54 protein-coding genes (1 of these 54 only partly in view) are annotated in these 57,189 nt (G+C 57.6%); 23 read left to right on the top strand and 31 right to left on the bottom strand.

Translation table 11 applies throughout. From position 1 onward, the window contains the following. The 7 genes from ABIQ96_RS15515 to ABIQ96_RS15485 form a co-directional block, all read right to left on the bottom strand. On the bottom strand, positions 1-286 hold the 5' end (the start) of the coding sequence (locus ABIQ96_RS15515) for an efflux transporter outer membrane subunit (protein ID WP_348215525.1). It extends 1,094 nt beyond the left edge of the window; only the first 286 of its 1,380 coding nucleotides appear in the window; the start codon lies at positions 284-286; the stop codon falls past the left edge of the window. Between the two features lie 53 nt (positions 287-339). Continuing rightward, positions 340-1,125, bottom strand: coding sequence for an SDR family oxidoreductase (locus tag ABIQ96_RS15510; protein WP_348215524.1), 786 nt, complete (start codon positions 1,123-1,125; stop codon positions 340-342). Between the two features lie 73 nt (positions 1,126-1,198). Next, positions 1,199-1,639 carry a MarR family winged helix-turn-helix transcriptional regulator gene (locus ABIQ96_RS15505; RefSeq protein WP_348215523.1) on the bottom strand — a complete coding sequence of 147 codons (441 nt, stop codon included), beginning with the start codon at positions 1,637-1,639 and terminating at the stop codon, positions 1,199-1,201. Between the two features lie 185 nt (positions 1,640-1,824). Beyond that, a complete protein-coding gene (locus tag ABIQ96_RS15500) occupies positions 1,825-2,589 on the bottom strand; it encodes a glucose 1-dehydrogenase (RefSeq protein WP_348215522.1) in 765 nt (254 codons plus the stop codon). A 22-nt stretch (positions 2,590-2,611) separates the two neighbouring features. Then, positions 2,612-3,373: an SDR family oxidoreductase gene (locus tag ABIQ96_RS15495; RefSeq protein ID WP_348215521.1), complete on the bottom strand. Its 762-nt coding sequence runs from the start codon at positions 3,371-3,373 to the stop codon at positions 2,612-2,614. A gap of 29 nt (positions 3,374-3,402) precedes the next feature. Further along, positions 3,403-4,050 carry an NAD(P)H-dependent oxidoreductase gene (locus tag ABIQ96_RS15490; RefSeq protein WP_348215520.1) on the bottom strand — a complete coding sequence of 216 codons (648 nt, stop codon included), beginning with the start codon at positions 4,048-4,050 and terminating at the stop codon, positions 3,403-3,405. Positions 4,051-4,106: 56 nt separating this feature from the next. Then, positions 4,107-4,637 carry an Rrf2 family transcriptional regulator gene (locus ABIQ96_RS15485; protein ID WP_348215519.1) on the bottom strand — a complete coding sequence of 177 codons (531 nt, stop codon included), beginning with the start codon at positions 4,635-4,637 and terminating at the stop codon, positions 4,107-4,109. Between ABIQ96_RS15485 and ABIQ96_RS15480 the strand changes: the two genes are divergently transcribed. Both ABIQ96_RS15480 and ABIQ96_RS15475 read left to right on the top strand, forming a co-directional pair. Then, positions 4,636-5,913, top strand: coding sequence for a putative sensor domain DACNV-containing protein (locus ABIQ96_RS15480; RefSeq protein WP_348215518.1), 1,278 nt, complete (start codon positions 4,636-4,638; stop codon positions 5,911-5,913). The two genes, ABIQ96_RS15485 and ABIQ96_RS15480, sit on opposite strands and share 2 nt — an antisense overlap. An 87-nt stretch (positions 5,914-6,000) precedes the next feature. Further along, a complete protein-coding gene (locus tag ABIQ96_RS15475; protein ID WP_348215517.1) occupies positions 6,001-7,323 on the top strand; it encodes a leucine-rich repeat-containing protein kinase family protein in 1,323 nt (440 codons plus the stop codon). Here ABIQ96_RS15475 and fabV read toward each other — a convergent pair. Beyond that, a complete protein-coding gene (gene fabV / locus ABIQ96_RS15470; protein WP_348215516.1) occupies positions 7,312-8,505 on the bottom strand; it encodes an enoyl-ACP reductase FabV in 1,194 nt (397 codons plus the stop codon). The genes ABIQ96_RS15475 and fabV overlap by 12 nt on opposite strands. A 143-nt stretch (positions 8,506-8,648) precedes the next feature. Here fabV and ABIQ96_RS15465 point away from each other — a divergent pair, with 143 nt between their 5' ends. The 6 genes from ABIQ96_RS15465 to ABIQ96_RS15440 all read left to right on the top strand — a co-directional run bounded on the left by ABIQ96_RS15465 (position 8,649) and on the right by ABIQ96_RS15440 (position 14,541). Next, positions 8,649-9,392 (top strand): pyridoxine 5'-phosphate synthase, encoded by a 744-nt coding sequence (locus tag ABIQ96_RS15465; RefSeq protein ID WP_348215515.1) that lies wholly within the window; start codon positions 8,649-8,651, stop codon positions 9,390-9,392. A 2-nt stretch (positions 9,393-9,394) separates the two neighbouring features. Next, positions 9,395-9,796: a holo-ACP synthase gene (acpS, locus tag ABIQ96_RS15460; RefSeq protein WP_348215514.1), complete on the top strand. Its 402-nt coding sequence runs from the start codon at positions 9,395-9,397 to the stop codon at positions 9,794-9,796. A gap of 123 nt (positions 9,797-9,919) precedes the next feature. Then, positions 9,920-10,894, top strand: coding sequence for a porphobilinogen synthase (gene hemB / locus ABIQ96_RS15455; RefSeq protein WP_348215513.1), 975 nt, complete (start codon positions 9,920-9,922; stop codon positions 10,892-10,894). A gap of 235 nt (positions 10,895-11,129) precedes the next feature. After that, positions 11,130-11,903 carry an HAD-IIA family hydrolase gene (locus ABIQ96_RS15450; RefSeq protein WP_348215528.1) on the top strand — a complete coding sequence of 258 codons (774 nt, stop codon included), beginning with the start codon at positions 11,130-11,132 and terminating at the stop codon, positions 11,901-11,903. A 213-nt stretch (positions 11,904-12,116) separates the two neighbouring features. Next, the gene (locus ABIQ96_RS15445; protein ID WP_348215512.1) at positions 12,117-13,433 is read left to right on the top strand and encodes an AI-2E family transporter; all 1,317 of its coding nucleotides are present in this window, start codon (positions 12,117-12,119) and stop codon (positions 13,431-13,433) included. Next, entirely contained in the window at positions 13,405-14,541 is a 1,137-nt protein-coding gene (locus ABIQ96_RS15440; protein WP_348215511.1) for a serine hydrolase domain-containing protein, read from the top strand. The genes ABIQ96_RS15445 and ABIQ96_RS15440 overlap by 29 nt, the downstream gene beginning before the upstream one ends. A gap of 10 nt (positions 14,542-14,551) precedes the next feature. Here the strand turns inward: ABIQ96_RS15440 and ABIQ96_RS15435 are convergent, their stop codons facing one another. Continuing rightward, positions 14,552-16,093 carry a hypothetical protein gene (locus ABIQ96_RS15435; protein ID WP_348215510.1) on the bottom strand — a complete coding sequence of 514 codons (1,542 nt, stop codon included), beginning with the start codon at positions 16,091-16,093 and terminating at the stop codon, positions 14,552-14,554. A gap of 200 nt (positions 16,094-16,293) precedes the next feature. Between ABIQ96_RS15435 and trpS the strand changes: the two genes are divergently transcribed. The 4 genes from trpS to truA all read left to right on the top strand — a co-directional run bounded on the left by trpS (position 16,294) and on the right by truA (position 19,941). Next, positions 16,294-17,259, top strand: coding sequence for a tryptophan--tRNA ligase (gene trpS, locus ABIQ96_RS15430; protein ID WP_348215509.1), 966 nt, complete (start codon positions 16,294-16,296; stop codon positions 17,257-17,259). A gap of 65 nt (positions 17,260-17,324) precedes the next feature. Continuing rightward, positions 17,325-18,212 carry a hypothetical protein gene (locus ABIQ96_RS15425; protein ID WP_348215508.1) on the top strand — a complete coding sequence of 296 codons (888 nt, stop codon included), beginning with the start codon at positions 17,325-17,327 and terminating at the stop codon, positions 18,210-18,212. Between the two features lie 30 nt (positions 18,213-18,242). Then, positions 18,243-19,166: a methionyl-tRNA formyltransferase gene (gene fmt, locus ABIQ96_RS15420; protein WP_348215507.1), complete on the top strand. Its 924-nt coding sequence runs from the start codon at positions 18,243-18,245 to the stop codon at positions 19,164-19,166. A 16-nt stretch (positions 19,167-19,182) separates the two neighbouring features. After that, a complete protein-coding gene (gene truA, locus ABIQ96_RS15415; protein WP_348215506.1) occupies positions 19,183-19,941 on the top strand; it encodes a tRNA pseudouridine(38-40) synthase TruA in 759 nt (252 codons plus the stop codon). 725 nt (positions 19,942-20,666) lie between these two features. On the opposite strand, the gene ABIQ96_RS15410 is transcribed toward truA, so the two are convergent. The 3 genes from ABIQ96_RS15410 to ABIQ96_RS15400 form a co-directional block, all read right to left on the bottom strand. Continuing rightward, positions 20,667-20,837: a hypothetical protein gene (locus ABIQ96_RS15410; protein WP_348215505.1), complete on the bottom strand. Its 171-nt coding sequence runs from the start codon at positions 20,835-20,837 to the stop codon at positions 20,667-20,669. A 209-nt stretch (positions 20,838-21,046) separates the two neighbouring features. Next, complete coding sequence (locus ABIQ96_RS15405; protein ID WP_348215504.1) at positions 21,047-25,312, bottom strand: PVC-type heme-binding CxxCH protein; 4,266 nt, start codon at positions 25,310-25,312, stop codon at positions 21,047-21,049. Between the two features lie 89 nt (positions 25,313-25,401). After that, the gene (locus tag ABIQ96_RS15400; protein WP_348215503.1) at positions 25,402-26,247 is read right to left on the bottom strand and encodes a helix-turn-helix transcriptional regulator; all 846 of its coding nucleotides are present in this window, start codon (positions 26,245-26,247) and stop codon (positions 25,402-25,404) included. Between the two features lie 128 nt (positions 26,248-26,375). On the opposite strand from ABIQ96_RS15400, the gene ABIQ96_RS15395 reads away from it, so the two are divergent. Together ABIQ96_RS15395 and ABIQ96_RS15390 are read left to right on the top strand one after the other, a co-directional pair. Next, positions 26,376-26,792, top strand: a complete 417-nt coding sequence (locus tag ABIQ96_RS15395; protein WP_348215502.1) for a cupin domain-containing protein — start codon at positions 26,376-26,378, stop codon at positions 26,790-26,792. Positions 26,793-27,038: 246 nt separating this feature from the next. Further along, on the top strand, positions 27,039-27,338 hold the full coding sequence (locus ABIQ96_RS15390; protein WP_348215501.1) for a hypothetical protein: 300 nt from the start codon (positions 27,039-27,041) through the stop codon (positions 27,336-27,338). Positions 27,339-27,341: 3 nt separating this feature from the next. Here the strand turns inward: ABIQ96_RS15390 and ABIQ96_RS15385 are convergent, their stop codons facing one another. The 3 genes from ABIQ96_RS15385 to ABIQ96_RS15375 all read right to left on the bottom strand — a co-directional run bounded on the left by ABIQ96_RS15385 (position 27,342) and on the right by ABIQ96_RS15375 (position 29,703). Beyond that, entirely contained in the window at positions 27,342-28,214 is an 873-nt protein-coding gene (locus ABIQ96_RS15385; RefSeq protein ID WP_348215500.1) for a DMT family transporter, read from the bottom strand. 341 nt (positions 28,215-28,555) lie between these two features. Beyond that, on the bottom strand, positions 28,556-29,179 hold the full coding sequence (locus tag ABIQ96_RS15380; protein ID WP_348215499.1) for a superoxide dismutase family protein: 624 nt from the start codon (positions 29,177-29,179) through the stop codon (positions 28,556-28,558). Between the two features lie 98 nt (positions 29,180-29,277). Then, entirely contained in the window at positions 29,278-29,703 is a 426-nt protein-coding gene (locus ABIQ96_RS15375) for a transcriptional repressor (protein ID WP_348215498.1), read from the bottom strand. A gap of 352 nt (positions 29,704-30,055) precedes the next feature. On the opposite strand from ABIQ96_RS15375, the gene ABIQ96_RS15370 reads away from it, so the two are divergent. From ABIQ96_RS15370 to ABIQ96_RS15340, 7 genes are all read left to right on the top strand, one after another. Then, a complete protein-coding gene (locus tag ABIQ96_RS15370; protein WP_348215497.1) occupies positions 30,056-30,316 on the top strand; it encodes a plasmid stabilization protein in 261 nt (86 codons plus the stop codon). After that, a complete protein-coding gene (locus ABIQ96_RS15365; protein ID WP_348215496.1) occupies positions 30,309-30,716 on the top strand; it encodes a PIN domain-containing protein in 408 nt (135 codons plus the stop codon). Before ABIQ96_RS15370 ends, ABIQ96_RS15365 begins: the two co-directional genes overlap by 8 nt. Positions 30,717-31,032: 316 nt before the next feature. Then, the gene (locus tag ABIQ96_RS15360; RefSeq protein WP_348215495.1) at positions 31,033-31,326 is read left to right on the top strand and encodes a hypothetical protein; all 294 of its coding nucleotides are present in this window, start codon (positions 31,033-31,035) and stop codon (positions 31,324-31,326) included. Between the two features lie 5 nt (positions 31,327-31,331). Then, positions 31,332-31,703, top strand: coding sequence for a type II toxin-antitoxin system VapC family toxin (locus ABIQ96_RS15355; protein ID WP_348215494.1), 372 nt, complete (start codon positions 31,332-31,334; stop codon positions 31,701-31,703). A gap of 54 nt (positions 31,704-31,757) precedes the next feature. After that, positions 31,758-33,623 (top strand): hypothetical protein, encoded by a 1,866-nt coding sequence (locus ABIQ96_RS15350; RefSeq protein WP_348215493.1) that lies wholly within the window; start codon positions 31,758-31,760, stop codon positions 33,621-33,623. 19 nt (positions 33,624-33,642) lie between these two features. Then, a complete protein-coding gene (locus ABIQ96_RS15345) occupies positions 33,643-34,200 on the top strand; it encodes an SEC-C metal-binding domain-containing protein (protein WP_348215492.1) in 558 nt (185 codons plus the stop codon). 622 nt (positions 34,201-34,822) lie between these two features. Then, entirely contained in the window at positions 34,823-35,548 is a 726-nt protein-coding gene (locus ABIQ96_RS15340; RefSeq protein WP_348215491.1) for an SRPBCC domain-containing protein, read from the top strand. 174 nt (positions 35,549-35,722) lie between these two features. Here ABIQ96_RS15340 and ABIQ96_RS15335 read toward each other — a convergent pair whose 3' ends face one another. The 5 genes from ABIQ96_RS15335 to ruvB all read right to left on the bottom strand — a co-directional run bounded on the left by ABIQ96_RS15335 (position 35,723) and on the right by ruvB (position 40,079). Beyond that, on the bottom strand, positions 35,723-36,637 hold the full coding sequence (locus ABIQ96_RS15335) for a ThuA domain-containing protein (RefSeq protein WP_348215490.1): 915 nt from the start codon (positions 36,635-36,637) through the stop codon (positions 35,723-35,725). Between the two features lie 146 nt (positions 36,638-36,783). Next, the gene (locus ABIQ96_RS15330) at positions 36,784-37,347 is read right to left on the bottom strand and encodes a hypothetical protein (protein WP_348215489.1); all 564 of its coding nucleotides are present in this window, start codon (positions 37,345-37,347) and stop codon (positions 36,784-36,786) included. Next, the gene (locus ABIQ96_RS15325; protein ID WP_348215488.1) at positions 37,344-37,520 is read right to left on the bottom strand and encodes a hypothetical protein; all 177 of its coding nucleotides are present in this window, start codon (positions 37,518-37,520) and stop codon (positions 37,344-37,346) included. The genes ABIQ96_RS15330 and ABIQ96_RS15325 overlap by 4 nt, the downstream gene beginning before the upstream one ends. Before the next feature lie 202 nt (positions 37,521-37,722). Further along, a complete protein-coding gene (locus tag ABIQ96_RS15320) occupies positions 37,723-38,691 on the bottom strand; it encodes a hypothetical protein (protein WP_348215487.1) in 969 nt (322 codons plus the stop codon). A gap of 356 nt (positions 38,692-39,047) precedes the next feature. Beyond that, a complete protein-coding gene (ruvB, locus tag ABIQ96_RS15315) occupies positions 39,048-40,079 on the bottom strand; it encodes a Holliday junction branch migration DNA helicase RuvB (RefSeq protein ID WP_348215486.1) in 1,032 nt (343 codons plus the stop codon). Positions 40,080-40,242: 163 nt separating this feature from the next. Here ruvB and ABIQ96_RS15310 point away from each other — a divergent pair, with 163 nt between their 5' ends. Continuing rightward, entirely contained in the window at positions 40,243-40,701 is a 459-nt protein-coding gene (locus ABIQ96_RS15310) for a hypothetical protein (protein WP_348215485.1), read from the top strand. A 236-nt stretch (positions 40,702-40,937) separates the two neighbouring features. Next, complete coding sequence (gene rpsA / locus ABIQ96_RS15305) at positions 40,938-42,647, top strand: 30S ribosomal protein S1 (protein ID WP_348215484.1); 1,710 nt, start codon at positions 40,938-40,940, stop codon at positions 42,645-42,647. Positions 42,648-43,038: 391 nt separating this feature from the next. Here rpsA and ABIQ96_RS15300 read toward each other — a convergent pair whose 3' ends face one another. The 11 genes from ABIQ96_RS15300 to ABIQ96_RS15250 form a co-directional block, all read right to left on the bottom strand. Further along, positions 43,039-46,206: a hypothetical protein gene (locus ABIQ96_RS15300; protein ID WP_348215483.1), complete on the bottom strand. Its 3,168-nt coding sequence runs from the start codon at positions 46,204-46,206 to the stop codon at positions 43,039-43,041. 256 nt (positions 46,207-46,462) lie between these two features. Then, entirely contained in the window at positions 46,463-47,050 is a 588-nt protein-coding gene (gene raiA, locus ABIQ96_RS15295; protein WP_348215482.1) for a ribosome-associated translation inhibitor RaiA, read from the bottom strand. A 178-nt stretch (positions 47,051-47,228) separates the two neighbouring features. Next, on the bottom strand, positions 47,229-48,770 hold the full coding sequence (locus tag ABIQ96_RS15290; protein ID WP_348215481.1) for a hypothetical protein: 1,542 nt from the start codon (positions 48,768-48,770) through the stop codon (positions 47,229-47,231). A 33-nt stretch (positions 48,771-48,803) separates the two neighbouring features. After that, positions 48,804-51,245 carry an Amuc_1098 family type IV pilus outer membrane protein gene (locus ABIQ96_RS15285; protein WP_348215480.1) on the bottom strand — a complete coding sequence of 814 codons (2,442 nt, stop codon included), beginning with the start codon at positions 51,243-51,245 and terminating at the stop codon, positions 48,804-48,806. A 259-nt stretch (positions 51,246-51,504) separates the two neighbouring features. Beyond that, a complete protein-coding gene (locus tag ABIQ96_RS15280) occupies positions 51,505-52,428 on the bottom strand; it encodes a bifunctional riboflavin kinase/FAD synthetase (RefSeq protein ID WP_348215479.1) in 924 nt (307 codons plus the stop codon). A gap of 162 nt (positions 52,429-52,590) precedes the next feature. Further along, a complete protein-coding gene (locus ABIQ96_RS15275; protein ID WP_348215478.1) occupies positions 52,591-52,851 on the bottom strand; it encodes a VOC family protein in 261 nt (86 codons plus the stop codon). Next, on the bottom strand, positions 52,848-52,982 hold the full coding sequence (locus tag ABIQ96_RS15270) for a hypothetical protein (RefSeq protein WP_348215477.1): 135 nt from the start codon (positions 52,980-52,982) through the stop codon (positions 52,848-52,850). The genes ABIQ96_RS15275 and ABIQ96_RS15270 overlap by 4 nt, the downstream gene beginning before the upstream one ends. 4 nt (positions 52,983-52,986) lie before the next feature. Further along, positions 52,987-54,879, bottom strand: a complete 1,893-nt coding sequence (feoB, locus tag ABIQ96_RS15265) for a ferrous iron transport protein B (protein WP_348215476.1) — start codon at positions 54,877-54,879, stop codon at positions 52,987-52,989. Between the two features lie 19 nt (positions 54,880-54,898). After that, on the bottom strand, positions 54,899-55,153 hold the full coding sequence (locus tag ABIQ96_RS15260; protein ID WP_348215475.1) for a FeoA family protein: 255 nt from the start codon (positions 55,151-55,153) through the stop codon (positions 54,899-54,901). Between the two features lie 66 nt (positions 55,154-55,219). Further along, positions 55,220-56,110 carry a metallophosphoesterase gene (locus ABIQ96_RS15255; protein ID WP_348215474.1) on the bottom strand — a complete coding sequence of 297 codons (891 nt, stop codon included), beginning with the start codon at positions 56,108-56,110 and terminating at the stop codon, positions 55,220-55,222. 56 nt (positions 56,111-56,166) lie between these two features. Next, positions 56,167-56,889: a metallophosphoesterase family protein gene (locus ABIQ96_RS15250; RefSeq protein ID WP_348215473.1), complete on the bottom strand. Its 723-nt coding sequence runs from the start codon at positions 56,887-56,889 to the stop codon at positions 56,167-56,169. Positions 56,890-57,189: the final 300 nt, after the last annotated feature.

Raw genomic sequence — 57,189 nt, 5'->3', positions numbered from 1 at the left:
CATCGAGGGTGGGAAGGAGTTCGCTGCGGGCGGTTCTTGCGGTGGCTCGGGCCTGGTCAACGCGGGCGATGGCTGCTTTGGCTTCCTGGTTCGCTCCCGCCGCACGACTTTGAAGACCGTTCAAGGCATCATCGCCGAAAATTTTCCACCAATTCCCTTTGGCTTGATGGTCGAGCGGCCGGCCTTCCTTCCAAGTGCCATGGGATCCGGATTTGTAGTTTTCCGGGACGTCGGTGTTCGGCTGCTTGTAGTCCGGACCTACCATACAGCCCGTTGAGATCAGCATGATAATAGAGGATGCCCCCAATAGGTTAGCTTTCATAAATTTTGTTCTTTGAATCAAGCGTTGAGGACCCGTGCTAGAACGGACTGATGCAGCCACCGCGGCGTTGCCCAGAAGAAGGCCGCCATGAATTTGTTAGGAATGCCCGGGACGACACTCATTTTTCCTGAATTGAGGGCGTGGATCCCTGTTCGGACCACGGGTTCGGGTTTCATCATCAGGAATTTCAGCTCAGCAGTGATTTTCATTTGAGCGGTCTTCGCGAATCCGGTGTCTGACAGACCCGGGCAAAGAGTGCTGACTGTGATGCCATCGCGTTTGAGTTCGCGGTGAAGAGCCTCGCCGAGGCGTAAAACATAAGCTTTGGCTGCTGCGTAAACGGCGAAATGCTCCACGCCCTGATAGGCTAGCAAACTCGCAACCAGCAGAATCTTCCCGCTCTTCCGTGTCCGCATGTCTTGAGCGAAAACGTGGGTCACTGCCGTCAGGCTCGCGATGTCCAGTTGCACCATCGCCATCGCGTCGTCCAACGGGCTATCCAGAAACGGGCCTTGCAGACCGTGACCGGCATTGTTGATCAGAATGTCGATCTCAATGCCCCGTTCGCGGAGCCGCTGATGCAGTTGGCTGATTGCGGCGACTTCCGATAGATCCACCTGTTCCACGACGACCTCGACGCGGAATTGCAGGCGGAGTGCTTCGGCGAGTTTTTCAAGCCGGTCCAACCGTCGCGCCACCAGAACCAGCGGATGGCCTTTTGCGGCATATTGTCGGGCGAACTCCTCGCCGAAGCCACTCGATGCGCCTGTGATCAGAACCCATGATTTGTTTGAGGTATTCATTTCGTTATTTGGTGATTGAAAGTGTATATGCACACCTAATTTTTCAGTTTTCCGATTTGTTGTTGGGGGTCTTTTACTTGTTCAGGGCAATGGCCACGGTTTCGAGGTCGGAGAGGACGGCGGACCAACGCTGTGCACCTAGAGTTTCGACTGCGATGTTTTGAGCAGACCTCCAGGCTGGCATGAATTCTTGGACCTTATTCCGGCCTTTGGCGGTGATGGACAGTTCCACCCGGCCGCCACGCCCGCCACCTTCGGCATGTGCCAGTTCATCCCGCTGCAACGGACGGAGATTTCTCAGAAGGGTGGTGCGGTCCATCCCCAGCCAATCACTCAATTCCGCCATGCTCCATTTCTCCTGGGCATTCAATGCCAGTAGAATCGACCCTTGGGTTGGGCGGAGTGCGTGGCGTCGCGCCTCTGCGTCGTAGAATTGGGTCACGATACGGCTCACCCTCCTCAAGTTGAAGCAGACACAGTTTTCAATCGCGGACATATCCAGCTCGTCAGACATGGTGTGTATATGCACTTATAAGGCTTGGCCGTCAATAATTTTTTCAGGTTCACGCGTCAGAGGAATCGTGGTCGGCGGGTTGGCCTTCCAAAGTTGGGGGGCGAGCGAGCAAAAGCCGGAGCGCGGAATCCGCCGCCCGAAATTGGATCGGACGACTGAACCCCGCGCTCCGGAGTTCATTGCGCTCAATGAACGCCGCCGCTGATGTAGAACATCTCGCCGGTGACCCATGATGAGTCGGAGGAGGCGAGGAACACCGCGGCGGTGGCGATGTCCTGCGGCTGGCCGATGCGGCCTAACGGAGCGGTCGCTTCGTAGAATTTCTTGAACTCGGCGTCCTCGCCGGCGATGCCTGCGGATTGCGTTCCCTCGGTATCGACCACGCCCGGGTTGATCGCGTTCACACGGATCTTGCGGCCGCCGAGTTCCTTGGCCAGCGCGCGGGTGATGGTATCGACCGCGCCCTTGGTGGCGCTGTAAACCGATGAAGCCGGCGGCGCGTAGGTGCTGACGATGGAGCTGATGTTGATGACACTCCCGCCATCCGTGCCGAAGTGGTTGAGCGCTTCCTTGGTGGAAAGGAGCAGACCAAGCACATTCAGATCGAACTGTTTGTGATAGTGTTCGGCGGTGACTTGCTCGAGCGGCAGCATTTCATAAATCCCGGCGTTGTTGACCAGGATGTCGAGCTTGCCAAACGCGGCCTTGGCCTCCGCGAAGAGCCCTGGGATTTCGTCAGGTTTCGATAGATTGGCGCCGACGGCGATTGCCTTGCCACCGGCGGCGGTGATTTCGGCGACGACCTTGTCTGCGCCTTCCTTGCTGGAGGAATAGTTGACGACGACGGATGCTCCTTCCGCGGCGAGGTGTTTGGCGATGGAGGCGCCGATGCCTTTGGAGGCTCCGGTGACGATGGCGGTTTTACCTGCTAGTTTGTTTGATGTGTTCATTGGATTGTGGGGTAGGGGAGAGTTAGATTTGGGCGGATCCGCCATCGACGAAGAGTTCGATGCCGGTGACGAAGCTGCTGTCGTCGGAGGCGAGGAATGAAACGACCTTGGCGATTTCGTCCGGAGTGCCGGAGCGTCCGAGTGGAGCGCCGGCGGCGGCTTGCGCCTCGAATTCAACGATCTGTTCGTCGGTCAAGCCAAGTTCGTTTTTGTAAGCGGGGGTGACGACGGTTCCGGGACTGACGACGTTCACGCGGATATTGCGGCCCTTCAGATCCACCGACCACGTGCGGGCGAACGAACGGATCGCGGCCTTGGTGGCGGCATAAACACTGAACGCGGGGAAGCCTTTGATGGAAACAATGGAGCCGTTCATGATGATCGAGCCGCCGGCGGGAATCAGTTCCAGAGCCTTCTGCACCGTGAAGAGCGTGCCCTTGACGTTGATGCCGAAGTATTTGTCGAAGTGTTCCTCGGTGATCTGGCCGAGTGGGGCGAACGCGCCGCTGCCGGCGTTGGCGAAGAGGATGTCGATGCGGCCGGCTTGTTCGCGAATGAGGGAGAAGAGCTGGTCGAGATCGGTGAGGCTGGCAATATCACTGCGGATCGCGGTGATGTTTCCGCCGATTTCGGCGACGGCCGCATCGAGTTCCGGTTGGCGGCGGCCGGTGATGAAGACGCGCGCGCCTTCCGCGACGAACCGCTTGGCGGTCGCGAGTCCGATGCCGGACGATCCGCCGGTGATGAGGGCTATTTTGCCCGCGAGTTTGTTCGATGTGCTCATGATGTTAGTTTGTTTGGTCGGAGAATGATTCAGAGATGGCGGACGATTTCCTTGCGCCCAAAGCGGACTTTCGGCGCGGTGGCGTATTTGTCCTCAGCAGACCGGTAGCCCAGAGTGACAACTGCGGCGGAGGCGAGACCTTGTTCCGTTAGGCCGAGGATTTTGTCATATTCCTCGCGGGAAAAACCTTCCATCGGGCAGGCGTCGATGCCGAGCAAGGCGGCGCTGGTAAGAAGATTTCCGAGGGCGATGTAGGTTTGGTTGAAGGCCCAATCGCGGCGTTCGGTTTCGCTTCTGCCGGTGACGATGCCCATGGCCATTCCCTTGAGTCCGGTGAGATCCTCGACGGAGACACCGCGGACTTTGGCCACGTTCGCGACATGTGCGTCCACGTCGGCTTCTGATAGGTCGAACTTGGTAGTGAAGACGACAAGGTGTGATGCATCGACGATCTGCGACTGGCCGTAGGAAGCAGGCTGCAGTCTGGCGCGCAGTTCCGGGTCGTCGATGACGAGGAAGCTCCAGGGTTGCAGGCCGACACTCGACGGGCTGAGGACGAGGGCTTCTTCAAGCGTGTTCCAGTCTTCGGTGCTGATTTTGCGGGTGGGATCGAATTGCTTGGTGGCGTAGCGCCAGTTGAGCTGATCGAGGAGTTGCTTCCGTGTGATGGTATTCATGGGATGGGCTGTTGTTATGAATGTGACTATTTAAGTAACAATAAAGGTCAAAAAACTCAGTGCTTTTTGATGTCGGCAAGGAGGTGGGCGAGGGTGATTTTCGCAAGGCTGTCTTCCATGCCTTTCTGGGTCTTGTTCAGCGCGTTTTCCAAGGCGGACTTGATGTTGCAGCTCACCGCGCAGGGGCCTTGGACTTCGTAGTGGTGGATGGAAAACGCTTTTGGCGCTTCGATGGCGAGGTAGATGTCGAGCAGGGAAATTTCCGCCGGCTTTTTCGCGAGACGGGTGAATCCATTTTTTCCTTTCGAGGTTGCGATCAGTCCGGCCTTCGACAATTTCGCCAAAGTCCGGCGGATGAAGCTCGGGCTGGTGTTCACGCTGGCGGCGAGCTGGGTGGAGGTCCGGTCGGTTTCGGTGCAATAGCCGAGACCGGCCATGAGATGCACTGCGATCGAGAACTGGTTGTTGGCGGCCACTGATGAGACTTTTAAAGTAACAATTCGGATGCGCAAGGAAAATTTTCCGGGGGTGCTTGCGGGATCTTTCCAGCCGCGATAGGGATTGGGATCATCCGATGATTTCCTCATGAGCGCCGCCAACAACACCAACGGATTCACTTTGCAGGATCTGGTTTCCCAACTCCATGGTTTGTTAGATATCCGTCCTGATGGTCCGACGCAGGAGCAGATCAGGGAAGCCTGCGACGTGCTTTACGCATGCAGTTTGCTCAAGGAAGAAGGCCGGCCGGTGAGGGCGCGGGTGATCATCGCGCCGCCGGATGCGTTCGCCGCGACGGAGGGGCCGCCGGATGGAACGCATGCGGTGCGGTTCACAACACCGCACAATCTCACGTCTAACGAGATCAAGCGGTTGAGTCCGGCGGCGAGTTTTTTTCACTCGGTGGTGGCGATCTGGCCGGACCGTGACCGTGGTTTTCGGATTTGGGGAATCCTCAACACGGGACCACGCTGGCTGAATCTGGTGGCAGGCGGACGCAAGCCTTTGGGAAATGAAATCCCGCATCCGATCATCCATGTGCGTGATCCGGGCTGGCTGCTTTTTTACAACGGCTACAACCTGTTAGCCGAGTGGCGGGGCAGGGAATTCCACGGGCCGCGGATGGATGTGTTTCAATCGCGTCTGCTGAACGAGCGTTTCGCCGCTCATCGCTTGCGGCTGGTGGAGGATCTGATGGAAGGCTGTCTGCCGACAACCTTGGCCACCGAGGCTTATGCGGATCTGGCGCATTTGATTTCGCTGCAGTTCGTCAAACGCGTCATCAATCTGGTCCGCACCAGCGGCCATGGGGGAAGCATGGTGATCCTGCCGGACAACCCGGAAGGACTGGAGGCGGCGACGCAATGGATCGACTGCAAATACTCGGCAACTCCCGATGTGGCGGGGCTGCGTTTCCGGAGCCTTTTGCAATCAATTATCCGGCGGGTCGGGATGTTGTGTCCCGAGGATTCGACGGTGGAGGACGCATGGCACGTTTTTCGCAATAACAGCGATCCGGAATTGGACAGGCTGGAAGAAGCGTTTTTCGAACTGGCGCGTTTGTTCTCCGATCTGATGCAGGTGGATGGCGCGCTGGTGCTGGACAAGAAGCTGGGATTGATCGGCTTCGGCGGGGAAATCCGGGTGGATCGCAACGTTTTACAGGTGGGACACGCTCATGATCTCGAAGGCACGAATATCACACCGTGGAACGTGCAGAGTGACGGCACGCGGCATCGTTCGGTCTATCGATTATGCTCGGTGGAGCCGGAAGTGATCGGGTTCGTCATCTCGCAGGACAGCCACGTGCGGATGATTGCGAACGTTGATGACTCGGTGATCTTCTGGCCGCACACGATGATCTGAACACAGCGCGGAAAACCAATGTATTCAGTGGCTGCCGGAACGTGTGAAAACTTGCGGCATGTCCGCCGTTGTTGATAGCGTCGTCGCGTGAGCAAGCCGCCTGACAATACTCTTTCCCTGTTGCGGGCTGGCAAACTGGCTGGAAGCGTGCGGCTCGATCTATGCTGTGGTCTTGCTGAATTTCCTCGTGAGATCTTTGAATTGTCCGATTCGCTGGAAATCCTGAATCTATCAGGGAATCAATTGTCCGAGCTGCCGGCGGACTTGTCCCGATTGCGCAAACTGAGGATTTTATTTTGCTCGGACAATCAATTCCGCCACCTGCCCGCCGTGCTGGGCGAGTGCGCCAGCCTGACGATGGTCGGATTCAAGGCGAACCGGATCGAGACGGTGGATGACGGCGCGTTTCCTGAATCCCTCCAGTGGTTGATCCTCACGGACAACCGCATCCAAAAGTTGCCGGGGACGATCGGAGGATGTGCGGGTCTGCAAAAGCTGATGCTGGCGGGAAATATGTTAGAAGACCTGCCGGATGAGATGGCGGCGTGTTGGAATCTGGAATTGGTCCGGCTGGCAGCGAACCGCTTTCATGCGTTTCCAAGTTGGTTGTTCGAACTTCCGCGGCTTTCCTGGCTGGGGCTGGGTGGGAATCCTTGGTCCGATCGCGCGACAGTGGACATGCCCTCGATGGAGGAAATCGATTGGGCTGATCTGACGTTTGGTGATCAACTCGGTGAGGGAGCGTCCGGCACCATCCATCATGCGCACTGGCGGACGGAATTGGAAAGCCGGAGTGTCGCGGTGAAGATCTTCAAGGGGGAAATGACCAGCGATGGCCTCCCTCATACGGAGATGACGGCATGTCTCGCGGCGGAACGGCACGAACATCTGATAGAGGTGCTGGGAAAAATTTCCAATCACCCGGATGAAAGATGCGCGCTGGTGATGTCGCTGATTGATCCTGGGTTCTCAGCCCTCGCTGGACCACCGGATTTCGAGTCCTGCACGCGGGATGTCTATTCCGAAGATCGCAGTTTCACTCCGGCGGCGGTAATGCGGATGGCTTTGGGGCTTTCTTCGGTGGGACGCCATCTGCATGAGCGGAGAATCCTGCACGGGGATTTCTATGCGCATAACATTTTGTGGAGCGGGGCGGGGGATTTCCTGCTCGGGGATTTCGGCGCGGCGTGTGTTTATCCGGGCGATGATAGGCTGGAGCGCATCGAGGTCCGGGCTTTCGGAATCTTGTTAGGAGAACTTCTGGAACGCTGCGCGGCCGGCAAGGATGATGCGGACGTGATGGACCGTTTGCAGAACCTGCAAAGGCGCTGCGTGACGGAAGTTGCTGCCGAGCGGCCGCAGTTCGCCCGGATCGTGGATGAACTCCACGGCGCCTTATCAGCTCTTTAGCGAGGGAACCGCGACGTTCGGATCCGTGTCCGCTGCGTAATCGACACCGCTGAGTCCGAAGCCGAAGAGGCGGAGGAAACTGGATTGATAGCCTTCGAAATCGCCGAACTCCGGGAGATTTTCCGTGTTCACTTCGTCCCAACGTTTGCCGACGAGGGATTGGACTTTTTCCTCCATTTCCCAGTCGTCCACGCGGATGCGTCCGGCTTCATCGGGTTGGGGATTTCCGTTATAAAGGCGATCGCGAAGAAGGCGATCCATTTGCTCGATGGTGTCCTCGTGAGTGCCATCGGCCTTCATCACTTTATAAAGAAGCGAGATGTAAAGCGGGACGACCGGGATGGCGGAGCTGGCTTGGGTGACAAGCGCCTTGTTGACGGAAACCCACGCCTTGCCGCCTAACGGAGCGAGCTTGGCGTCGAGCGCGCGTTGGGCGCGTTCGAGGTCTTCCTTGGCCTTGCCGATGGTGCCGTTTTTATAAATCGGCCAGGTGACAGATGGCCCGATGTAGGAATAGGCGACGGTTTTGACGCCATCGGCGAGGACTCCGGCTTCGAGTAGCGCGTCGGTCCACAGCTCCCAATCCTGACCACCCATGACGGCGATGGTTTGCTGGATGTCATCGCCCTCGGCGGGTTCGATGGTGACTTCGTTGACGACGCCGCTGGTCGTGTTGAGATTCTTGTTAGTGTAGCTTTCGCCGACCGGCTTGAGCACCGATTTGTAAACTTCGCCGGTTTTCGGATCCGTGCGGCGGGGCGAGGCGAGGCTGTAAACAACGAGATCGACCTTGCCGAGGTCAGCCTTGATCGCGGCGATGACCTGCTTTTTAATGTCATCGGAAAACGCGTCGCCATTGAACGAGCGGGCGTAGAGACCGGCGGCGGCGGCTTCCTTTTCGAAGGCGGCCGAGTTGTACCAACCGGCGGTGCCGCACTTTTCCGCTTCGGCGGGTTTTTCGAAAAATACGCCGATGGTCGCAGCATTGGAACCAAACGCCGCAGCGATCCGCGAGGACAGTCCGTAGCCTGTGGACGATCCGATCACGAGCACCTTCTTCGGGCCGTTTTCGATCAGGCCGCGGCTTTTCACGACGGCAATCTGCTCGGCGACGTGCTTGGCGCAGCCTTCCGGGTGCGCGGTGGTGCAGATGAATCCACGGATCTTCGGTGCAATGATCATAGGGCGCGAGGCTAACTCCGGCGGGCGGGGAGGCAACTGTTTTTGCGAATAGGCGCGGACGGTCGGACCCGCGCGGGACCCCCGCGTTTCTGGCGGTTCCAAGAGAGTCTTGCCGCCGGGGTTTCGCGACGCTATTTCCAGCCATGCCCTTGCTTCTCGGAGTCAACATCGACCACATCGCCACCCTGCGTCAGGCGCGCTACGCGAAAACGCCGGACTCGCCCAACGCCGAACCTTGCCCAGTAATCGCCGGCCAAGACGCCCTCGCCGGCGGTGCGGATTCGCTGACCATTCACGTCCGCGCCGACCGCCGCCACATGCAGGATGCCGACGCTTTCCGCATCCGCTCGGAAATCAAAGTGCCGCTCAATCTGGAAATGGGCGTCACCGAGGAAATGGTCGGAATCGCACTCAAACTCAAACCTGAGTTCGTCTGCCTGGTCCCGGAAAACCGCATGGAAATCACCACCGAAGGCGGTCTCAACGTGCTCGCGAGCTTTGACAAAACCCGCATGGTCATCGCCCGCCTGCAGGACGCCGGCATCCGCATCAGCGTTTTCATCGATCCGGATTTGAAACAAGTCGAAGCCGCCGGAGAAGCCTGCGCCGACATGATCGAACTCCACACCGGTGCCTTCGCCAATGCCACCGGCGACAACGTTCAAGTCGAGCTCGACCGTCTCATCGCCGCCGCCAAAGAAGGCCATCTCAGCCTCCAGGTGAATGCCGGCCACGGCATCAACTACATCAACATCGCGCAAATTCTAACGATCCCGCATCTCGCCGAGCTCAACATCGGGCACAGCATCATCGCCCGTTCCACCCGTGTCGGTCTCACTGCCGCGGTGAGGGAAATGAAGGATCTGATGGCCAACTATCCCGGCTGATCATGCGCATCTTCGGCATCGGCATCGACGTGGTGGAAGTGGAGCGCATCGCGTCCGCCATCGAGCGTCATGGCGAGCCGTTTCTAACAAAATTATTCACTGCCAGCGAACGGAGCTACTGCGAGGCGCAGAACAAGCCGGCCCTTCACTACGCCGCCCGCTTCGCCGCCAAGGAAGCCGTTTCTAAAGCCCTCGGCACCGGCATCGGCGGCCAGGCCGGTTGGCTCGACCTCGAAATCACCCGCGATCCGGCCGGTGCCCCGAAACTCCTGCTTCAGGGAGCCGCCGCCGATTTTGCCGAACAAAACGGCATCACCGAGATCCAGATCAGCCTCACCCACGCCCGCGAATACGCCGCGGCGAATGCGATTGCCATCGCCGGGAAGTTGATGGTTGAAAGTTGATGGTTGATAGGAAGAAAAAGAAGCTCCAAAGCGGACCGCAGGATTCATCCTGGGCTTTCATTCATCCTCTTACCTTCAATGTTCAATGTTGAGTGTTCGATGTTCGATGTTCATTCTTTCTCCATGAACCGCCCCCGCCGCAACCGCCGCACGCCTGCCATCCGCTCGATGGTTCGTGAAACCACGCTTTCTCCCGCGGATTTCATCCTGCCTGTTTTCTTTCATGAAGATGCGGAGGATACACCCATCGCCTCCATGCCGGGTGTCACGCGCTGGTCGCTGGTGAGTCTTGTTAGGGAGGCGGGCGAAGCCCACGCGCTTGGCATTCCGGCCATCGTGCTTTTCCCGAAAATCGGGGAAGCGTTAAAAACCCCGTTCGCCGAGGAATGCCACAACGATGCCGGCCTCGTCCCCCGCGCCATCCGCGTCCTCAAGGCCGCGCATCCCACGCTTTGCGTCATCACCGATGTCGCGCTCGATCCCTACAACTCGGACGGTCACGACGGCATCGTCCAGCGCGACGGGCGAGGAGAGTTGGATGTCCTCAACGACGAAACCGTCGCCGTCCTGTGCGAACAGGCGCTTTGCCACGCCCGCGCCGGTGCCGACATCGTCTCGCCGTCGGACATGATGGATGGCCGTGTTGCCGCCATCCGCGAGGCACTGGACGATGCTGGTTTCACCAAGGTTTCCATCCTCAGTTACACCGCGAAATACGCCTCCGCATTTTACGGTCCATTCCGCGGCGCTCTCGATTCCGCGCCCAAGGACGGCGACAAGAAAACCTATCAGATGGATCCCGCCAACTCGCGCGAAGCCATCCGGGAGACCCTGCTCGACGAGGCCGAAGGAGCCGACATGCTGATGGTGAAACCCGCCGGTCTCTACCTCGACATCATCGCGAAAGTCCGCGAGACCACCACGCTGCCCGTCGCCGCCTATCAGGTGAGCGGCGAATATCTCATGCTGAAGAGCGCCGCCGCCGGTGGCTGGCTCGATGAAAAGGCCATCGTCCTCGAATCCCTCACCGCCATCAAACGTGCTGGTGCCGACATGATCCTCACCTACTTCGCGAAGCAAGCGTGCCGATGGCTGTGACGATTGTCGGTGTTTGTTAGGTTTTGGTCGATGATTTCCGGCCGCTGGCACGGATCCTTCGGGAAGTTTCAGCATATGGCCCTATTTGGGGATGACCATCTTCATAACCTCTTCCATTTCCGCCATCATCCGCGCCAGTCGTGGGGATCGTGTCAGCGCCTGACCCGCGCAGATATCGATCTGGCACGCTAAACGCTTGGATCCGGATGTGAAAAATATTGGATTCCTACTCGACATGGATGGCGTGATCTATCGCGGCAACCAGCTCATTCCCGGTGCCGATCGATTTGTCGCACGGTTGCGCCGTGAGGGCATTCCCTTCCGATTTCTGACTAACAACTCACAGCGAACCCGCCGCGACGTTGCGTTGAAACTTCGTCGTTTGGGGGTGCCGGCCGAGGAGGACGATGTCTTCACCTGCGCCATGGCCACCGCGCGTTTCCTCGCCCATCAGAAACCGGGAGGCACCGCATTCGTCATCGGCGAGAACGGTCTTTCCGCCGCGTTGCATCACAACGGATACACCATTGTCGATGACGATGCGGACTATGTCGTTGTCGGAGAAGGCCGCACGCTCACGTTTGAAATGATCGAACGCGGTGTCCGCCTGGTGGAAAAAGGCGCGCGGCTGATAGCCACGAATCCGGACGCCACCTGTCCGACCGATGCGGGCATCCGTCCCGGCTGCGGCGCGATCGTGGCGATGATCGAGCGCGCGACCGGTCGCGAGGCATTCTCGGTGGGCAAGCCCAGCGGGGTGATGATGCGCATGGCCCAGAATGAACTTGGGGTGCGCTCTCACGAAACCGTGATGGTGGGGGACACCTTGTCCACCGACATTCTTGGCGGCGTGGGCATGGGCTATCAGACGGTGCTGGTGCTCAGCGGTCACACCCGCGTCGAGGATCTCCACCACTATGCCTATCGACCCGACTGGATCATCGAATCGGTCGATCACATGCCCGAGCAGTTGTTTCATGCGGGTGAGGAACTCCTCGCCATGGCGTGAGTGGGGAATTCCGAACCAAGGAGGTCGGACGCCCTCGTCCGACTCTTCAGGCTGTCCCGCTTCTTCTGAGATGAGCCGGTGTTGCGGTCACAAAGTTTGGACGAGGGCGTCCAAACTCCTCAGCCCTGCGACGGCTCCGCCATTTCCACCTGAAAAAACATCGCGAAAGTGGCTGGCGATTGGCGGAAAAGCTGATTAGCGTCAGCGCAGTCAATGGAGTCGAAGGAAACGCACAAAACCTTTAAGATCGAGCCTTTGCTGGGCGGAGTGGCCTTGCTGCTGCTTTTGATCGGGTGTTTTTTCGTTCTCAAGCCGTTCATGACCGCCCTGATGTGGGCGATCATCCTGGCGTATTCGCTGCATCCGCTGCAGCGCAGTTTCACCCGCTGGTTCCGCGGATCAAGGACGCTGGCGGCCTGTTTTGTCACGCTCACGCTGACCGTCATCCTCGCCGGGCCAATCGTCTTGATCGGTTTCAGCATCGCCCAAGACGGCAAGGATCTGGCGGACGCCACCAAGAAATGGCTGATGGCGGCACCCGAAAAAGCGCCGAAGTGGGTGGCGGAAGCGCCGATCGTCGGCGACCAACTCGCCAGCTATTGGTCGAGTTTCGCGGAAGATCGGAACCGCTGGATGGATCAGCTTGAAAAGGAAGTGAAGACCACGCCGCCGCGGCCGAAGATCGTCATCGAGAGTGACGACGGATTGATCGTGAAGGACGCACCGCCTCCGCCGGCGGATGCGGCGACTGAGAAAAGTGGGGAAGAGAAGAAAGCGGCATCGGCTCACGTGGTGGTGGTGTTAGGGCAGTTTCTGGTCTGGGCGCGAACGTGGTTGATCGCCGTGGGACTCGCGGTTTGGGCGGGCGTGACGCAGGTGGTTCTGAGTGCGTTCCTGGCATTTTTCCTGTTGCGAGATGCGCCGGTTCTATCAGAGCGGCTGGCCGTCGCTGTTGAACGTCTGGCGGGAGAACGCGGACAGCATTTGATCAAAGTCGCCGGCGGCACGGTGCGTGGTGTGATTTACGGCATCCTCGGAACGGCCATCGCGCAAGCGCTGGTGGCGGGGCTCGGCTTCTGGATCGCCGGGTTGCCGGGCGCGGTATTGCTGTCGGTGCTGACGTTCTTTTTCGCGGTGATTCCTTTCGGCCCGCCGTTGATTTGGATACCCGCGTCGCTCTGGTTGTTTGCCCAGGATAAGCCCGGCATGGGGATTTTCATGGTCCTCTGGGGTCTCTTGGGTATCAGCAGCGTTGATAATTTCCTGCGACCTTACCTGATCAGCCAAGGCAGCAAGATGCCGTTTGTTTTAATTTTCTGCGGTGTCATCGGCGGGGCTCTGGCCTTCGGGTTGGTGGGCGTTTTCATGGGGCCGACGATGCTCGCGGTGGCGTTCCGCCTGGTCGAGGAATGGTCGGCTCACCGGGCGCGGGAGGAGAGCGGATTGATTTTGGAAACCAGTTCGGGATTGCGCGGCGGGATCGCATCAGACACACAACCGCATGGCGGCAAGTCCATCGGTGTTAGGTAAGGTTCTCGAAGTCTTCGAGCGGAATTTCCGCGATCGGGGCGAGCTCGGCGCGTCCGTCAGCATCTGGTGGAATGGCAGCGAGTTGATTTCCGAAGGCCATGGATGGTGCGAAAGGGAGAAATCCCGCGAGTGGACCTCCGCGACCCTGGTGCCGGTTTATTCCGCGACCAAGGTCCCGTCGGCCGCGACCTTGCTGGTGGCTCTCGAAACCCACGGTCTATCAGCCGCGACGCCGGTTCGCGAGGTCTGGCCTGCGTTTCCAGTGGGGGATGCCAATTTTTCCCATTTGCTATCGCATCAATGCGGGCTCGCCGGACTGGATGAAAAACCGTCCATCTTTGACCATGCCGCAGTGGTGGCCGCCATCGAATCCCAAGTGCCCGCGTGGGCGTTGGGAGAGGGGCACGGCTATCATCCCCGCACCTTCGGGGCTTTGGTCGATGAACCGATCCGTCGTCTAACTGGTAAGCGTCTTGGAGAATGCTGGCGGGAAATGATCGCCGATCCGCTGGGTCTGGACTTCTGGATCGGCCTGCCGGAAAGCGAATGGCCGCGGGTTGCGCGGCTCTATCCGGGAAAAGTCGGCAAGCCCGAGCAGGAGGATTTTTTCTATCAGCAGATGGCAACGGAAGGGACGTTCACGCGCAAGGCGTTTTCATCGCCCTCCGGATTGCGCTCCATCCAGGAAATGAATGACCCGGTAGCCTGGTCCGCCGGGCTCCCCGCGCTCGGCGGGGTGGGGACTGCCTCGGCGCTGGCGAAATTCTATCAGGCGGTGATCGGCTCCATCGCGAGCCCCCTCTCCGCCACCGTGCGACATGCGCTGGCCACTCCCGTTTCGGCGGCGGATGACCGCGTGTTGCTCCGTCCCACCGTCTTCACCTGCGGTGCGCAGCTTGATCCGCTTGATGCGTCGGGGAAAAAAATCCGCAGCATCTTCGGTCCGTCCCTATCCGCGTTTGGCCATCCGGGGGCCGGCGGCAGCCACGCTTTCGGCGATCCTCTAACCGGTATCTCGTTCGCCTACGTTATGAACCAGATGAACCTCGGCGTGATGCCCGGCGTGAAGTGTTTGGAAATGGTTGATGCGTTGTTTTCCGAGATGTGACGACGGCGGATTACCCGCCCTTTTTGAGTTTCTCCGCCTCGAATGCCTTGCGGACCTCGATGGCGATGGCCTCGCCCCGGTTCAGGCCGATGGTCCATGCTTCTTCGTGGGCTCGATCAAACGAAGGATTATTGAACCACGCGGGATTGTTGAGAGGCTTTTCAGGGATGGCCGTCCCATTGCAAAAAATCGCGAGACCTTCGTAATACCCCGCCTTGCCGATTTCCCGCTTCAGCCCGGAATCCGCCAACGTATCCGCAGTCATGATTTTCTCCGCGAGGAGGGAGCCATCTCGGATGCCATCTTTGATGCGGGTCTCGACGGCTCCGGCGATTTCCCGTTCGACATCGGTGAACGGTTTTTCCTCCACCGGATTCGGGGTGATCCAGGCAGGACGTTCCAGATGGACCAGTGGCACTGACCCTTTCGTCAACTTGTGGGTCGCGGCATCCCAAACGAACTCGCATTTCAGTTCGATGATGTGTGATGAGCCGTTGTCTTGCCGGGTTTCCTGCCAACCCTCCGCGCTACGGAAGGCGGAATATTTGGCAAGGCCGGATTCCTCGACGTGGAAAGAAACGGTTAGCGGCTTTGCTTCGACCGGCTGTGCGGAAATCACGAGGCCGAGGATGCCGGCCGCGAGCGTGGCTGGTTTCACGCGAGGGTAGCTGAGCGATACCGTGTCGGACTTGTCACCGCAGCTTGCCGTGAAACGATTCGCACCACCTTCGGCGAGAAACGAATTGGCATCCGTGATCCCTACCCCGTGGAAACTTGAATAAAGCATGGGGGCCGGGTAATTGAATGCCTCCAGAACCATATCCCCGTTTCCCCAAACGGGAAACAAGCTCCATCCGGTATCTCCGTCACCGCCGCCTTCGTCCACAATGATCAACCCGTAGGCGGGTGGAGCGACGGCAGCTTTCTTCGTAACGTCAGCGAATACCACCCAGTGGGTCCCCTTGGCATCCGTTTCGATCACCGTCCCCGGCACTTTAGCAGGTGGGACTTCCTTCTCATCCTTGCCTGGGTCTGTGACGTATTTTCCGGAGTATTTCGCCTCCAGCGGTTTGTCATCCGGTCCTTCCGCGACCACCCGCACATCGAGCGGTCTTTCCGGCGTGCCATAGGTGCTGTGGAGCAGACACCAGAGTGTGGCTGCCAACACCTGTTCCTTCGTGTAAGGACTGTATCCGGGCGGCTTCCATGGCTTCACCCGCAGGGTCACGGGAAAAGCCATGATCTGAGTCGGGTCCTGCGCTTCCACCGAAATGCCGAAGACGCTTGCGAGATTCTGGTCGAGTTCCGAACCTTCCTCCCAGCGCATCGCGCCGTCAGGACAGGGGCGGGCTTCGTCGATCTTTCCGTGAATGCCATAGTCGTAATTGCTGATCACGCCCACGCGTCCGAGTGGGATTCGCTGTGGATCGGATTTCGCCCCGAGATTTACGGGTTGTTCCACGGTGGATATTCCGACCGAAGTGGCGAAACAGGAGGCTGGAACCATCCAACCCAGCAGTGTGACGACCGAAACAAAGGGTAGAATTTTCATGGCTGTTATAGCTTCCGCTACGCTGCTAGAGAAAGTTCCTTTCCGCAATCGTCAAAAGGGGACTGAAATCCGCTCCGCCTCCCGGACGGCTCCCGCAAGGAGGGCGAACGGGTGGTTTTCCAAACGGCGAAATAAGTCATATCCGTCCCATAATTCCTATTTCTTGACCGATTCCCCGCGCGGAATCCACACTCCGCGCCATGCGCATCCTCACCGGTCTCCAGCCCAGCGGAAAACTTCACGTCGGAAATTTCTTCGGCGCGATGGAGCCTGCCGTCCGTCTTCAGGAGGAAGGCGAGGCGTTCTATTTCATCGCCGACTATCACGCGATGACCTCGTCGCAGGATCCCGCCGCGCTGCGCGAAAATGTTCGCGAGCTCGCCGTCGATTTCCTCGCCTGCGGACTCGATCCCAAGCGCGCCGTTTTCTTCCGCCAGAGCGCCGTGCCCGAGGTCAATGAACTCGCGTGGATCCTCTCGACCGTTTGTCCGATGGGTCTGTTGGAAAAATGTCACTCCTACAAGGACAAGATCGCCAACGGCATTTCCCCGAACCACGCGCTCTTCGCCTATCCGGCGCTGATGGCGGCGGACATTCTGCTGTACGACTCCAACAAAGTCCCCGTCGGCAAGGATCAGAAGCAGCATGTCGAGGTCACACGCGACCTTGCCGTGAAGCTCAACGAAGCCTACGGCGAAGGCACCGTCATCCTGCCCGAGCCGATCATCCGGGAGGACACTGCCATCGTCATCGGCCTCGACGGTCGGAAAATGAGCAAGAGCTATCACAACACCCTGCCCATCTTCGGCGAGGAAAAGCCGCTCAAGAAACTCGTCATGAAAATCACCACCGACTCGACCCCGGTGGAAGACCCGAAGCCCACGGAAGGCTCGACGATTCTCGCCCTTTACAAACTTTTCGCCAGCCCCGCCGACCACGCCACCCTCGTTGCCGATCACGAAAAAGGCGGCATCGGCTACGGCGATTTCAAGAAGCGCCTTGCCGAGGCCTATTGGGATTATTTCGCCGCAATGCGTGCCCGCCGTGCGGAAATTCTCGCAGATCCCGGCTACGTCGATCAGGTCCTCGCCGCCGGTGCGCTGCGGGCCCGCGAGGAGGCTGGAAAGGTGCTGTCTCGTGTTCGCAAGGCTGTTGGATTGGCTTGAAACCTTGGGTTTCAAATCAATGCACGCTTGCCTTCACCGCACCCGTCGCGGATGTTCCGCCCGTCGTGCCTTCCGACCCCCGTAAGCCGTTATGGCTCATTCCCAACTTGCTGAGCCTGGATGCTCCGCTCGTGGCCGTCGCTTGGCTGTATATGTTCGCGAAAACCTGGCGGGTGGACTACCTGCCGTGGGCGGCTTATTTTTCGCTCGGACTTGTCGTCTGGGTCATCTACGTCGCCGACCGCCTGCTGGACGCTTCCATGGACTCCGGTTCACCGGGGAAATTGGAAGCCCGCCACCAGTTCCACCTCAAGCACCGGCGCATCTTCAAACGTCTCGTCATTGTCGCCGGCATTGTCGCCGTGATCCTCGTCGTCACCCGCCTGCCGTTCGCCATTTACGGCATCACGTTCGGCCCGAATGGATACATCGGCTATGCCATCATCGGCGGGCTCATGGTTGCCGCGTTTTTCGCCTTGTCGCTGTTTTCCGATCAAGGGCCCGATGAGATTCCCCATGCCAAAAACATCATTGCCGGCGCTGCCTTCGCCTACGGCACCGCGATGATCGCCTACGCCTTCACCAGCTTCGACTTCTGGGAGTTCATCAAATCCCGCCAGCTCATCTGCTTCGGCGTCCTCTGCGTTCTCAACATTTCGGCGATCGACTTTTGGGAACACGCCAACCGTTCCGCCGATCCGGAAATCAAAGCCACCGACGAATTGGCGCTCACCCTGCCGCTCATCTTGTTAGGTGCCGCCGCGTTGATCTTCGCCGCGCAGGATCACGAATTCACCACCCGGCCCTTTTTCTATTCCATTCTCACCGGAGCCGCGTTGCTGTACATTCTTAACCGTATCCGCGCCCGCTTCCAAATGGACGCCTTGCGAGTCCTCGCCGATGTCGCGCTGCTATTGCCTTTCGTCGTTTTTCTCGCATTGGCGCAATCCTGAAGCATCGACGCTTCTTCCCTTTCATTTCCCATGCGAATCATCTTCATCGCCACCGGCGACATCGCGCTGCCTTCCTTCCGTCACCTGTTGGCAAACGGCCCGTGTCCGCTCGCCCTTGTCACCCAGCCGGACAAGCCGACCGGCCGCCACCAGACGCTCACGCCGCCCGCCATCAAGGTCGAGGCCCTCGCCGCAGGCATCCCCGTCTATCAGCCCGAGAAAATCGGCGACATCACTGACGACCTCGCCGCGCTTGATCCCGAGATTCTCGTCGTCATGGCCTACGGCCAAATCCTGCGGCAGAACATCCTCACCCTGGCCAGCCGCGCCATCATCAATCTCCATGCCTCACTCCTGCCGAAATACCGCGGCGCCGCCTGCATCCAGGCCGCTATCGACGCCGGCGACGCGGAAACCGGCATCACCGCCATGCACGTCGTCCGCGCGCTCGATGCCGGCGACATGATCGTTTCCCATTCCATCCCCATCGCCCCGGACGAAACCGGCGGCTCCCTCCACGACCGCCTCGCCGATCTATCACCCGCTGTCCTCGCCGAAGCATTGGAAAAACTAACCGACGGCACCGCCTGCCGCGTTCCACAGGACGAAGCGGCCTCCACTTACATTTCAAAACTCGAACGCGAACATGGCAAACTCGACTGGACCCAGGACGCCATCGCCCTCGAGCGCCGCATCCGCGCCTACGATCCGTGGCCCGGCACCTACACCGTCGCCATCGAAGGCGGAAAGGAAAAGCGCTTGAAAATCTTCCCGCCTGCGACGGTCACGGATGAAGCTCTAACACCCGGCGAAATCGCGACTCACGACGGAGCGCTTACCATCGGCTGTGGCAGCGGCTCGCTCCGCCTGACGACCGTCCAGCCCGATGGCGGACGCCGCATGTCCGCCTCCGACTACCTCCGGGGTCGCAAGCCCACCGCCTTCGAACTTTAAATTTTCTTCATTCGCCATGCGTCTCAAACTCACCATCGCCTATGACGGCCGTCCTTATAACGGTTGGCAGTCCCAAGCCTGTGGAAACACCGTGCAAGACATCGTCCAGGCCGCGATGGCGGAGGTGGCGAAGCAGCCGGTGCGGCTCCATGGCTCGGGGCGGACGGATACCGGCGTCCATGCGCTGGGGCAGATCGCGCATTTCGACGCGCCGCCGGAAATTTCGATGAACCCGTTCAACTGGGTGCCGGCGCTCAATTGCAAGCTGCCCGCGACGATCCGGATCATGGCCTGCGAGGAGGTGGCGGCGGATTTCCACAGCCGCTTTTCCGCCATCGGGAAAATCTATCACTTCGATCTCTGCACCGATCCCGTGCTGCCGCCGCTCAAGGCCGGGCTGGCCTGGCATGTCCCGCGCCTGCTCGATGCGGACGTGCTGTGGGACGCGCTCGCGCTCTTCATCGGCCGCCACGATTTCCACGCCTTCGCCGCCTACCGCGGGAACGAACTTCCGGACATGGATTGGTTCCGGACGATCGAATCGGTGGAACTGACGACCCTGCAGGATGGCTATCAGATCACCTACACCGGCGATGGCTTCCTCTACAAAATGGTCCGCCTGCTCACCGGCGGAGCTGTCCATGCCGCGCAGGGCAGGATCCGTTTGGATGATTTCTCCGCACTGTTGGATCAGCCTCCCGGACTCCCGTTGGGGAAATCCCCGCTCTGCGCGCCGTCAGACGGACTGTTTCTTGAGAAGGTGATCTATTCCTGAGAGGCCGTCTGGATTTCCGGAGAGTTCAGCCTGTAGAATCAAACGATGAAAGATCGTTCGGTTCCCCTCGCCTTTAGGCCAGCCGACGACTCTGGGTCAACATCCTTGAAATGAATCGGATCTTACATTGCCTCTACTAAGCCAAATCGGTATAGGTTTCGTTCTGCAGTAGTATATTATTTGTCTATAAATGAAAAATTCGCATCGATGCATTTTATCAGCAGTCAGTCTGGTGCTTTTTTCTGCAGGCTATTTGTGGACATCGACAGTGGAAGTTCAGCTCAATGTCAATTCAGGAGAATTAAGAAAGCGTTATACGGCATTTGGAGTTCAAACTCACGTATCCGATTCTACAGCGAACGGATTGTCACGAGCTGCGAAGAGCGATGGATCCGGAGGCGAATGGCTTACCGTGTCAGAGAGATCGTATTATGGTCAGTCCTGCAGGGAGGACTACCGTAATCTGATTTCTTGTGTGTCGGCACTCCACGAAGCGTCGGCGGATAAAGGTGAGTCCGAAAAATTTGCCAGATGCGTGATTCAGGAATTGAATATCAGTCGTTCTCTCAGCGGGACCACACGCCATGTGGAAAGAGCATCTGAAGTGTTTACCGCAAGTAATTCACAGCACTCTATTCTCGAATGTTGGCAGTCCACTACACAAGATCCGTTGAAATGAGCGGAAGATGCCACTGCGTGACCTTTCACATTTGGGCTGAAATGTTTCAAGGAGCGAACTCGGAGTCACCGAAGCCCCGAGCCTCTGATTTGGTTTGCGCGCCGCTGGCGACTTGCTGGTGGCTTTCCTCGCCGTCGGCGGATTGTCCGGTGACGCCCATGGGGCCGTAGCCGGGGGCACAATGTGCAGGCCGCGTTCGCGGACGGGCATGGTTCATGGAATATGCTAGATCGTTTGCCAGGATAGATTGCCGAATCCTGTTCCCGGTGAGGAGCTTCGCTCCGCTGTCCGGAGTTAAATCTTCAGATTGCTTCTTCAAGAGCACGGTAAAACCGTGAACTCCGGATTGCTCTCCGATGGAATTTACCAAAGATGGTTTTTGGAATGACTTTTGGCAGAGGGTCCCAGCGGATGTTAGGAATGCGCTCAGCGGGAGAGAGCGGGACCACCTTCAGCCGGTGGCGTATGCATCGATCCGTCCTTGGCAGAGGATTCGAGGGTGATGGCGGCGACCATGGGGGCGGGTGACGTGTCCGCGCTGGAGAGGACAAGTTTTGCAATGGTGGCTCCCGGTTTCTTGAGATCGCGCCAGAGGTAGCGGATCTGGCCGTGGCTGGTGAGGTCGGTGCGCGCCGAGCCGGGGACGTCGATGGGACCGGCGTGGTCGGCGATGTCGATGCCGTTGGAGAAAACGAGATCCTCCGACGTGCTATCGGTGTAGGAAACGGTGATGGTGAGAAGGGGTTTCCGCTCCTGCACGGCGGGGAATCCCCAGCCGGCCACCGCTCCTAGCAGATGCAGCCGACCGGCCGCGAGGTTCACCGGGATCTCGACCTGCCGGGGCATCGTCTGGCTAACGGCGTTTTGATTCATGCCGCCTTTGAGGACGATGACGTTCTTTCCTCCGCTGGCTGTGGCGGGGTCCTGGAGTTGGAAGGGAATCCCGCGCTCTTCGACGAGGCCGTAGTTTTTCAATCCCACGCGATCGGTGGAGATGTTGTTTGCCTGATAGACGCCCTTGCTGCCGTCCGCAGTAGCCGCTTTGCCGAATGATACGGTGTGGAAACGTTGCTCGCCGGACCGCAGGTAGGCTAGCAAATCGCGGAGCCCCTCGCCGCCGAGTCCTTCAAAGCCTTCCGGCATGAGCGACCTTCCGGTGTCCGTTTTGCTAACAATCGAGTCGCGGGGGATTTCAACCTCACCACCAGCGTTCTTGATGAAAAGGCTGCCCGCCGTTTCGCGACTGAGGAAGCCGCTCTGGATCTGTCCGTTCCTGGTGGCGACATTCCAGACGTGGTAACTGGGCTCCACCTCGCGGTTGGGATCGACGATGTGAGTGAGCAATGTTTCCGCACCGTGCACGCCCATTCCTTCGAGCACAGGGCCGATAAGTGCTCCCTCGCCACGGAACGTGTGGCACACCGCGCATGCGGCGAAGAGTTGTTTGCCCGCCGCGACATCACCGGGAGCCATGACCTGCGGGAGGAGGCGGGCGATCACTGCGTCCTTCGCTTCCACCGCGCCGCGAAAGCGTTCGATGGTGGGAGCCGCGTGTTTTCTAACTTGTTCGTCCGGATGATCCGCAAGCCGTGCCAACACCTGAGGGCCTGCGACCGCGAACGGCACGCGGTTGCTTTCCAACGCGTCCGTCAGAGCCATGGCGGAATCGGCGCGCCCTAGCAATGATTCCAGGACGCGGGCCTTCGACGTGGCAAAAACGGAGGGCAGCAGCGAAATTTTCAGACTCGTCACGCCGGTGGAAGTATTGGCCAAGACAGCATCGAGCACGGGGGCAGCCGACTCGTCGGACAGGCCGATCTTTTTCTCCAGGAGGCCCGAAAGTTGATCCGGGAAAACCGGCAAGGTTGCGAGCGCCGCGAAGACATCGGCCTCTTGCGGAGACGATGCGATGATTTTACCGATCAAGGCGGGAAGACGTTTGGCTGCATCCTGCTCGCGCCAATTTCTAGCAGCGAGTGGCAGAGCTGCAGCGGCGAGCCGGGGATTGTCGCTGGCTGCGAGGTCCTCCAAGGCGGCGGTGAGTTCAGTGCCGCGTGGCAGGTCGCGTTTGCGGAGTGATGCCAGCGAGGCCAGTGAAATTTCGAGGCCGTCCGAACTGCGGAGTGCGTGCAACATCGATGCCAGTTTCATTTCGTCCTTCGAATGGGCGTCGAAGAGAAGCGCGGCAAGAGATGCCTGTTTGGCGGGTTCGGGAGCGGTTAGTGCGGCGGCGAGGACTTCGGTAGGATTGTTCCGCGCGAGCCGGGCGATGGCTGCGCGGGTCCATTTGTCTTCGGACTTTGCCTGGAGTTTCACAAGCAAACCGGGAGGCAAAACGGCGTCCGCTTGCGGAGCGATCAGGAGTTGGAGGATGACGCGAAGATCTTGCTCGTTATCAAGGCGCTTGCCGATGGCTGCGATCAATCCGGGATTGGCGAGTTCGGGATGGGCCGCGATAACTCTTGCTGTGGCGACGCGGACGGAAGCATCAGGATGATCTAGAGCTGCTAGCAGTTCGGCGGGTGTCAACATTTGCGCTGCCGCGCGGATCCAAAGCGCGTGGATTTTCGCTAGGCCGGAAGCATTCTCAATCATCCGTGCTGCGGCCGTCACGTCGCCTTCCTCGATCAGTCGCTGGGCGCGGAAACGCACCTCGCGGTTTGGATGGCTCAGCGCGGCAACGCGTCCTGATAGGGTCAGCAGATCCACTGGGGGAAGCGTCTTTGCTTCCTTGTGGCGATAGCGGATGATCCGTCCGAAAAAGTGATCTCTATCAGGACGGGAAGCCTGGTTGTTCCAAAGGTGGATCGGACCACGCGGATCATTGTGGAGGACCGCCTGGTTGTAGAAATCGATCACGTAGAGCTGGCCGTCGGGACCGACGCGGGTGTCGATGGGACGACTCCAGAAATCTCTCGTCGCCGAGAATTCCTCGTCGCGGGTTTTCTCCGCCGTGTAAGTCACACCGGATGGCGCCAGTTTCTCGTGATGGATGATGTGAACCGTCGGCTCCGCGGTGAAATAGCCGTTAGTCCATTCCTTCGGCCATGAACCGCCCTCGTAGATCGCACAACCGCAGGCGGCGGTGAACGAGCCGATGACATCGTTCGGTTGGTTCTCGACGATTTCCTCCCACGACATGAGCGGCTTCACCGGCCTGAGATGCACCATCACTTGCCACGAGGGTTCGGAGCCCATTCTGCCTTCCGCCATGATGCGGTCGGAGGCGGGCACGTGCATCACGAGGTCTCCTGAAGTCGGCTGGGTGAAGAAGAGTTCTCCATCCGCAGTGATGTCCACACCCCAACAGTTGCCGCTCTTGGCGCTGACCATTTCGATCACGCTGCCGTCGGGCTTGAAGCGGACGATGCCGGAGCCGATGGCTCCGAAATCCCGCTTGCCGTCGCCCGAAGTGACCTTGGGCGATGACGAATAACCGTGGGTGGCGTAGATCCAGCCGTCGAGCCCCCAGCGGAGATTGTTCAACACGGAATGACGGTCAAACGTGCCAAGGCCGGTGTAGAGGACTTCGCGTCTATCTGATTTTCCGTCGCCGTCGGTATCGCGAAGGAAAAGGATTTCCGGAGGCTGGGCGACGATGACACCATCGCGATGAAAGCAAAAGCTTGTGGCGAGATCGAGGTCGTCGGCAAAGACGTGTTTCTTATCCATCACGCCGTCGCCGTCGGTATCTTCAATCCAGGAAACTCGGTCGCCTGCGGGACGGTTGGCCGCAGCGGGTTTGGGAAGCAGCGTGTCACGTTGCCAGAGAGAATACATCGATTCCGGGCCGCCGCCTTGTTTGCCTTCGGGATACTCGATGCTTTCGATGACCCACAGGCGTCCATGGTCATCCCAGTCGAGATTCAGCGGTTTCGAGATCAACGGCTCGGCCGCGACGAGTTCCGGAGTGAAATCTGGATGGGTCACCAGTGCAGCAAGCTCTTCTTTTGGCGCGAGCGGACCACCGGGCGGATAGATCAATTTTGCGACGTCTTCCGGATTGGAAAATCTATCAGCCCCGGCATCCCGTCCGGCCCAGGCGAGGGCGCGGGAAAACATCGTCCGCATGGCGGGATGACCTGACGTGGCGGCATCCATGCCGGGCACGATGCAGACGACCCGGCCTTTGCCGATTTCCATCGTCCAGACGACTGGCGACACTCCGTAAACGTAGGGCTGCGGGACGGTGCCTTTGAGATGTTTTTGATTCGGCGACCAGGTTGTTGCTAGAATCTGACTTTCCTTGCGAGGCTCGATCCCGTGGATCATTTCGGTCTCGATGTCGAAATTCGAAATTCCATGGCTGATCGATTGTTCGCGTCCGGGAGGCGTGAAGAAAAGCGGCAGCGTGCCCGACCATTTTTTCGCCTCACCTTTCACCAGACCGGAAGCGAGGATCGCGTCGTGAACCAACACGACACCTCCGCCCGCGTTCACATACGCTTCCACGCAGGCCTTTTCCGATTCGCTCCAAGGTTCACCCTTGGAGAGCAAAACGGCAGGGCTGGGTTGGAGATTGGTTTCTGTTGGAAAGCCGGCATCCGATTTCAGAGCAGGCACCATTTCCATGGAGGAATACACGCGGGAAGCGTTCGGCGCGGCAGTTGCGGTGAAGGAAATACCGAGTGCCAAGCAGACCGGTGCGAGCCATTTGCGGAATGGCGAAACAAAGGTGGGTTTGCGAAACATTGACCACCGTTTACCACACTTTGCCCGGTTGCCCAGCACCAGAGTATTGTCGATAACCGGATGTGCATCCGGCCTTGCTTGCGGAAATGCTATTTCCTGATTTCCGAAGGCCGCCAGCCGGTCCACTGCTTGAAGGTGTTTGAAAACGTGTGCGGATTTGTGTAGCCGACCTGGCGGGTGATCGTTTCGACCTTGTCATCGGTGGTGGAAAGCAGGTGTCGGGCTTGCTGCATGCGGAGGAAAGTCACGTGTTGCATGGGCGTCCTGCCGAGTTCGCGGCGGCAGAGTTTCCGCAAGTGTTCTTTTGAGAGAAACGCGCGATCGGCCAGTTCGTCCAAAGTCCATGGATGGCCCAGGGATTTGTGAACTTCATTCCAGAGCTTCCATAGCCGGGTGTCGGCTTGGTGCGGCTGGGCAAAACGCATTACATAGGAATGGATCAGCTCGGTCCAAAGGTGCATGACGGCAGGAGATGAGGAGCCCGAGCACTCGGCGTGGAGGCCTTGGATGGCGTGGTGCAACGGCCGGGGATCGTAATTTCCCAGCACCGGCGATCCGGGTGAAACGATTGGCAAAACTTCGCGGGACTCGAGATAGCGCACGCCGCACATGAGCCATGGAACCGAGCCAATTGCTTTCATGCCGTTCGTGACGAAGGGCGGGAGAAGGCAGGCCTGGCCGGCTTTCACTTTTTTCCATCCGCCGTCCGCCAGCACCATCCCGCTGCCGCCGAAGCAGGCTAACATGAAGGTGCCGGATTGGTCCTGGCGGGTCATTCCGAACGATGTCGAGGCCTCGATGATTTCCACATGGGCGATGTGGTGTTGGGATAGCAACTGGCATACCGGTTGATCGCGTAGCCAGTCCCGGTTGTCGTGGGAATCGCTCCGCACGACGTGGGAACGGGTGACGTCGGACTCGCGAGCATCGATCATGAAAAAACCCTCGCACGCTGATTGAAGGCCGACAAGGATGCGAAATGTGGATTTTCGATATGCTCAAATGGGGCATGTGTTCTTGTGGAGAGCGGATAAACCTGTGAGATTGCAGTGGATAAAGCCCTATGAAAAAGCCCTTCATCCTGAACGCGGATGTCATCGACGAATCGAACGCATGGACACGCAACGAGTTTCTGTGCCGTCCGGACATGACCGGTGCCGAAAAACTCCTGATGGTGCGGGCGACGATGCCACCGAGGGGCGGCCATCCATTTCATATCCATCCGCACCGCGAGGAAATCATTCATGTGGTGGAAGGCCGGGCGGAGCAGTGGGTCGGCAATGAGTATCGGATTTTGGGCCCTGGGGAAATCGCTTTCATTCCCGCAGGCATCGCTCATGCGACCTACAATCCATTCGACGAGACGCTGGTGTTTCATGCGATCCTTTCCCCGGCGAAACTGGACGCTACGGAGGAACTGGACGAGGACCCGCTGGATATCTCGCACGAGGAGCCGTGGAAATCCATTCGCGGTGCCTAGCAGATTGCGGGATCGGCCGGCCATTGGGAGGGGGATTGCATTTATTTTCAAAAAACGACACGTCGTGCTGGCTTCTAGCAGTCGAGTCGTACATTTTGAGCCGTCTTTTTCCCCCATGCTTGAGATTTCATGAACCGACTTCCATCCCTTAGCCGACTTCCCTCCCTGATCTGGCGTTTGACCTTTGTGTCCGTGGCATTGATTGCGATCGTGCTGGGTGCGCGTTTGCATTCGATTACCCGAACCATGAATCAAACGTTCCGTTATGACTGCACGATCAAGGCGGTCGATAGCGAGACCTACAAGCCGCTGAAAATCGCTGCAGCCAATGGTCCGGCGATCAACACGGAGGACCTGTTCAACCAGAGTTACTCCACCACGTTTACTCCCGAAGGAGCATTGAGGATTTCCGGAATCGCCTACGAGCCGCGCATGGTGGGGATTGCGGTGGATGGTTACCGCGCCGTGGCGATCAAGATCACTTCGGAGACCCAGGCCCAGCAGGATTTGCCGATGACGCGGGTTTCCGAAAACGAGACGAAGTGACTTTCAGCGTGAGACGACGACGCGCCAGGTGGCGAGCAAGGTGAGCAGGGCTCCGGCGATTTCCACCGGGTGGAACGATTCGCCGAAGAACGCGTAACCGCCCACAGCGGTGGTCAGTGGCAGGAGCATCTGTAGCGAGGAGCCGCGTGAAACGGACATGAACTGATAGGCCCGCGTCATCACCAGTTGGGCGAAGGTCACGATGACCGCTCCCGCCGCGAGACCGCACCAAGCGGAGACCGGAAGTCCGGGAAGTTTCATCGCGGAAGGCGCGGCGATGACGAGGCTGTAAAATGCCTGCGAAGCGTAGATCGTCGCGGGATGTTCCTCGTGGCGCAGGCGGCGGATGATCACGACGACGCAACCGGCACCGACAGCACCGGCGAGGGCTAGCAAATCATAAGGCGACGGTCGCAGGAGTTGCCCGTGCCCGCTGAGGAACACGACGAGCCCGCAGAAGCCGACGACCATCCACAGCATCGCGGCGCGGCTGATTTTTTCCTTCAGCCAGATGGCGGCGATGATCGTGGCGAAGATCGGATAGGTTAGATTGAGGATGACCGCGCGTGCGGCTCCGAGTTTCACGATGGTGATGTAAAACGCGATGATGCTCAGCGCGCCGACGATGCCGCGGATGGTAATGAGCCGGCCGGTGAACAAACGCTTGGGTTCGAGTCCGCGGCCACGTCCATAGAGAGCGAATACGACGAGCAGACCGATGCCCCCGCGGAAAATCGTGGCGAGCCAGCCGTCCACCGCGGGGATGTGCTGCGAGACGGCGCGGATCAGCAGCGTGTTCGCGGCAAACAAAACCACGGAAGCCAGCATGAGCATCACGCTGCGGCGGTCGAACGAGTCATCGGTTTTCAAGTGCATTTCGGTTTCTGATGGAACCGGAACGTCCGAACAACAGGTGGGACTCTTCGTATTCCCGGAACCGGCCGTTGGACGGGCGTTCCGGAGAGTCTGATGGATGTATCATCCGTCCTCACGCTCCGTGCGCCATCGCGAGCTGCCAAATCATGGCAGCGCGAAGTTTGGCTCGGAGTCGGACGACGGAAAACATCTCGCGGCGGATGTGGCAGGAAGTTTCCACGAGGTCAACCCCCGAAGATGGTTTTAAGTTTTCCGTCTGTATCAAAAAGAAGGATGAACGAGACGTCCATCCTTCTTGAGCGCTCCATCGGGAGCTGTTATGTTAGTTTTTGCTGTCCGGATCAGTGAGGTGCCGGAGCTGCTGCTTCCGCGGGCTTCACTTTGGCAATGCCGATGACACCGACACCGATGCGATCGCCCGCGTTGCCGGTGGGTTGTCCGCCGTCATCGGCTTTGGCATGGACGACGACCGCGCGGCCGACGATCGCATTCTTGACGCCGGCGAGGGTGATGGTGGTGGAGACGATGGTTTTCTCAGCGACGCCTTCGGCGTTTGCCTTGAGGTTGCCGAGGTCACCGGCATGTTTCATCTCGGCTTCGGGCATGCCGTGCTGATGGCCTTCGGGATTGTAGTGGCCGCCGGCGCTGGTGCCGTCGGCTGCGGTGACATTGCCGAAATCGTGGATGTGGAATCCGTGGTCGGAGTTCGGCTCAAGTCCGCTGATTTTCGCGGTAACTTCGACTCCGCCTTTCACTTTCGTAAAGGTGACGGTGCCGTTTACTTTGCTGCCGCTGGTGGGATTGACCACGGCGATGAGCTCGGTGACCAATCTGAGCCCGGTGGGTGCGGCCATTTTTTTGGTCTCTTTTTCCGCAGGCTCGTCAGCGGCGTGAACGGGAACGGCGAGGCTGAGACCGAGGGCGATGCCCAGCAGACTGAGACGGGTGGGGGTGGTGTTTTTCATCGTGTCGAATTTGGTTGGTTTTCAAATGAGACGCAAACCGGAAGGACCCGGAATTGCGATTTCGTCCACCGTCGCACGGGACGCGCACTTGTCCACTGTCAGGCGCATTTCGGACAAACTCCGAAAAACTCCAGCTCATGATAGAGATTGCGGAATCCGGTTTTTTCCCGAATCTCGTCCTCAAGCTGATGAACGGGGCAGGGGGCCTTGATCGGCTCGATGCTGCCGCAGCTGGTGCAAATCAGATAGTCGCTGTGTTTCCCGGGAACCAGCAGGGTGAAATAGGCGGCGCGTTCGTGCAGGCCGAGCCGGCGGATGACTCCATGCTCGGCGAGCCGTTGCAACAGGCGGAAAACCGTCGCCTTGTCGCATTGGTCGGTGAGCCGTTTCGAAGCGGCGAGCTCGGCCAGCGTCATCGGGCGCTTGCTCTCCAACAGCGTGCTCACGAGTTCTTCCAACGCCTTGGTGCGACGCAGCCCGGCCGTGCGGCAGCGGTCGATGGTTTCCTTGACGATGAGATTCATGACGCCTCACCGTAGATTCGCGTATTTCCCATGACAAGCCCTCGTCCGTGCCCTTCCTCCGCTGGGGCGGGGAGATCGTCCCGCGAGCCACGGGTGTAACTGAAAGTAGTGGGCAGGGTGGGGGGGTATGTTACCGATGTTCTGACCCAAAAGTGTTACCTATGTTCTGACTGCGCCAATCAGATCAAAAATCAGCAATCAACAATCGTCATTCATCAATCCAGTCTTGAAAGCTGACCCAGCCGCAGCGGTTTGATTGCCGATTGATGATTGAGGAACTTTGATTTTTGATTTTCTGAAGACGCACTCCGCAGGCATTGACAGCAATGCTTGCATCCGGTAAAAGTGATCCATGAGCACTACCTTGACCATCCGGGGCCTTGCCGAACCGGTGAAACAAAAGCTGCGCATCCGCGCGGCCAGCCTTGGACGCTCAATGGAGGCGGAAGTAAGGGACATTCTAACTCGGGCCGTAGAGGAACAACAACCTTCGCCACCGCGAACCGTTGAGGAAATGAAGGAACGCCTGCGGGCGGTGACGGGGATCTGGAAGGGCCGCTCCGACGGAAAACCAACTGACGAGATCATGAGCGAGCTCCGGAACGATGACTGAGTCCCCGATGGTGCTGGTCGATACGAACGTCCTGCTCGACGTCACCGGTGCCGATTCCCGGTGGCTTGATTGGTCGCTGGAGCAGATGAGCCGCTTTCCCGAACGACTGGTGATCAATCCGCTCATTTACGCGGAGCTTTGCTATCAGGCGGGCTCGATCGAGGAAGTCGAAGCCACGATGGCTTCACTTGGCTTGCATTACCGGGAGTTGCCAAGGGAGGCGCTGTTTCTGGCCTCACAAGCCTACTGCAACTATCGCCAGCGCGGCGGCACCAAAACCGCACCCTTGGCCGACTTCTTCATCGGGGCGCACGCGCAAGCGGAGGGATTCACTCTTCTGACGCGGGATACAGCCCGCTACCAAACCTATTTCCCTACGGTGCGGCTCATTGGCCCATGAGGCTGCGTGAGGTGGCATCCATTCGCGGTTGAAAATCCAGAGTGAGGTAGCCCTGCCATTTTCCGGCATTGCATCTTGCTCTCACAGCGGCCACCTGATAGTCCCCTATCAACTCTCAAAATCATTCTCATGAAGGATCGCAACCTTCTCAGTCACATCCACCTCGACGCCATGATGCACAACCTCTGCAGCTGCGATCCCGCCAAACTCCGCTCCTGGCTTGGCCCCCTTCTTCACCGCCTGCCGACCCTAGCGGCGGAAATACCAGCCTTGTTTGTTGGCTTTACCTTCCGCCGGTCCCGGATACCTTGCTGATATGAAAACTCTGGAAACAGACATCGAGATCGGGGCCGATGGCAGCGTGAAACTGCTCTCGCCCCTGCCTGCATGGCTGAAGCCGGGACGGGCACATGTTCTGATGACCGTGGAATCCGTGGAAGAGGAAGAAAAACCGAAACGCAGCAAACTCACCGCCACACCCGAGATGATCGCGCGCCGCATGACAGCACTGGAGGAAATCCGAAAGCTCAACCCCTACCGCCACATCACCAATCCGGTGGAGTGGCAGCGTGAAATGCGCGAGGGCCGGCCCTTGCCGGGCCGCGATTGAAGGTCATGATCCTGGATACGAACATTGTCATCTACGCATGCCAGCCCGGTGGAGAGTGGCTCGGTCCGTGGACCACTCATCCTGAAGCAGCACTTGCAAGCGTCACGCGCATTGAGGCACTCGGCTACCCGGGTATTTCACCCGAGGAGGAAACCGCGATTCTCGATTTCATCCGCTCCAGCCCGATCTACGCGCTTGATGATGAAGTGATCGAGCAGGCAATCCATCTCCGACAACAGAAGAAGATGAAATTGGGGGATGCGATCATCGCCGCCACCGCCATGGCGTATGGAATCCCGCTGGTGACCCGGAACGAGGATGATTTCAAGCACATCGCCGGTCTTGATCTGAAGAACCCGTTTGCGATCGCGCCATGAAACCCACCAGCCAATGTCTGTTATTTGGGACCGACCCCGAAGCACGCATACCCCATGGCAAAACACCAAAAGCCTGACGATTATTTTCGCCGTGGACCCATTGAGATGGCTCGCTTCGGGAAAGCGATCTTGATGAGATCGAATTGGGACGAAGAGGATCACCGTAACTATCTGAACAAGGTGATTGAGCACGGGCCGATAAGTGAAAATATCGTGGATTCGGCAGTTTCCGAAGCTATAAGACTCGTTCGAAGAAATGCCCCCATCGAATCTCTGCGTGCTGCTTACCATCTGATGTGTATGGAAAATTCTTCTGCGGGCGAAGAACCAGAGGAAACTGAAGAATCGGTTCAAGCAGTTCATGGGCTAGAGTTCATCCATAACGTCATTGCTTCCACGAAACCGGAGCAGTTCACAGACACTGGAGATATGAACGAAGATCTCCCGGAAATTTTTCGACTCGTAGGAACGATCAACAGAACTGTAACTAGGGAATTTCTTGCAGCAGAGATGCTTCGCAATCGAAACGATTCGGAAAAGGATTCGGTCTTAGAGGAGTTTCGATATCAGGCAATAAACCATTGGGTGCATGTTCGCGGAGAACGTTACACAGTACACGAGAAGGAAAATCTAGAAGATCTTCTACTCGGTCAAGATGAGGCTATTCGCCTCACGCTTGGATTGTCATCCGTTGAGTTGCTGTCGGGTGTGAATAAAATCATTGGAGCCCTAACGATTGGATTTGGTGATGCGGTTTTGGAAATGAAGGAGATAGATGAACTCTGCTCACCCGAGTTTCTTAATGCTGTCGCGAACTCAAAAAATGAGATCAGCAGCGTGGAAGAAGCTGTAAACCTGATGCATGAAATCGTTTCGAAACGGGGTCTTGCTGAACGCGTAACTTCAGCTCAACAAATCTTACAGGGCTTCGGCCTCTTTGATCTGGGAAAAATTACAGGTTGGTCACATCAATGCCTGAGCCGCCTATCTTGGAAAGTTGGCGAAGTCGATGACTTCCTCGATGATCAGCAATTCAGCGGCTGGCCGACCCGGACAACACCAATTTCTCAACGACCCTTTCTAGAAATTGATTCTCGGTATTATTGCTTTTCGGTATTCGGGCTTTGTGATCATTTCTATCGAGTAATTGAAAAAATCGTCCGCTCCCGAGGAGAGGAAACGAAGCTGCTATGGGACAGGTGCGAAAAGGAAATTACTGAAACAGTCCCTCTCAAATACTTCGAGACGCTACTTCCTGGAAGTGAGACAATTCACGATATTTACTACCGCTGGATGCCCAAAGCAGGACATGCGAAGCGTGAATGGTGTGAATTGGATGGCCTCGTCCTTTGCGGAAATCATCTGATCATACTCGAGGTCAAAGCCGTGGCTTTTGCGCGAAAATCGCCGTTCGATAATTTTGGCGCCCACGTTGGTTCTTTTGAATCCCTCATCTCGAAGCCATCCATACAGGGTCTAAGATTTCTTGAGTATCTTCAGAGTAATAAAGAAGTTTCGATCTACGACAAGGCTCACAAACTGGTACGTAGTTTACGAAAATCCGACTACTCGCACATCACAGTCTGCGCACTTTCAATCGACGCGTTTACGGAGATTACATCAAAGCTCCAGCATCTCGTCCCTCTAGGAATCGAGTTTGGAGCTCACCCAGTATTACCGCTGTCTCTCGATGATTTACGAGTGTATCGCGACGTTTTCACCAATCCTTACCGATTTCTCCATTTCCTGGAACAGCGAATGAAGTCTTCCCGCACACTAGCGGTAGAGTTGGATGATGAACTAGACCACATAGGTCTCTATCTTGAACACAATGATTATTCATTACACGCCGAAGATCTGAAGAGCGGATTACGTCAAGTTCACGGGTTACCGGAAGAAGATCGATCAATTTTTCCATGATCGGCTGCGAGAACCAGATTTGCGCTCAACCCTTGAACAGGATATCCCGCCGATTCTGCAAAAAATCCTCGCCCATTTTCAGGATCTTGGTGACTATAAAAACTCGGAACTGACCAGTGAACTTCTGAACTTCTCCGGGGAAGGAAGAAGAATGCTAGATAGCTTGATAGTTTATTCGCTCCAGCGTCAGCCCTCAAAAAGGACTGTGATCTTCGGATCGATGACCGGTGATACGAGGCTTACAGTCGCCTGCTGGCAGCCCTACTTATTTTCACCAAACCAAAGAGCATTGGAAGATCATGCAAAGGTCGAATTGCTGATGCACGATGAGCCGGATCGTTTAGTCTTGGAGCTGACATTCTCAGAGGACTCGAAAATCACAGAAATTTTTTGGAGAAGGATCATCAGGCAGGAAATTTCAGAAGCGGAGGAGGCAAAACTAACTCCCGAAATTCAGAAGGCCAAAATCCGTCGGTTGGAAAAGGTCAGGCATGAGGAAGGAAAAGTAGGGCGAAACCGAAAATGCCCTTGTGGAAGCGGAAGGAAGTTCAAGAAGTGCTGTGCATGGAATGGGTAATCGGGTCAGAGTGTAAATCGTGACAGAATCGGCGGGATCGTCGGCGGGGGCAGTCCCAAATAACAGACATTGCACGGTGAGAAACTCCGGATTCGGAGGATTTCATGGCGCTCCCCTTGCGATGCAAGGTGGCGGATCGGTCGCGAGTTGAAGGAGCGTGAGCGGAGGCCTGGGATCTGCTCAGGTCGGGCTCATGAGCGTCAGCCGAACGGACTTCCAAGTTTACCGTGAAGGAAAAACTCGCGATGTCTGTCACGAGATGCCAGTCTGCCAGATGGGCTATGGTGCCCAATCCCACAGGCAAGATTCTCACCATTCACAACGCAAAGCCGGCCATCCCTGACCCATGAACCTCCACGGAAAAATCAATTACCTCGAGTTCCACTCCAGCGATCTGGGGCAAACCAAACGCTTCTTTGGTAAAGCCTTCGATTACCCATGAACACAAAAGCAATGAGCAAGCCACTGACCTTCACCAACACCCGTGTTTTCCTTTCAACCCCGAGCAGATCTTCACGGCATTCGAGGACAAGGACATCCTCGGCAACTGGTGGGGGCCGGAAGGATTCAGCAGCGTGATCCACGAGTTCGATTTCACGCCCGGAGGCATCCTGAAAAGGACATGCGCGGCCGGGACGGAGCGATCTACCCGAACACCTACCGATTCGAGTCCATCGCTCGGGATCGGATCGTCTTCCTCCTCCCGCATCCAACCCATGGCTTTACCGTCGAAGTTTTGTTGGCGCCCATCGACGGAAAGACGAGGCTTACCTGGAACCAGATCTTCGAGGATGAGGAGGAATTTGAAAGGATCCGCGCCATCATCCCGGCTTTCAACGAACAACTCCTCGATCGACTCGCGATCCAGCTCGCGGTCCGTTTCCCGGGCGAACTCGATCTGGTTTTCCACCGCATCATGGAGGCACCGGCGGAGAAAATTTACCAGGCGTGGACCGATCCGGAGATGATCGTAAAATGGTTCACTCCGGCGCCTTGGAAAACCATTTCCGCGGATCTCGATGTCCGCCCCGGCGGTACCACGTTCATCCTGATGCAGGGGCCGGACGGCACCGAAATGCCGAACCCCGGCGTCTATCTGGAAGTGGTCCCGAACAAGCGCCTGGTCATCACCGACGCCTACACCGAGGCATGGAAGCCATCCGCCAAACCCTTCGCCACCATCGACCTGAACCTGGAGGACCTTGGAGGGAAAACCAAATACACCGCCATCGTCCGCCACTGGACGAAAGAGGACGTGGAAGCCCATCGCCAAATGGGGTTCCAGGAAGGCTGGGGCAAAGCCGCCGACCAGCTCGAAGAACTCATCGAAGGGGTCAATCCCGACTAACAAGCATTCGTTCTCGGTGGGGGCATTGGATTTCAATCGTTACACGTAGCGACAACCGCGGGACTCGGCATTCTCCTGGCGGTCGGGAAGAGCTTGGGGTGACAAGAAGGGGATCATGGGCTTTTCAATCCGGACGGCCTGCCCGCCCCGCCATTCAGGACCGACGTGGACGGATCAAGGTGCGGTCGGGATTTCTTTTCTGATGGAAACCTCCGTCTCGGTGGGGAAATCCGCCGGGACCGGAAGTTTTCCATCCCGTCGGGCGAGCCACCCCAGCGCGCGCAGCATCACCGTCTGCACTCCGGCACAGCGCATGCGTTCCGGTTGGACATCATCCTTCCAGACGTGGCCGTAGGTGGCGCTGTAAACCCGGCCCTTGCCGTAGTTGACGGTCCACTCGATGGGCCACCGCATGTCGGTTTTCACGTCGTAGGCGTAGGACAGCACCACCACATTTTCCGCCGGGCCGCGGGCGTAGTGATAGATCTCGATGTTCGGAGTTTTCCATTTCCGTGGCAGCCCTTCGTGGATCGGGTGGTCGCCGATGCGGGTGATCACCGCGTCCACGCGGTCGCCGTGTCCGGTGCCTTTCCCTTCGCCCGCCGGGATGCGGATGATGCTTCCATCCGGGGAGATCGCGAGCGCGACGCCCTGATCCGGTTTCCTCCAGCCGAGGCCGATGATGTGGTTGTAGGCATCCCAATCCGCGAACGCGTTGTTCGCGGAATGATAGATGAAGACGCCGCCTCCGTTCCTCACGTAGTTCTCGAAATCCTTTTTCACCTCATCCGGCCACGACGGGCCTCCGTTGATATCGTTGCAGGTCTGGATCACCACATCGTAGTCGGAAAATTTAGGCCGCCACGTGTCCCAGCCGGGGGAATCCGCCTTGGATGGCGAGGTGGAGACGGTGACGGCGAAGATTCCGGCCGGTTCGATGATTCCCCGGATGAGCGCGGTGTTGAGCTGCCAATTGTGGTTGCTGAAACCGTCCACCAACAGGACTCTGATTTTTTTCTCCGTGTTTTCCGCATACAGGGCGGCGGCTTGGAGCGAGGCGACGCACAGGAGGATGGCGAGGGTTTTCATGTTCTTCGGTTCAGTGCGGGTGAGAGTTGAGAGGAGGAGTGGAGAGTGAACGAAACGCAAGGCGCAAAGGTCGCAGTGGGGCGCGAAGTTTTGAGGTGATTGCCGGAAGGATTTCAGACGGGAGGCGGGGCCTGGTCAATTTCCCGTCACAGGCCCTGCTCCAATTCCGCTAGAACCCTGTTCCACCCTCGAAGTCGATACTTGCGGCAGACCTTTCCGATTTCCTGAAGATCGGCTTCAGGATTTCTTCGCAGCAACTCGACGATATCGGCCAATGATTTGACCCCACCCGCATAGAGTTTCAAAACGACTAACTGGGGAAGCGGAACAACCCGTAGTGTCAGATCCGGTCGCACTAGAATCACCTCACCCTCAAACGCATCCTGGATTACAGCGGGAAAGCGGTCTCCGAAGTTCACGATTTGAATCAACCCGCTTGCGCCGCATACATCAATGACTCCTCCCAGAGGATCATCTCCATCCGGCTCATGAAGAACTGTCACATATCCCTCAGTTCGCAAACGCTCTTCAAGCCCCTTCATTTCCCGGACTGCGACGTTCACCCCAAGATCAATGTCGAGTGTCGCACGAATATACCGATGCGCGGCCAGTGCAACCGCTCCGATTACCAGCACCCGCACCTGGCATGAGCCCAGAATTGCCGAAATCCGGTCGGCCTCCACCAGATTGGCATCCGCGTCCGGCGTCATTTCGTTTGCCGGGTCTCCGCGCGCAACGCCGCCATAGATTTGCCCATGGCAAGGGCTGTTTCCATGCGTTTTGCGATGGACATTTGTTCAACCCACTTGATTTCATCTTTCAACGCTGAATCCGCACTGGCACTGCGGCGGCGTTTCGGAAAAGGTGACTTTGCTGTGGCCATGAATGACTATGGAACAGTTCAGCCCCCCCTTGCAAGCCCTGTCAGCACCCCCACACCACACGACTTGGGAAAATGTTGACGATGATCTGATCCCGGAGCCACTCCAGCGAGCAGGTCTCGGAGCGGGGCTGGTGGGGACTCTGGGTTTCGCGGTGACCTGCGCGCCCATCAGTTGGGCGGATGATCCATCGGGATTCACCTTTCAGAACCGCATGAAGAAGTCCCAGGTCTCCTTTGCAACCCAGTTCACATCCGACCCGGGATCCCGCATGGTATCGGTATGACCGCCGATGAAGGAGCCGAACAGAACAGGATATTCCTTCGGGCAACCCTTGAACCCGGTGGTGACGTGGGTGGGGGTGGTGGCTAGCGGTATTTCGGGCAGGGCTTTGACCCCGTTGTCTTCGAGGTGGGTCAGGAAACAATACTTCCCGCCCTGTTTCAGTTCGTCGGAGTTGATGTATTTGCAAAGGCCGTCCTCCGTGCCGGTCATGCTGAAAAACGCAAGAGGTTCGTGTTTGTTAGCGGGAAGATAGATGTTCCAATTCGCCGGAGCATAACAGGCGACGGCACGCAGGTCTTTCTGGAACTCCAACGAGAGCGAGTAGGTGACCATCGCGCCAAAGCTGAAGCCGCAGCAAAACACCCGCGAGGTGTCGATGCTCAGCTTGTCCTTGAACAGCGCCAGCATGTCCCCGAAGAAGATGTGGTCCTTGTCATCACTCCCGCGCCACGGTGTCTGGTCGGTGTATCCCTCGGGCGCAACGAAGATGCAGGGGACGTTGTCCTTCTCCGCATAGGTCTTCAATCCATAGAAGTGATTGTTCACCATCGTGTCCATGTGTCCGCCCATCATGTGCATGGCAAAAATCAAACGGTAGGGTTTGTTTTTGTTATAATTGTCGGGGATATCGATGGTGTATTTGCGCTCCAGCCCGGCGCTCGTCATCGTGTGGATTCCGCTTTTGAAATCTTCAAGCTTTTTGCCGGAGCCCGCGCTGAGGACGGGACGGTTCTTCAATTTACGAGCGGGATCAACGGGGATGGATGGCTGACCTGCCCCAAGCTTGGTTGTTTGAGGGGCTTTGGTCGTTTCGGCAGATAGACCCGCGGGGTGAGCCGAGAGGAATATTGCCAATGTCATCGCTGTGTAGGAGGTTGCTTTTCTCATGGGATGGGTTGTTAGGAATTTATTCGGGGGCAGTTCTAAAACAGCGGCAATTGCGAGGTGGGATGCCCGGGTTTAGGAAGATTCAATTTCACGATCCTTGCGATACGAGGGGGCGGGAGCGGTTTATCCTAGAAAAGAAAATTGAACCACAGATGCACACAGATAGGCACAGATAATGAAAGTGTTGAGGGATTCACCCAATGGGTGAGTGCCGCATCTTTCGCAACCCTCTTCAAATCCGTGTTTTCTGTGGTTCCCATTTCCCTATTTAGGTTTATCAAGTGATGGCGCGTGGCGATGGTGGCAAGCCGGTGTTTTAAGATGACAAGGAAAGCTGCGGTTGGGTGGATCTTGGGCTAGAACAAGCTCGATTGCGGGTCTTCCGGGCGACCTTGCGGCAGGGGCGCGCCGATTTTCTCGTATGCGGCGGGCATGGCGGTTCTGCCGCGAGGGGTGCGCATGAGGAATCCCTGCATGATGAGGAAGGGTTCGTGGACTTCCTCGATGGTCGCTGCGTCCTCGCCCACGGCGACGGCGAGCGAGTTCAGTCCGACGGGGCCGCCGTTGAATTTATAGATGAGAACTTCTAGCAGGCGCTTGTCCATTTCATCGAGGCCTTGCGAGTCGATCTCGATCATCGCGAGCGCGGCATCGGCGATGGCTCCGTCGATGTGGCCTTTTCCCCGGACTTGGGCGAAATCGCGGACCCAGCGGAGCAGGGCGTTTGCGACACGCGGGGTGCCGCGGGAACGGGAGGCGACTTCGAGGGCTCCGGCGCGTTCGATCGGCACGTCTAACAATCCAGCCGAGCGCTCGATGATGTCGGCGAGTTCTTCGTGGGTATAATAGTCGAGCCGGTTAGCGAGGCCGAAGCGTGATCGCAACGGCGCGGTGAGCATGCCGGAGCGGGTGGTGGCACCGACGAGGGTAAATTTGGGTAAATTGATCTGGATCGACCGGGCTGATGGACCGGAGTCGATGATGATATCGAGTCGGAAATCCTCCATCGCCGGATAGAGATATTCCTCGATGGCCGGATGCAGGCGGTGGATTTCGTCGATGAAAAGGATATCGCCCTTCTGAATGTTTGTTAGGATACCCGCGAGGTCGCCTGCCTTTTCGATCTGCGGACCGGACGTCGTGTGAAGCTGGGTCCCGGCGGCGCGGGCGATGAGGTTGGCGAGGGTGGTTTTTCCCAATCCCGGCGGGCCGGAAAGCAGGACGTGGTCGAGCACGTCGCCGCGTTGTTTCGCCGCTTCGAGCATGAGGAGGATGCGCTCCTTGACCTTTTCCTGGCCGATGAATTCGGAAAACGCCGGCGGCCGCAGCGAGACATCGAACGAAGTCGCGGGCGCGGTGGTGGTGGTCTGGTAAAAATTCTCGGACATCGGGGTGGGCGGCGGGATTCAAACCCGGTGGCCCCCTCCGTGAGAAGCGCGGAGTTTCATCGTGCGATTCCGACTCGCGGGCGTCGAAGCTTGCGGTCTGGACCAAAACAAGGAATCTCCCTCAGTGCGAATCTCCTTTTGGCAACTCCTTTCCAATGCATTCATGGCTGCCGCCATTGCCGCGTTCGCCGCTTTCCACTTCATCCGCGACCCTGAGATGAATAATGAGGCGGGCTGGAACGTATGGAAGGAATTGTGGGACCTTGTTCGGCACCCGTCGGGAATGAACTCAAACCCAATGGGATGGGTAGCAATCTCCTCATTTCTTATGGCGTCACTTTTGATCGTGGTGTCGCCTTTTCTGGGCAGCGTCTGGATCAGATCCAAAATGGCGTGGCTTCCGACGGTCATCTTTGGCGGCCTCTCCGCGGCGGGCTTTGCGGTGGCGATTTTCATTGGGAAGTCAGAGGGCGAACAACGGATCGGGTGGGGCTTGTATCTCCTCATGGCTGCGCCCTTTCTGAATTTCATCGGCCTCCTCTTGGCCCGCGTTGGAGCGCCCAAAGTCGACAGGTCTCAGCTGGGGCCAGAGGTTCGGCCCTCGCTCCCAAAGGAGTTTTAAGACGTCGGTCGACCCATTGTTGGTAAATTCCGGGGAAATCCATCCGCCGCCGACCAAAATTGCTCTTGTTTTCCCACCCTTTGGCCTTGCCATAGGGTGACCGGCCGCTAGTTTCGGCGTCCGTTTTTCTTTCTACTGGCAGACGGTTGGCGCCCCGGTGTCTGTCAGTTTTATCTCCCGGGGCAATTGCAGGAAGGAAACGAAACCAATAACACAACCCCAAACCAGATACCATTATGGCTTACGCATGTGCGGAACCCACCAATAAAGAGCTCGTCGACCTGATCGATTCCAAGTTTCGCGAATTCCGCGAAGGATCGATCGTCAAAGGCACGATTCTTGAAATCCGTCCCCAAGTCGTTCTTGTGGACATCGGCTACAAATCCGAAGGCGCCATCCCATCGAACGAGTTCGAGGATGAGGAAATCGAAATCGGCGACGAAATCGAAGTGCTTCTCGAGAAACTCGAAAACGACGAGGGCATGGTTGTCCTCTCGAAGGAAAAAGCCGCTCACAAACAAAACTGGGAAAAGATCGTCAAAGTCTTCCAAGACGGCGGTCTCGTCCGCGGCAAGGTCAAGTCGGTCGTCAAAGGCGGACTCACCGTCAATGTCGGCGTCGAAGCCTTCCTTCCCGGTTCGCAAGTGGACATCATTCCACCGAAAGATCTCAACGAATACGTCGGCAACGTCTACGAATTCAAAATCGTCAAGGTCAACGACGAGCGCAAGAACATCGTTCTTTCCCGCCGCGAAGTCATCGAAGCCGAGCGCTCCGAACTCCGCCAGCAGTTCCTCCAAACCGTCAAAATCGGCGACAAGGTCACCGGTGCGATCAAGAACATCACCGATTTCGGTGCGTTCGTGGACCTGCAAGGCATGGACGGCCTCCTCCACATCACCGACATGTCGTGGGGCCGCATCAACCATCCTTCCGAACTCCTCCACATCGGCCAAGCTGTCGATGTCGTCATCCTCGACGTGGACAAGGAAAAAGAGCGCGTTTCCCTCGGCCTCAAGCAAATGTCCGACAATCCATGGGAAGACATCGAGCGGAAATACCCGATCGGTGCCAACGTCAAGGGCCGCGTGACCAAGCTCCTCCCTTACGGAGCGTTCATCGAAATCGAGCGCGGCGTCGAAGGCCTCGTGCACGTTTCCGAACTCAGCTGGGTCAAGCGCATCACCCGTCCTTCCGACGTTCTCGAAATCGGCCAGGAAATCTCGGCCGTCGTCCTCGGCATCAGCATCGAAGAGCAGAAGATCTCGCTCGGTGTCCGCCAGCTCGACTCGAACCCATGGGACGAAATCGAACTCCGCTACCCAGTGGGTGCCACCATCAAGGGCCCTGTCCGCAACCTCACCGCTTACGGTGCGTTCGTGGAACTCGAAGAAGGCATCGATGGTATGATCCACGTCTCGGACATGTCCTGGACCCGCAAGATCAACCACCCATCCGAAGTTCTCAAAAAGAACGACGAAGTGGAAGCCATCGTGCTTGCGATCGACAAGGGCAACCAACGTGTTTCCCTCGGCATCAAGCAAACCGAGAACGACCCATGGAGCCTCATCGACAGCCGCTTCAAGGTTGGCGACCTCGTCAAGGGCACCGTTGCCAAGATCGCGTCCTTCGGCGCATTCATCAGCCTCGACGGTGACATCGACGGCCTCATCCACATCTCGCAACTTAGCGAAGACCACGTGGAGAAGGTCAAGGACATCATCAAGGTCGGCGAAGAGATCGAAGCCCGCGTCATCAAGGTCGACAAGGTCGAGCGCCGCATCGGTCTTTCCATCAAGGCCGTTGGTTACTCCGACGAGCAGCTGAAGAAGGAAAGCGCCAGCTTCGAGTCCCTCCGCCCATCCTCCGAGATGGTCGGCCTCGAGCAAGCGTTCAACCTCGCCGCTGCCGCCTCCGAAGACTGGAGCCCAGGTCAGGAAGACTAATTCAAACAGCGGCGGTCATCGCGACCGCCGCTACACACAAAGCCGGACGGGGAAACCTGTCCGGCTTTTTCGCGTTTGCGGTGATGAGTGAGCCGGAGTTTGTCTCTGAAATCCCTACCGGGATGGAAAAATCCATTTATACTGCCGCGCATCAGGATTTGTGATTCGGGAAGAACTGGAAGTTCAGGGCTATACTGATACGCATCAGGATTTGTGAATTCGGGTGACGCGAAGCTTTGGACTGCGTGCAGCCTGCTGCCGCTTTCGGCCACGCAGCCCGCTGCGAGCCGTCGCGGCCAGCAGGCTGGCTCACGCAAAGCGGGAGCAGGCTGCACGCAGTCCAAGTCAAACCGCGACGCCTTCTAAATATTGCGCGGGTTAATAATGAGCGTCAATTTGTTGGAACTGCGGCGGAACTGAGGCTTCGCAACCAAGCTTCAGCCGGGGCGGCGTACTTGGGTATCGGGATCAGCGAAATGGCGGAGTCGACGGCTTCGCGACGTTGCGGGGCGGGAAGACTGCGGATTTGTTTGGCAGCGAGTTCGCCGAGCGCTTGGCTCATCCGCGAACTCCGGTTGCCGGGATTGAACTGATCGGGATGGGCAGCAACGTAAAACGCCCACATGCGCCCGGCGGTGGCGGTGTCGCCCTCCGACCAAAGGGCCGTGATTTCACGGGCGATATGATAGCGTTGGCCAACAGGGGTTGTGAATTTGCCTCCGGAATAATTGGACCCATCGCCATCCTTTGCCGTGGGATTTTCACTGGCAAAGGCCGCGATGTCAGGAGCGAGCGTCCGAAGATCGAAAGCGAGCGCGTGAAGAAAAATGTCGTTCATCATGCCTTTGCTCTTCACAAAGCTGGGACGGATGAAATCGGCGAGAATCTGGTTTCGATCAGGGCGATTCTGGGACATCTGGAGAATCGCATCGAATCCAGCCTCGAAAGCCTGATTTGCGATGGCGGGTGTGGTGGTGATCCATTCGAGATGGTCGGCGGTGCCTGCCACCTCGGTCAATGCGCGGATCGCGGAATCAAGGGTGCTCGAGCCGTATTGCCCCTGCTGGGGTTCCTTGATTTCCTTTGCCATTAGGGTGGTGAGCTCCTCGCGGAAGGGCGGCGTGAGGTCGAGCCCGGCAAGCAGGGACATCGCTTCTTCCCGACGGATGTAGTTCTGTGTCCTGTCCTTGATGATGTCCATTAGAACCGGGAGATCTTTTGCCAGAGCGTCTCTGTCGTGTTCTTTATGGTAATTGGCGATTTCGAGGATGAGATCGCGGTATTCGGCAGGGGGGAGGCCGACGACCAGCCGTTTGGCTGCGGCGGGGTTGCCGGTGGCGAGGGTTTCGAAAATGGCGCGTCGGTTATTAGTGTCGGCTTTGCGGAATTTCGAGGCCATGAGGTTCGACCACTCATCTGGATAGATGCGGCGGAGCTGGGAGAGCGCCCAGCGCGAATTGGGGGCCTCGTCGTCGGCCGCGTTCAACAGGTCGGCGGTGCTTTCTGCAAGACGGAGTAGGTGGATCGAATTCAACAGAGGGGCTCTGAGGCGTTCGGAGGGAACAAACCCGCGCTTGTCCCGGAGTTCCGTATAGCGGGCGTAGGCTTTCTTATGATCGGCGGTTTCTTCGTCCTTCAGCGGATTGCCGAAATGATCCCGCTCGAAACGTTTTTCAAGGGCTGCGAACTCCCGATCCTCCGCATTTTCCGGAGGAAGCCCGGCTAGCAGGTTTTGTAGGGAAGGAAGAAGCTCAGTCAGTGCCTCGTTACCGGCAGCATTGACAAGATCCAGAAGTGCTGCGGCGGGAATCGGATCCTTGGCGTTGCGTTCGAGAATGACGGCAAAGTCTTCGGAAAGTTGCTGGCGGGCATTGGCATCGACCCGCGGTGCGAGGCGTTCCTTGGTTGGGGTAACGAGGCTTTGCTGGTCGATCTCCGCTGCGACGTTCCAGCGGTCGCCGAGCTTTTCCGGGATGCCGTCGGCAATGAGGAGTTCGGCGAGATTGATGAAAACGGTTTGGTTGTAGTCGGACTCCCAATTGCCCGAGATGAAGCTGGCCCATACGGTTTCGTTGGCGAGTTTGCGGGGAGCCGCATGGTCCGGATACAACGTGAGTGTGCCGGAGCCATCCGCAGTGGAACTACGGGAGCTATGGCGGTCGGACTTTTGCGGGGAAAACGTGCGGATGCGGTCGAGCCAGAAGACGGTGTCCGCAATGAAGCGGGCTTCCGATTCCGTGAGTTTGATGATGCGCACATTGTGAGCGGGTTGATCGGCCCACGGATTGCGTCCGACGGCCCCGATGGAGTTATATCCGAAAACGGTGAGACTCGGATCCGGCACGCCGAAATGCAGGGCGAACAGATGGGAGCTGAAACTATAACAGCCCGAGGAGCCCCAGTCATGGATCAGCCATCCGGACTTGGGAGGAGTTAGCCCGTCCCGGTCATCGAGAGCGAGTTTCCACCGCTGTCGGTGGGTGGGGGTGCGGTTCGCCTCGGCGAGGGCCATGGCGGCTTGTTTAGGCGTAAGGTCCCAGAGGTTTTTCGGCAGGCGGTTAGGAAATGAATCTTCGGCACCTTCGAAAGCATTCCGGCGCTCTTTCCCATGGAAAAACGCCGCCCACTCCGAAGCGGGGCGGTCTTTTAGCGAACGGAACACATAAGGACGTTGGGACGAGATCAAAGGCGGGGAGGCCTCGTCGGAATCCGGGTCTTTGATCACCGGATAGCCGAGTCCGCCAGACTTCGCGATCGAAGCCAGGGTCTCGCCGGATTTGATGACGCGGATATGCGAATGCTCGGGAATCTCACCGGCCGAATAACATTTCGCGACGGGATCCCATCGGAAGACGAATTTCCGCTGTTCCTCCGGATTGATGGCGGACGCCGGACCGAAAGCGATTTCCGCGATACCATCTTTGTTGTCATCGAAACAGCTAAAGCCCCAGTCGTTCTCATCCCCGGCGGATCGCGGGTGCCAGTTGAAAATCACTTCCAGCAGCGTGCGCGGCTTGGGCTCGATACTCTGGAGTTCGAATACCTTGACGGAGTCCTTGGGGGTCTCGTTCACCGAGTAGTTGGTGGAGTCCGCGCGGTCGAGAATCCCGTCATGATCGAAGTCGAAATAATACCCTTCTTCGGTATAGTTGTTGCCTCCGAATGGGCGGACTTCCCTGCCCTTGGAATCGAACACCAGTAGCACGCTGTCGCGCACGGGATCCAGATCGGGTTCGGTTCGGAAAGGAACCGCGCGGGCAGCAATTTCAAAGAGCTCTTCGGGTTTTTCAATCTTGTAGTCGCCGTAGAGGCTGGAGGTGGTGTTTGATTGATATTCATGGGACGCGCAGACCACATTCAGTGGCGGGGCCCCGTCCTTTTGGCGTGCGGTGAGAAGCCAGGCTTGGGTGAGGGCGTAGGAGGCGGGATCCCGTTCGCAGAGGCGGGCGACTTCCGCCTTGCGCTTGGAGGGATCACGGAGTTTCGCCAGATCGCCGGTTTTGAGTGAGTCGGCGTTTGCCGCCGTAGATGCCAGCATCAAAGCGAATAGGGTTTTCATATCTATAGGAAACCCGCTGGCTGACATTCTTGGCAGAAAAACCGGAAAAATGCGCCTCACAGGACGCGCGCACGAGATCCCGAATCTAAGAATTTTTCTGTTATTGTTAGTCGGGCGCGGTCTTCGGACTCTGGTGATCGGCGGAGAAGATGCGGTTCGAAAGCTCCTGGAAACAAAAAAGCCGGCCGGGATTGCCCCCGGCCGGCTGGGTTGATTGGGAAAGAGACAGCACGACTGCCGATCTCAACCCGTCTGATCAATCCTTGATATCCAATGCGGCGTATTCGCCATCCTTCCTTCGATAGACGATGGTCAGGCAGCCACGGCGGGCGCTTTTGTAGAGTACGAACGGGCGATCTGTGAGTTCGAGCTGCATGATCGCGTCTTCCTTATACATCGTCCGGACCGCGTAGTTTTCGGGATGGATGATGAATGGAACGGGCTCGATGTCGGAGTTCTCGGGGTGATCGAGAACTTCTTCGGTGAAAAAGCGTTCCTCCAGATGGCGGATCGACTCGTTGCGATGAGGGCGGTGCTTTTTCATCAAGCGCGTCTTGTGCTTGCGCATGCGACGGGCGATTTTTTCGATGGTTTCATCGAGTGCGGCATACATGTCCTTCCCCTCGGTGTGGGCTTCGATGGTGATGTGATTGGCGCAGAATAGAATGATTTCGGCAATGTGCCGGTTTTTTTGGACGTCCAAGATGGCTTTGGCCTCGATGATTCTCGGGTAATCGAGGTGGAGGCCTTCGATTTTCTTATGCGCGTGATCCCGGAGGGCATCAGTCACTTGTTCGTGCCTCACGGTGACAGTGATCGGCAGATTGACGTTTGCAGTTTGCATGGTTCTTGTTGGTTAATATTTGGGTGAGAGGATGGCAGGTCTAACTGCCTTATCCGTCATAAACCATGAACCAAAATTTGCCGGAGCGCCACGCTCTTCTTCGAAAATATTCAGCGCTTTCGACCAGGCTTTTTCGACGCCTATGGCACCCGAAAGTCAGGTGCCATTGCAAACCGCGCTATCGCGGCTTTGTCAGTTCGTCGAATGTCGAACCCTTGTGGTCGGGGTCGTTGGATTCCGCTGAGGGCGTTGCCTCGGGAGCGAGAAACAGTTCCTTGAAGTTGTCGGTAGGATTCGATGCCGTGCCACCGATTTTGAGAGTGATCCAACGAAATCCTTCCTTGGAGGGGCCGAACAAGGTTTTCATCCGGGAGGTTTTAGAAGCGGCGACCATCGAATCCGCGACACCGACTTCGAGATTGCCAGACAATGCCTGATTGGCAGCCACGGAAATATGGCCCCGTAAAGCCATGCGGCCTTTGCTTTCCAAGTTGAGGTCCTGCAGCTTGGTGGCGTCAGCTTCATATTGGAGGGTGCCGCCCACGGTATCTCCTTCGAAACTTGGGCGTTGGAACCACTCATCTTCCAGAGCTTGAGAAAGCATGAAGAGACAGGGGAAACCGGAGACTTCGATGGTGGATGTGAGGGAGCAACGGAATGCAATGGCCAGCTTCGGGGTGGGATTCTGGCTGGGATAAAAGGTGAGATAGTTCGACTTGGTTGTCGGAAGGGTATCGATTCTCCCTGAGAAAAGTTTCCCCAAATGCGGGCCGGTGATGCCGGAGAGCTGGAAGTCTTTCAGCTCGACGCTTAGTGTGGAAAGTCGATCAGGGCTGTAAGGCAATACGGTGCCGGAGATTTCAAAAGTGCCGCGGCTGTCGGACCCGTCGAGAATGCGCAGACTGACGATATCCACTTCCTTGTCCCGAAACTCGATGAAGGAACGGTCCAGCCGGAGCATGGGCCAACCTTTGATCCAGAGTTCTCCCTGACTGAGATTGAACTGAGGGCGGCCGTTCAGAGATGTTGGGTAGAATGACGCTTCGGATTTCAATAAGCCCATCACAGGGGAGGATGGATCGCCCAAAGTGAGACTGAATTTGGGAATGCGATAGCGCTTGAATTGGATCGGCAATTCGTCTTCGGAGGCAGGCTCGACACGCAAAGGCTGGCCGGGCTGGGGCACATGTAAAGCCAAGGCCCCCTCGACGACGGTGATTTCTTCACCATTCATCGATTTTCCCAAAAAGCTTGATGGGAAAATTTCCGCATTCACACCCCGAAGTGAAAGGCTGCTCAATACATTGCCCTCCGGCCACTTGAGCGCGAGGTTTGTCGCGTTCGCGCTTTGTGGGTTCATCCGGAACATTTTCAGTTCGGTGTCGGCCCCGGTGCTTTGAACGATTTTCCGGACCAAACCTTCCCGAAACGGCGGGCTGTTGGCATAAATAACGGCCGCGGCAATTCCCAAGCCTGCCAGGATGATCAGAATCATTGCTGCGGAGACTTGGAAAATCCTCGAGCGACGGGTGCGGCTACGTTCGGTCTTGTGAGGCTGGTCGGAGCGGCGTTTCCGCTTTTTGACCCGAATGGCCTGGGTGCCGTCAGCACGAACCACCAACTCGCCATCTTCTTCGAGATTGCCTGAAATGTTATTCTTCAGGCGCTCCATCATCTCGTCGATTGAGTATTTTTCTGGCTCGCTAGGGGCGGCTGACATGAGTGAAAGGTCGAAAAAGTAAGGTTGAGGGAATTATCTGTTCCGGTAGGGACGCCCTGTTGGATCCAACAGCTCGACGTTTACCATGAACAAGATGGCTGTGGAGATCGGCTGCCGGGCTTTGGATTGGAAGAGACGTCCGATCACCGGGATGCTGCCGAGGATGGGAGTTTTATCTTCCACATCCTGGATTGCTTCTCGCATCAGTCCGCCGATAACGATGGTCGCTCCATCCGCGATGCGAACATTGGTGGAGAGACTTTGTTTACTGAAAACCGGTTGGAGAATGGTATTGGGCGTGATGACGACGGTTTGCTGATCCCCAAGGGGCCCGGTTTGGGTGCTGTTGATCGGGCTGCCGTAATTCACGAAACCATCGAAATTGCTGAAAGTCGGTTTCAGCGTGATATCGATGTATTGCTTGTTCGCATCAGCGGTGGGCAGCACTTCGAGATTGATGCCCACGTCTTTCTTGTCAAACGCGGTTGGGGTCGCTGGCGTCACCGGAGTGGAGCCCCCACCCGAGCCAACGCTGTTGGGAAGTTCCGGGGGTTCATACTCAGTCGGGTAAATGAATTCGCGAACGGCAACCATGGAAGATGCCTGACCACTGCGGGTGGTGACGGATGGCTGTGCCATGACATCGACACCCTTTTTCTGGTTCAGGCCGCGCATGACCGACTGGACCTGGCCGTCAGTGAAAAGACCGGTGAGAGCGAGGATTCCGGGAGCGACCGAGGCTTGTTGAGAGGTGCGGTTTGGATTGCTGATCAGCTCGTCGATGCCGTTCTGGCTGATGGCGGTGGCTCCCGAGCGATTTCCGTTGGTGATCAGTCCGCTCGTGACCTGTCCATCAGGGGAGGAAGGGACGCCATCGATCGAGGTGCCGTTCACCGGGCTGATCATATCCGCTCCGACCCGTCCGGGAGTGTTGCCAACGGTGCCACCGCTTGCAAAAACCTTGCCCGAGGCATTGAGCGGGATGGGATTCAGAAGCCAATCATAACCAAGTTCCTCAAGCCGCGTTTCCTGGACGGAGATCATGGTCACTTTGACCGAAATCATCACAGGCTCGGTTTGGGTGAGGGATTCGATGAGTTGGGCGATGTAATCCTGATTGATCGCGGTGTTGACGACGCTCAGGGTGTTGTTCGCTGCCGTATAGTTCGCAGATGCCCCGTTGGGGAAATTGACGCCCTGCTTGATGAGTGCCTCCTTGGCTCCCAAGCGTTTGGCAAGGAGTCCTTCATTCGCGGGCTTTGTCGCGAAGGGATCCTCGGAACCCTCTGCTTCGGCGACGCCGCTGTTGATATTGCTGAGGAAATCGGGTGGAACGTGATAGGTGCGTGAAACCAGTTCCTCGGAGACGGAGCCGACGGGAGTGATGATCACCGAGAAATCGTCCGTCGTGAAGGACGTCTTGGTCATCTCGGTGATGTATTTGAGAGCCTGTGAGAGGGGGACCTGGGAGAGCTGGAGATCGAATCGCAGGCTGCGGATTTTCTTGGCGATCGGAGAATCCGGGGCACCGAGGTTGACGGTGACGTTCACGCCTCTCTTGGCGGGGTCGGACTCAAGTTTATCATTCTCGGCGGCACGGAGGCGGAGAAACTCCAATGCCTCCTCCAGCGTTGCCTGATCCAGGGCAAGTTTCGGAATGATGATGCGGTCGATCTTGTTTTTAACGTAGATCGTATCGCCGCCGGAGGTCATGGACGCGGAATCAAGCAAAGAGGTATCGATTTCCTGAGCAGGTACCTGGGTTTCCCATGCGGCATCGACTTGCTCGAGCATTTCCGCTCTGGCGTGATCATAGGCGGCATCCTGATAGCCACTTTTCCCGGAAATCACCTTCTCCATTCCGCGGCGGGCGGCGGTATTGGTCGGATCGATGCGGATGACTTTTTCGTAATCCGATTTCGCTTCATCGAATTTGCCAAGATTGTAGGCACCTTCCGCAGTGTAGAGCAGACGACGCACGGAATCGACGTTCTTCGCGTATTCCGCAGTGAGCGCCGGATTGGTGCGGATCGGATCGTCGAGCTCGCCTCGGTAAGCCAGGGCATTCGCATTCTGAGGATCCACATCAGGGCTGAGGATTTTGTCCACCACCGCCTTGGCACCAGCGACATCGCCCTTGCGGGAAAGGATGCGGGCTTGCTCGACGGATGCCTGGGCGTAGCGCTGAGTGGCGGCATCACGGAGGTCTTTGGAGACCGGGGCATTCGGGATCAAGTCGCGGGCTCCCGAGTAGGCTTCCACCGCTTCGCTATAACGGCCACTTTGATAGGCTTCATCGCCTTTCTTGAGCAGTTCCTGCGCTTCCTCAACGGCAGAACTTCGGCGTGATTGCTCGATCTCTGCCAAGTTGGCGACGCCTCGGGTTTCGCCGCCCAGAAGAGGGGCGATCATACAGGCTGTGGCTAACAATGCAGCACGGCCACAGAAAGGGTTGGTGGGTTTGAATGTCTCCATGCGGATGGTTGCCGCGAGGTATAGTGGGCTTGGACAGCGAGCGTAAGCCCAAAATCCGAAAAAATCATCTTTTCGAATGCCATGGAAACTCAAGCTGGACTTCGATTCGTCTCCGTTTGATGGGGTGCGGGCGGAGCTGGGAGTTGAACTTGTTTTCCAATAGTGACCGAACCTTGCAGAAAAGCGGTATCAGGGTGTTCATGGGAAGAGTGTTCCAATGAACTGTTTTCGTGTCAAGCTGGGGATTGTGAAAAGCAGCTCAAATGCCGAGCGCGGTTCTGGCGGCTTCCGCATCCTGTTGAATTTGAGTGCGTAGTGCGTCAAGAGAGGGGAATTTGATTTCCGGACGGAGGTATTTTTCAAACTGAAGTTCGAACTCCTGACCGTAAAGGTCTCCGGAAAAATCGAACACATGCACCTCCAGTGATCGCGCAGTGCCATCCACCGTAGGCCGCATTCCCAGATTGGCCACTCCACCGATCTTTCTGCCGTCTGCGAGTAGGGTTTCAACCACCCAGACGCCGTCGGGCGGAAGCTGGGCATCGCCGGTCGCCACATTCGCAGTCGGAAAGCCGATGGTGCGGCCCAATTTTCTGCCTTCGACCACGGTTCCGCTGACGGAATAGGGTCTGCCGAGCATGCGTTGGGCGGCTTCGAGATTTCCGTCACGGATCGCCTGACGGATGCGGGTGCTGCTGACCCGATCACCGTCGAGCATCACCGGCGGCACCGCATCAAGATGGAAACCGCGCAGTTTTGCCTCTCGTTCGAGAAATGGCACATCGCCGCTGCGGTTGTGGCCGAAGCGCCAATCCTCGCCCACGGCAATGGTGGCGATATCCGCAGCGGTGAGTTTTTCGATGAATTCGGACGCTTCCATGGCCGCGAATGCCGCGTCGAAATGAAGTGGAATGAAAAGCTGGATACCAAGATCGCGAACGATTTCCGCCTTGTGATTGAGAGTGGCGAGCAGGGAAGTCGGCGCCTTTTCCGGAGCGATGACGCGGATCGGATGTGGATCGAAAGTCAGCATTCCGGCCAGTCCGCCCTTTTTTTCCGCAGCTTTGACGGCGCGGGAGATGACTTCCTGATGGCCGATATGGACTCCGTCGAAAACTCCTAGGGCAAGATGCAGTGGCACGCCGAGGGCCGGCAGTTCTTCAAGGCGTTTGCAAGTCAGCACTCCGCTGCGATAACAAGGGGCCGGACCTTCATCAAGCTCTTCGCACTAACGGCGCTGCTCTTTTGCAAAGTTGCAGGGCGAGTCCCCAAGGATCGCGCAGCATGATCAAGTGTCCTCCGTCCGGAAGCTTGAGCTCGTCGATCCAAGTAGCTCCCGCTTCGATCAGCCGGGCGCTGTCCTCCACCGGGATTCGGAAACGAAGGCAAGATGAAGCTGTAGTGGATTCATCGCGAAATAATCGGGCAGCTCGCAGGCCGGGTTCCCGTAAATTTCGAGAACCGTCCTTCCGTCGTCGTCCGCGAGGAAATGGGTCTGCGTGGGAACTGGGATGTGACGGGCGATGGTCAGGCCGAGGTGTTGGCCATACCATGCGGCGATTGCCACGGGATCGGCGACATTGAATGCGATGTGCTCGATCTTCATGGCTTGTTGGTTTTTCCGCAGCCGCAGTTGTGACCACAGCCCGATTTCTTTTTCGGCTTCGCGAGACGGACGAGAAAGATCGTAAGCGTGACGAGAACGATTCCTGCAGCGGTGTAAGTTTGCCAATCCATGAGGTTAGAATCCGATGAGTTTTCCGACTTGAAAGACGATGAGCGATGCCATGTAGGCGAATCCGGACATGAACAAAAACTGCCCGGCTGCCCATTTCCACGAGCCGGATTCGCGAGCGACCACGGCGCTGGTGGGCAGGCATTGCAGGGCGTAGATGAAAAACACCAACAGCGAAATGAGCGAGAGCGTGGTGAAAATCGGCCGTCCGTCCGGCCATTTGGAAGCGGAAAGCTGATCGCGGAGCACGTTGCGGGTTTCCTCTTCGCTGTCCGATTCATCGACTCGATAGAGAACCGCCATCGAGGAAACGAACACCTCGCGGGCGGCGAAGGAGGTGAGGATCGCGGTGCCCATGCGTCCGTCGAAACCGAGCGGTTTCACCACCGGCTCGATCACGGCACCGATGCGGCCCATGGCGCTGTTGGCCAAGGTTTCCGTTTTGTCCGCACCTTCCGTTTTGGGATAGGTTTTGAGAGCCCAAAGCAGGATGGAAAGCCCGAGAATAAGGGTTCCCGCCTTTTTGACGAAGGACCACGCGCGATCCAGAACATGGCGGAAAATATAATCCCACTGCGGTTTGCGGTAGGGTGGAAGCTCCAGCATGAAATGGCCCGGAGTGATGTCCTCGCCCAGTTTGCCGCGCAGCACCCGTGCGACGACGAATGCGGTCAGCGTGCCGAGCGCGTAGATAGAAAACAGCACCAGTGCTTGTTTCCAAGTGCCTTCCTTTTCATGCAGCAGCAGCGGGATGATGAGAAAATAGACCGGCAGCCGCGCGGAGCAGCTCATCCATGGTGCGACGAAAATCGTGACGATCCGCTCCTTCGACGAATCGATGGTGCGGGTGGCCATGATGCCGGGAATCGCACAGGCATAAGAGCTGAAAAGCGGTAGGAAGGATTTTCCACTGAGGCCGGCCTTCGCCATGATTCCATCCATCAAATAGGCGGCGCGCGCCATATAGCCGGAGCTTTCTAACAGGCCGATGAAGAAAAACAGCAGCAAGATCTGCGGCAGGAACATTACCACGCTGCCGACTCCGCTGAGGGCTCCATCGACAATGAGCGAGCGGAGATCTCCATCGGCCATTTTGGATTGGATCCAATCGCCGAGGGCTCCCTGGCCGGCTTCGATCCAGCTCATCGGGATTTGGGCGAAGGAAAAGATCGCCCAGAAGACGGTGAAGAAAATGACCGCCATCGAGATCCAGCCGTAGATCGGGTGAAGGAGGAGGGAATCGATTTTATCCGAGAGCGTTTGCTGATGCGCATCCGGGCGGCGTGCGGCGAGTTCGCAAAGACGGGTGACAAAGGCGCGTCTGCCTGATTCCGGATCGTCAGGATTGGTGACCCAAGTGGCTTCGGAAGCAGGAGGGTGGGGGAAACGCAGCGCTTGTTTCAACTCCACGATGCCCTTCTTGGCATTCGCCTGCATCGGCACCACGGGGACGTTGAGTTCCTCAGCCAGTTTTGCAGGATCAAGGCGGAGGCCCGCCTTTTCCGCGACGTCCACCATGTTCAGGGCAATCACGCAGGGCAGGCCGAGTTCGATGACTTGCAGCGTGAGTTGGAGGTGGCGTTCCAGATTCGATGCGTCCACCACGCAGATGACGACATCCGGTTTTTTCTCGCCGGTAAGATTGCCCGTGAGAGCGTCCACGGCGACTTTTTCGTCGAGGGAATTCGCCCGCAGCGAGTAGCAGCCGGGCAAATCGAGCACTCGGAGTTTCCTGCCGTGCGGGGTGAATGTCTCACCGGATTTAACGGCGACGGTGACGCCCGAGTAATTTCCGACGTGCTGGTTGGAGCCCGTTAGCGCGTTGAAAAGTGTCGTTTTTCCAGCGTTCGGGTTTCCAATGAGCGCGATCGTGGAGGGAGATTCCGTAACGGATGACATGGTGGTTTCGCTGGAATCATCAACGCACCGGGGACACCAGCACTTGCTCGGCGAGTTCCTTGCTGATGGCCATCCGCGTCCCGCAGATCGAACAGATCATGTTGCGGCCGCTCGTGAGCTTCCTGAGCTGTAGCTCCTCGCAGAATCCAAGATCGCGGAGACGATCGCAGCCGGGGCCGCTCAGAACGCGGATCTGCACGTCACAGCCGACCTTGACTTGATTCAAGGTCATGGCGCTGTCGATTTTCAAATCGGCTGCAAGTGCGTGTGACATGTGTGGAGAACATCGACAATTGAGACTGGTTTGCAACAGTAAAATGGCATTCCGCAAATTGATGCGTCATGATTCGCAATTTTTGACCGGTCCGCTGCGCAATGTGAGAATTGCCAGTTCAGGAGGGCACGCGAACCGCACACGCGGGCCGACCGTGCCGACACCCCGGCTTACGAAAAGATTCGAATTCCCGCTGGAGTAGCGGCCATAGACGTATTTTCGGCCGTATGCGACTTTTCTGGGTGCGTATCCGACGAACGGGATCCGGCATTGGCCGCCGTGCGTGTGGCCGGAAACTTGGAGCAGAATGTCGCGATGCCCGATCATGGTATCGAAATAATCGGGTTCGTGAACGAGTGCGAGGATCGGCGTTCCGGCGGCGATTCCTTTGAGTGTGCGTGCCGGATCGGGCTTTCCAAGCCAGACGTAATCGGTGCCGGCGATCGCCAGGGATTCGCTCCCAATTGAGATTTTGCTGTGTTGGTTGACGAGAAACGAGAGGCCCGCTTTTTCGAATTGCCGTCGGATGGTGGAGCGATTTCCCGCCCAGCCATCGTGGTTTCCGAGAACGGCGAACACACCGTGGGCCGGGTTGATTCTCTTCAGATGAGACAGAAGGGGATCGATCACGCGCGGATCGGCGCTCATGAAATCTCCGGCGAGCGCGATCAAATCGAGCCGTTGTTCGTGGATTTTAGAAACCACGCTGAACAATAAATCGTGATCCGCGTCCGGGCGGAAGTGGAAATCCGACAGCAGGCCGATCCGGAGTCCGTCGAGGCCAGGCGAATGTGGGCCGTAGAAAATATCCTCCCGCGTGATGGACAAGCATGCTGGCTCGATTTCAAACGCATCGAACAAACATCCCGCCACGCCAGCCGTGATGAGCCCGATCGCCTTTCGGCGGCTGAATCTGGCAGGCTTCTCCGTGAGTTCGCAATCGTCGGGATTTTCCACGGCGCGGAGACTGGGAGGTCTTTGTGAAATTCCGATGAAGTTCCGGTGAAAACCGATCAGCGTCCTTCGCGAATCCGCTCCGCCAGCATTGTGGGCAGTCCGGCGGCGATGATTTTCCTCTGGGTCGTGACGATGTCGTATTCCACGCGGCGGAAGACGACCATCTTGTGGTCCAAATCATAAATCGCATAACAAGCCCGCCAATCACCATCGCGTGGCTGGCCGACGGAGCCGACATTGATGAAATATTTCGCGCTATCCTCGATGATCACGGACTCGGCGGGAACTTCGACCACGCGATCCGTTTTCATGTAAACCCGCGGCACGTGAGTGTGGCCGTGGAAGCAGAGTTGCGTGAACTGGTAGGAAAAATTCGACATCGCATCGAAGCGATTAGTCACATAATTCCAGTTGGCCGGTTGATCGAGCGTGCTGTGGACGACGGTGAAATCGGACACCTGGCGGACCATGCGAAGGCGGTTGAGCCATTGGCGTTGCTCGTCGGTAAGCTGGAGGCGCGTCCATTCCAAGGCGGCTGCTGCCACCGGATTCATACTGTCCAGAGAATGGTTTCCCGAGGCGTCCTCGTCGTGATTTCCTTTGACGGTGGGGCAGTCCATCTCGCGGACTTTTTCCAAACAAGCGGCAGGATCCGCATTGTAACCGACGATGTCCCCCATGCAGACGTAATCTGTGACGCCTTGCTGTGAAGCATCGTCGAGAACAGCCTCAAGGGCTTCTAAATTGGCATGTATGTCACCGAAGAGAGCGATCCGCATGGAGTTGGCAGGGAATGAGGGGCGAGAGTCGTCGCTTGTAATGATTCTGTCGAGACGAAACCTGCCCGTGTTTGTTTCCTGCAATCATTTGTTCAGCAATTAGTTCACTCCCATCGTCCTATTTCTGAGGATGCTCTCCGCGGGGTTTCGCATTCGGATCCGCAGTCTCCGGGTCTGTTGCGGGGATCGGCGCGTTTGGTGCGGGTGAATTAAACCATTGATCCGGTCCGGTGGGGCCTCGCAAAGGTTTGTTGAAAATGCTCTTTTCTGCCGGAATCGACAGGGTTTTTTCCAAGGACT

Origin of the sequence: Luteolibacter sp. (genome assembly GCF_039920825.1) — a bacterium.
Classification (GTDB): domain Bacteria; phylum Verrucomicrobiota; class Verrucomicrobiia; order Verrucomicrobiales; family Akkermansiaceae; genus Luteolibacter.
The sequence above is the reverse complement of the archived record's forward strand: the minus strand, read 5'-3'. Positions and strand labels throughout refer to the sequence as shown.

Bases quoted from the DNA above. Each gene is read 5' to 3' on its own strand.
- ABIQ96_RS15350 (WP_348215493.1), top strand. From the start codon at position 31,758: ATGGCAAAACACCAAAAGCCTGACGATTATTTTCGCCGTGGACCCATT.
- ABIQ96_RS15375 (WP_348215498.1), bottom strand. From the start codon at position 29,703: ATGAATCTCATCGTCAAGGAAACCATCGACCGCTGCCGCACGGCCGGG.
- ABIQ96_RS15380 (WP_348215499.1), bottom strand. From the start codon at position 29,179: ATGAAAAACACCACCCCCACCCGTCTCAGTCTGCTGGGCATCGCCCTC.
- ABIQ96_RS15370 (WP_348215497.1), top strand. From the start codon at position 30,056: ATGAGCACTACCTTGACCATCCGGGGCCTTGCCGAACCGGTGAAACAA.
- ABIQ96_RS15465 (WP_348215515.1), top strand. From the start codon at position 8,649: ATGCCCTTGCTTCTCGGAGTCAACATCGACCACATCGCCACCCTGCGT.
- ABIQ96_RS15275 (WP_348215478.1), bottom strand. From the start codon at position 52,851: ATGAAGATCGAGCACATCGCATTCAATGTCGCCGATCCCGTGGCAATC.
- rpsA (WP_348215484.1), top strand. From the start codon at position 40,938: ATGGCTTACGCATGTGCGGAACCCACCAATAAAGAGCTCGTCGACCTG.
- ABIQ96_RS15395 (WP_348215502.1), top strand. From the start codon at position 26,376: ATGAAAAAGCCCTTCATCCTGAACGCGGATGTCATCGACGAATCGAAC.
- ABIQ96_RS15390 (WP_348215501.1), top strand. From the start codon at position 27,039: ATGAATCAAACGTTCCGTTATGACTGCACGATCAAGGCGGTCGATAGC.
- ABIQ96_RS15445 (WP_348215512.1), top strand. From the start codon at position 12,117: ATGGAGTCGAAGGAAACGCACAAAACCTTTAAGATCGAGCCTTTGCTG.
- ABIQ96_RS15490 (WP_348215520.1), bottom strand. From the start codon at position 4,050: ATGAATACCATCACACGGAAGCAACTCCTCGATCAGCTCAACTGGCGC.
- ruvB (WP_348215486.1), bottom strand. From the start codon at position 40,079: ATGTCCGAGAATTTTTACCAGACCACCACCACCGCGCCCGCGACTTCG.
- ABIQ96_RS15250 (WP_348215473.1), bottom strand. From the start codon at position 56,889: ATGCGGATCGCTCTCTTCGGTGACATACATGCCAATTTAGAAGCCCTT.
- ABIQ96_RS15450 (WP_348215528.1), top strand. From the start codon at position 11,130: ATGGATGGCGTGATCTATCGCGGCAACCAGCTCATTCCCGGTGCCGAT.
- ABIQ96_RS15400 (WP_348215503.1), bottom strand. From the start codon at position 26,247: ATGATCGATGCTCGCGAGTCCGACGTCACCCGTTCCCACGTCGTGCGG.
- ABIQ96_RS15260 (WP_348215475.1), bottom strand. From the start codon at position 55,153: ATGTCACACGCACTTGCAGCCGATTTGAAAATCGACAGCGCCATGACC.
- hemB (WP_348215513.1), top strand. From the start codon at position 9,920: ATGAACCGCCCCCGCCGCAACCGCCGCACGCCTGCCATCCGCTCGATG.
- raiA (WP_348215482.1), bottom strand. From the start codon at position 47,050: ATGCAAACTGCAAACGTCAATCTGCCGATCACTGTCACCGTGAGGCAC.
- truA (WP_348215506.1), top strand. From the start codon at position 19,183: ATGCGTCTCAAACTCACCATCGCCTATGACGGCCGTCCTTATAACGGT.
- trpS (WP_348215509.1), top strand. From the start codon at position 16,294: ATGCGCATCCTCACCGGTCTCCAGCCCAGCGGAAAACTTCACGTCGGA.
- ABIQ96_RS15340 (WP_348215491.1), top strand. From the start codon at position 34,823: ATGCGCGGCCGGGACGGAGCGATCTACCCGAACACCTACCGATTCGAG.
- feoB (WP_348215476.1), bottom strand. From the start codon at position 54,879: ATGTCATCCGTTACGGAATCTCCCTCCACGATCGCGCTCATTGGAAAC.
- ABIQ96_RS15385 (WP_348215500.1), bottom strand. From the start codon at position 28,214: ATGCACTTGAAAACCGATGACTCGTTCGACCGCCGCAGCGTGATGCTC.
- acpS (WP_348215514.1), top strand. From the start codon at position 9,395: ATGCGCATCTTCGGCATCGGCATCGACGTGGTGGAAGTGGAGCGCATC.
- ABIQ96_RS15365 (WP_348215496.1), top strand. From the start codon at position 30,309: ATGACTGAGTCCCCGATGGTGCTGGTCGATACGAACGTCCTGCTCGAC.
- ABIQ96_RS15510 (WP_348215524.1), bottom strand. From the start codon at position 1,125: ATGAATACCTCAAACAAATCATGGGTTCTGATCACAGGCGCATCGAGT.
- ABIQ96_RS15325 (WP_348215488.1), bottom strand. From the start codon at position 37,520: ATGGCCACAGCAAAGTCACCTTTTCCGAAACGCCGCCGCAGTGCCAGT.
- ABIQ96_RS15500 (WP_348215522.1), bottom strand. From the start codon at position 2,589: ATGAACACATCAAACAAACTAGCAGGTAAAACCGCCATCGTCACCGGA.
- fabV (WP_348215516.1), bottom strand. From the start codon at position 8,505: ATGATCATTGCACCGAAGATCCGTGGATTCATCTGCACCACCGCGCAC.
- ABIQ96_RS15410 (WP_348215505.1), bottom strand. From the start codon at position 20,837: ATGAACCATGCCCGTCCGCGAACGCGGCCTGCACATTGTGCCCCCGGC.
- ABIQ96_RS15505 (WP_348215523.1), bottom strand. From the start codon at position 1,639: ATGTCTGACGAGCTGGATATGTCCGCGATTGAAAACTGTGTCTGCTTC.
- ABIQ96_RS15360 (WP_348215495.1), top strand. From the start codon at position 31,033: ATGAAAACTCTGGAAACAGACATCGAGATCGGGGCCGATGGCAGCGTG.
- ABIQ96_RS15485 (WP_348215519.1), bottom strand. From the start codon at position 4,637: ATGAGGAAATCATCGGATGATCCCAATCCCTATCGCGGCTGGAAAGAT.
- ABIQ96_RS15285 (WP_348215480.1), bottom strand. From the start codon at position 51,245: ATGGAGACATTCAAACCCACCAACCCTTTCTGTGGCCGTGCTGCATTG.
- ABIQ96_RS15355 (WP_348215494.1), top strand. From the start codon at position 31,332: ATGATCCTGGATACGAACATTGTCATCTACGCATGCCAGCCCGGTGGA.
- ABIQ96_RS15330 (WP_348215489.1), bottom strand. From the start codon at position 37,347: ATGACGCCGGACGCGGATGCCAATCTGGTGGAGGCCGACCGGATTTCG.
- ABIQ96_RS15290 (WP_348215481.1), bottom strand. From the start codon at position 48,770: ATGTCAGCCGCCCCTAGCGAGCCAGAAAAATACTCAATCGACGAGATG.
- fmt (WP_348215507.1), top strand. From the start codon at position 18,243: ATGCGAATCATCTTCATCGCCACCGGCGACATCGCGCTGCCTTCCTTC.
- ABIQ96_RS15320 (WP_348215487.1), bottom strand. From the start codon at position 38,691: ATGAGAAAAGCAACCTCCTACACAGCGATGACATTGGCAATATTCCTC.
- ABIQ96_RS15335 (WP_348215490.1), bottom strand. From the start codon at position 36,637: ATGAAAACCCTCGCCATCCTCCTGTGCGTCGCCTCGCTCCAAGCCGCC.
- ABIQ96_RS15495 (WP_348215521.1), bottom strand. From the start codon at position 3,373: ATGAGCACATCGAACAAACTCGCGGGCAAAATAGCCCTCATCACCGGC.
- ABIQ96_RS15270 (WP_348215477.1), bottom strand. From the start codon at position 52,982: ATGGATTGGCAAACTTACACCGCTGCAGGAATCGTTCTCGTCACGCTT.
- ABIQ96_RS15435 (WP_348215510.1), bottom strand. From the start codon at position 16,093: ATGAAAATTCTACCCTTTGTTTCGGTCGTCACACTGCTGGGTTGGATG.
- ABIQ96_RS15300 (WP_348215483.1), bottom strand. From the start codon at position 46,206: ATGAAAACCCTATTCGCTTTGATGCTGGCATCTACGGCGGCAAACGCC.
- ABIQ96_RS15310 (WP_348215485.1), top strand. From the start codon at position 40,243: ATGGCTGCCGCCATTGCCGCGTTCGCCGCTTTCCACTTCATCCGCGAC.
- ABIQ96_RS15440 (WP_348215511.1), top strand. From the start codon at position 13,405: ATGGCGGCAAGTCCATCGGTGTTAGGTAAGGTTCTCGAAGTCTTCGAG.
- ABIQ96_RS15405 (WP_348215504.1), bottom strand. From the start codon at position 25,312: ATGTTTCGCAAACCCACCTTTGTTTCGCCATTCCGCAAATGGCTCGCA.
- ABIQ96_RS15480 (WP_348215518.1), top strand. From the start codon at position 4,636: ATGAGCGCCGCCAACAACACCAACGGATTCACTTTGCAGGATCTGGTT.